Annotated in this window: 55 protein-coding genes and 1 pseudogene (2 of these 56 only partly in view); 31 read left to right on the top strand and 25 right to left on the bottom strand. The window is 56.6% G+C overall.

The features are described from left to right. On the top strand, positions 1-2,031 hold the 3' portion of the coding sequence (gene pheT, locus ROLI_RS01575) for a phenylalanine--tRNA ligase subunit beta (protein WP_187428184.1). It extends 369 nt beyond the left edge of the window; only the last 2,031 of its 2,400 coding nucleotides appear in the window; its start codon lies beyond the left edge, outside the window; the stop codon is at positions 2,029-2,031. A 17-nt stretch (positions 2,032-2,048) separates the two neighbouring features. Beyond that, positions 2,049-2,498: a YtoQ family protein gene (locus ROLI_RS01580; protein WP_187428185.1), complete on the top strand. Its 450-nt coding sequence runs from the start codon at positions 2,049-2,051 to the stop codon at positions 2,496-2,498. A gap of 57 nt (positions 2,499-2,555) precedes the next feature. Here ROLI_RS01580 and ROLI_RS01585 read toward each other — a convergent pair whose 3' ends face one another. Further along, on the bottom strand, positions 2,556-3,260 hold the full coding sequence (locus ROLI_RS01585; protein ID WP_187428186.1) for a glutathione S-transferase family protein: 705 nt from the start codon (positions 3,258-3,260) through the stop codon (positions 2,556-2,558). A gap of 145 nt (positions 3,261-3,405) precedes the next feature. On the opposite strand from ROLI_RS01585, the gene mscL reads away from it, so the two are divergent. Then, the gene (gene mscL, locus ROLI_RS01590; protein ID WP_187428187.1) at positions 3,406-3,834 is read left to right on the top strand and encodes a large conductance mechanosensitive channel protein MscL; all 429 of its coding nucleotides are present in this window, start codon (positions 3,406-3,408) and stop codon (positions 3,832-3,834) included. Positions 3,835-4,083: 249 nt separating this feature from the next. Here the strand turns inward: mscL and ald are convergent, their stop codons facing one another. After that, the gene (gene ald, locus ROLI_RS01595; RefSeq protein WP_187428188.1) at positions 4,084-5,202 is read right to left on the bottom strand and encodes an alanine dehydrogenase; all 1,119 of its coding nucleotides are present in this window, start codon (positions 5,200-5,202) and stop codon (positions 4,084-4,086) included. 141 nt (positions 5,203-5,343) lie between these two features. On the opposite strand from ald, the gene ROLI_RS01600 reads away from it, so the two are divergent. After that, positions 5,344-5,802, top strand: a complete 459-nt coding sequence (locus tag ROLI_RS01600) for an Lrp/AsnC family transcriptional regulator (protein ID WP_187428189.1) — start codon at positions 5,344-5,346, stop codon at positions 5,800-5,802. A gap of 251 nt (positions 5,803-6,053) precedes the next feature. Here the strand turns inward: ROLI_RS01600 and ROLI_RS01605 are convergent, their stop codons facing one another. Together ROLI_RS01605 and rpsU are read right to left on the bottom strand one after the other, a co-directional pair. Beyond that, complete coding sequence (locus tag ROLI_RS01605) at positions 6,054-8,033, bottom strand: bifunctional diguanylate cyclase/phosphodiesterase (RefSeq protein WP_187428190.1); 1,980 nt, start codon at positions 8,031-8,033, stop codon at positions 6,054-6,056. Positions 8,034-8,542: 509 nt separating this feature from the next. Beyond that, positions 8,543-8,749 (bottom strand): 30S ribosomal protein S21, encoded by a 207-nt coding sequence (gene rpsU, locus ROLI_RS01610; protein ID WP_007118112.1) that lies wholly within the window; start codon positions 8,747-8,749, stop codon positions 8,543-8,545. Between the two features lie 114 nt (positions 8,750-8,863). Here rpsU and ROLI_RS01615 point away from each other — a divergent pair, with 114 nt between their 5' ends. The 3 genes from ROLI_RS01615 to ROLI_RS01625 all read left to right on the top strand — a co-directional run bounded on the left by ROLI_RS01615 (position 8,864) and on the right by ROLI_RS01625 (position 11,705). Next, the gene (locus ROLI_RS01615; protein ID WP_187428191.1) at positions 8,864-9,562 is read left to right on the top strand and encodes a COQ9 family protein; all 699 of its coding nucleotides are present in this window, start codon (positions 8,864-8,866) and stop codon (positions 9,560-9,562) included. Positions 9,563-9,680: 118 nt separating this feature from the next. Further along, the gene (locus ROLI_RS01620) at positions 9,681-10,667 is read left to right on the top strand and encodes an NAD(P)H-quinone oxidoreductase (RefSeq protein WP_187428346.1); all 987 of its coding nucleotides are present in this window, start codon (positions 9,681-9,683) and stop codon (positions 10,665-10,667) included. A 63-nt stretch (positions 10,668-10,730) separates the two neighbouring features. Further along, on the top strand, positions 10,731-11,705 hold the full coding sequence (locus tag ROLI_RS01625) for a quinone oxidoreductase (RefSeq protein WP_187428192.1): 975 nt from the start codon (positions 10,731-10,733) through the stop codon (positions 11,703-11,705). On the opposite strand, the gene ROLI_RS01630 is transcribed toward ROLI_RS01625, so the two are convergent. Next, positions 11,702-12,331, bottom strand: a complete 630-nt coding sequence (locus ROLI_RS01630) for a ribonuclease T2 family protein (protein ID WP_187428193.1) — start codon at positions 12,329-12,331, stop codon at positions 11,702-11,704. The genes ROLI_RS01625 and ROLI_RS01630 overlap by 4 nt on opposite strands. 139 nt (positions 12,332-12,470) lie before the next feature. Here ROLI_RS01630 and ROLI_RS01635 point away from each other — a divergent pair, with 139 nt between their 5' ends. From ROLI_RS01635 to ROLI_RS01670, 8 genes are all read left to right on the top strand, one after another. Continuing rightward, entirely contained in the window at positions 12,471-13,244 is a 774-nt protein-coding gene (locus ROLI_RS01635) for a DUF1013 domain-containing protein (protein ID WP_187428194.1), read from the top strand. A gap of 639 nt (positions 13,245-13,883) precedes the next feature. Continuing rightward, on the top strand, positions 13,884-14,660 hold the full coding sequence (locus ROLI_RS01640) for an ATP-binding cassette domain-containing protein (RefSeq protein WP_187428195.1): 777 nt from the start codon (positions 13,884-13,886) through the stop codon (positions 14,658-14,660). Next, on the top strand, positions 14,657-15,769 hold the full coding sequence (locus ROLI_RS01645) for an ABC transporter permease (protein WP_187428196.1): 1,113 nt from the start codon (positions 14,657-14,659) through the stop codon (positions 15,767-15,769). The genes ROLI_RS01640 and ROLI_RS01645 overlap by 4 nt, the downstream gene beginning before the upstream one ends. 51 nt (positions 15,770-15,820) lie before the next feature. Then, positions 15,821-16,963 (top strand): substrate-binding domain-containing protein, encoded by a 1,143-nt coding sequence (locus tag ROLI_RS01650; RefSeq protein WP_187428347.1) that lies wholly within the window; start codon positions 15,821-15,823, stop codon positions 16,961-16,963. A gap of 305 nt (positions 16,964-17,268) precedes the next feature. Then, on the top strand, positions 17,269-17,622 hold the full coding sequence (locus ROLI_RS01655; protein WP_187428197.1) for a transposase: 354 nt from the start codon (positions 17,269-17,271) through the stop codon (positions 17,620-17,622). A gap of 9 nt (positions 17,623-17,631) precedes the next feature. Beyond that, positions 17,632-17,982 carry an IS66 family insertion sequence element accessory protein TnpB gene (gene tnpB, locus ROLI_RS01660; RefSeq protein WP_187428198.1) on the top strand — a complete coding sequence of 117 codons (351 nt, stop codon included), beginning with the start codon at positions 17,632-17,634 and terminating at the stop codon, positions 17,980-17,982. 136 nt (positions 17,983-18,118) lie between these two features. Beyond that, positions 18,119-18,598: a metallophosphoesterase gene (locus ROLI_RS01665; RefSeq protein ID WP_262386357.1), complete on the top strand. Its 480-nt coding sequence runs from the start codon at positions 18,119-18,121 to the stop codon at positions 18,596-18,598. A gap of 614 nt (positions 18,599-19,212) precedes the next feature. Further along, on the top strand, positions 19,213-20,091 hold the full coding sequence (locus ROLI_RS01670; RefSeq protein WP_222869338.1) for a hypothetical protein: 879 nt from the start codon (positions 19,213-19,215) through the stop codon (positions 20,089-20,091). Positions 20,092-20,112: 21 nt separating this feature from the next. Here ROLI_RS01670 and ROLI_RS01675 read toward each other — a convergent pair whose 3' ends face one another. Next, positions 20,113-20,361 (bottom strand): hypothetical protein, encoded by a 249-nt coding sequence (locus tag ROLI_RS01675; RefSeq protein WP_187428201.1) that lies wholly within the window; start codon positions 20,359-20,361, stop codon positions 20,113-20,115. A gap of 436 nt (positions 20,362-20,797) precedes the next feature. On the opposite strand from ROLI_RS01675, the gene hspQ reads away from it, so the two are divergent. Beyond that, on the top strand, positions 20,798-21,124 hold the full coding sequence (gene hspQ / locus ROLI_RS01680; protein WP_187428202.1) for a heat shock protein HspQ: 327 nt from the start codon (positions 20,798-20,800) through the stop codon (positions 21,122-21,124). Positions 21,125-21,151: 27 nt separating this feature from the next. Here the strand turns inward: hspQ and ROLI_RS01685 are convergent, their stop codons facing one another. The 3 genes from ROLI_RS01685 to ROLI_RS01695 all read right to left on the bottom strand — a co-directional run bounded on the left by ROLI_RS01685 (position 21,152) and on the right by ROLI_RS01695 (position 23,799). Next, positions 21,152-22,726 carry a gamma-glutamyltransferase family protein gene (locus tag ROLI_RS01685; RefSeq protein ID WP_187428349.1) on the bottom strand — a complete coding sequence of 525 codons (1,575 nt, stop codon included), beginning with the start codon at positions 22,724-22,726 and terminating at the stop codon, positions 21,152-21,154. A gap of 253 nt (positions 22,727-22,979) precedes the next feature. Beyond that, positions 22,980-23,435 carry an ATP-binding protein gene (locus ROLI_RS01690; RefSeq protein WP_187428203.1) on the bottom strand — a complete coding sequence of 152 codons (456 nt, stop codon included), beginning with the start codon at positions 23,433-23,435 and terminating at the stop codon, positions 22,980-22,982. A 25-nt stretch (positions 23,436-23,460) separates the two neighbouring features. Next, positions 23,461-23,799: an STAS domain-containing protein gene (locus tag ROLI_RS01695; protein WP_187428204.1), complete on the bottom strand. Its 339-nt coding sequence runs from the start codon at positions 23,797-23,799 to the stop codon at positions 23,461-23,463. Positions 23,800-23,878: 79 nt separating this feature from the next. Here ROLI_RS01695 and ROLI_RS01700 point away from each other — a divergent pair, with 79 nt between their 5' ends. The 9 genes from ROLI_RS01700 to ROLI_RS01740 all read left to right on the top strand — a co-directional run bounded on the left by ROLI_RS01700 (position 23,879) and on the right by ROLI_RS01740 (position 33,781). Continuing rightward, positions 23,879-25,051, top strand: a complete 1,173-nt coding sequence (locus tag ROLI_RS01700) for an acetyl-CoA C-acyltransferase (RefSeq protein ID WP_187428205.1) — start codon at positions 23,879-23,881, stop codon at positions 25,049-25,051. After that, on the top strand, positions 25,048-25,503 hold the full coding sequence (locus ROLI_RS01705; RefSeq protein ID WP_187428206.1) for a GAF domain-containing protein: 456 nt from the start codon (positions 25,048-25,050) through the stop codon (positions 25,501-25,503). The genes ROLI_RS01700 and ROLI_RS01705 overlap by 4 nt, the downstream gene beginning before the upstream one ends. A gap of 133 nt (positions 25,504-25,636) precedes the next feature. Then, entirely contained in the window at positions 25,637-26,209 is a 573-nt protein-coding gene (locus ROLI_RS01710; RefSeq protein WP_187428207.1) for a helix-turn-helix domain-containing protein, read from the top strand. Then, positions 26,209-26,829, top strand: a complete 621-nt coding sequence (locus ROLI_RS01715; protein WP_187428208.1) for a LysE family translocator — start codon at positions 26,209-26,211, stop codon at positions 26,827-26,829. The genes ROLI_RS01710 and ROLI_RS01715 overlap by 1 nt, the downstream gene beginning before the upstream one ends. Continuing rightward, positions 26,826-27,212, top strand: a complete 387-nt coding sequence (locus ROLI_RS01720; protein ID WP_187428209.1) for a GFA family protein — start codon at positions 26,826-26,828, stop codon at positions 27,210-27,212. The genes ROLI_RS01715 and ROLI_RS01720 overlap by 4 nt, the downstream gene beginning before the upstream one ends. An 11-nt stretch (positions 27,213-27,223) precedes the next feature. Next, positions 27,224-29,674: an FAD-dependent oxidoreductase gene (locus ROLI_RS01725; protein WP_187428210.1), complete on the top strand. Its 2,451-nt coding sequence runs from the start codon at positions 27,224-27,226 to the stop codon at positions 29,672-29,674. Then, positions 29,671-30,561, top strand: coding sequence for a homocysteine S-methyltransferase family protein (locus ROLI_RS01730; RefSeq protein WP_187428211.1), 891 nt, complete (start codon positions 29,671-29,673; stop codon positions 30,559-30,561). Before ROLI_RS01725 ends, ROLI_RS01730 begins: the two co-directional genes overlap by 4 nt. 11 nt (positions 30,562-30,572) lie before the next feature. Continuing rightward, positions 30,573-33,017: an FAD-dependent oxidoreductase gene (locus ROLI_RS01735; RefSeq protein ID WP_187428212.1), complete on the top strand. Its 2,445-nt coding sequence runs from the start codon at positions 30,573-30,575 to the stop codon at positions 33,015-33,017. Positions 33,018-33,133: 116 nt separating this feature from the next. Further along, positions 33,134-33,781: an RluA family pseudouridine synthase gene (locus ROLI_RS01740; protein ID WP_187428213.1), complete on the top strand. Its 648-nt coding sequence runs from the start codon at positions 33,134-33,136 to the stop codon at positions 33,779-33,781. Between the two features lie 439 nt (positions 33,782-34,220). On the opposite strand, the gene ROLI_RS01745 is transcribed toward ROLI_RS01740, so the two are convergent. The 6 genes from ROLI_RS01745 to ROLI_RS01770 all read right to left on the bottom strand — a co-directional run bounded on the left by ROLI_RS01745 (position 34,221) and on the right by ROLI_RS01770 (position 41,626). Continuing rightward, entirely contained in the window at positions 34,221-36,656 is a 2,436-nt protein-coding gene (locus tag ROLI_RS01745) for an FAD-dependent oxidoreductase (RefSeq protein ID WP_187428214.1), read from the bottom strand. Between the two features lie 883 nt (positions 36,657-37,539). Continuing rightward, positions 37,540-37,860 (bottom strand): L-rhamnose mutarotase, encoded by a 321-nt coding sequence (locus tag ROLI_RS01750; RefSeq protein ID WP_262386358.1) that lies wholly within the window; start codon positions 37,858-37,860, stop codon positions 37,540-37,542. Between the two features lie 8 nt (positions 37,861-37,868). Further along, positions 37,869-38,987, bottom strand: a complete 1,119-nt coding sequence (locus ROLI_RS01755; RefSeq protein ID WP_187428215.1) for a mandelate racemase/muconate lactonizing enzyme family protein — start codon at positions 38,985-38,987, stop codon at positions 37,869-37,871. 18 nt (positions 38,988-39,005) lie between these two features. After that, positions 39,006-39,857: an amidohydrolase gene (locus ROLI_RS01760; RefSeq protein ID WP_187428216.1), complete on the bottom strand. Its 852-nt coding sequence runs from the start codon at positions 39,855-39,857 to the stop codon at positions 39,006-39,008. Between the two features lie 10 nt (positions 39,858-39,867). Continuing rightward, positions 39,868-40,863, bottom strand: coding sequence for an aldo/keto reductase (locus ROLI_RS01765; protein WP_187428217.1), 996 nt, complete (start codon positions 40,861-40,863; stop codon positions 39,868-39,870). A gap of 31 nt (positions 40,864-40,894) precedes the next feature. After that, positions 40,895-41,626 (bottom strand): GntR family transcriptional regulator, encoded by a 732-nt coding sequence (locus ROLI_RS01770; protein ID WP_187428218.1) that lies wholly within the window; start codon positions 41,624-41,626, stop codon positions 40,895-40,897. Between the two features lie 129 nt (positions 41,627-41,755). Here ROLI_RS01770 and ROLI_RS01775 point away from each other — a divergent pair, with 129 nt between their 5' ends. The 4 genes from ROLI_RS01775 to ROLI_RS01790 all read left to right on the top strand — a co-directional run bounded on the left by ROLI_RS01775 (position 41,756) and on the right by ROLI_RS01790 (position 46,381). Beyond that, positions 41,756-42,781, top strand: coding sequence for a sugar ABC transporter substrate-binding protein (locus tag ROLI_RS01775; protein ID WP_222869339.1), 1,026 nt, complete (start codon positions 41,756-41,758; stop codon positions 42,779-42,781). Between the two features lie 76 nt (positions 42,782-42,857). Further along, positions 42,858-43,886, top strand: coding sequence for an ABC transporter permease (locus tag ROLI_RS01780; RefSeq protein WP_187428219.1), 1,029 nt, complete (start codon positions 42,858-42,860; stop codon positions 43,884-43,886). Between the two features lie 10 nt (positions 43,887-43,896). After that, a complete protein-coding gene (locus ROLI_RS01785; protein WP_187428220.1) occupies positions 43,897-44,862 on the top strand; it encodes an ABC transporter permease in 966 nt (321 codons plus the stop codon). A 1-nt stretch (position 44,863) separates the two neighbouring features. Beyond that, positions 44,864-46,381: a sugar ABC transporter ATP-binding protein gene (locus ROLI_RS01790; RefSeq protein ID WP_187428221.1), complete on the top strand. Its 1,518-nt coding sequence runs from the start codon at positions 44,864-44,866 to the stop codon at positions 46,379-46,381. 192 nt (positions 46,382-46,573) lie between these two features. Here ROLI_RS01790 and ROLI_RS01795 read toward each other — a convergent pair whose 3' ends face one another. Next, a complete protein-coding gene (locus ROLI_RS01795) occupies positions 46,574-48,001 on the bottom strand; it encodes an aldehyde dehydrogenase family protein (RefSeq protein ID WP_187428222.1) in 1,428 nt (475 codons plus the stop codon). A gap of 152 nt (positions 48,002-48,153) precedes the next feature. Between ROLI_RS01795 and ROLI_RS01800 the strand changes: the two genes are divergently transcribed. Further along, complete coding sequence (locus ROLI_RS01800) at positions 48,154-48,807, top strand: peroxiredoxin (RefSeq protein WP_187428223.1); 654 nt, start codon at positions 48,154-48,156, stop codon at positions 48,805-48,807. Positions 48,808-48,930: 123 nt separating this feature from the next. Here ROLI_RS01800 and ROLI_RS01805 read toward each other — a convergent pair whose 3' ends face one another. From ROLI_RS01805 to ROLI_RS01830, 6 genes are all read right to left on the bottom strand, one after another. After that, entirely contained in the window at positions 48,931-50,193 is a 1,263-nt protein-coding gene (locus tag ROLI_RS01805; protein ID WP_187428224.1) for an SGNH/GDSL hydrolase family protein, read from the bottom strand. A 169-nt stretch (positions 50,194-50,362) separates the two neighbouring features. Beyond that, on the bottom strand, positions 50,363-52,501 hold the full coding sequence (gene pnp, locus ROLI_RS01810) for a polyribonucleotide nucleotidyltransferase (protein ID WP_187428225.1): 2,139 nt from the start codon (positions 52,499-52,501) through the stop codon (positions 50,363-50,365). Between the two features lie 271 nt (positions 52,502-52,772). Further along, positions 52,773-53,201, bottom strand: coding sequence for an ion channel (locus ROLI_RS01815; RefSeq protein WP_187428226.1), 429 nt, complete (start codon positions 53,199-53,201; stop codon positions 52,773-52,775). Between the two features lie 71 nt (positions 53,202-53,272). Then, entirely contained in the window at positions 53,273-53,863 is a 591-nt protein-coding gene (locus tag ROLI_RS01820) for a LysE family translocator (protein WP_187428227.1), read from the bottom strand. A gap of 146 nt (positions 53,864-54,009) precedes the next feature. Beyond that, positions 54,010-54,279: a 30S ribosomal protein S15 gene (rpsO, locus tag ROLI_RS01825; protein WP_187428228.1), complete on the bottom strand. Its 270-nt coding sequence runs from the start codon at positions 54,277-54,279 to the stop codon at positions 54,010-54,012. A 209-nt stretch (positions 54,280-54,488) separates the two neighbouring features. Continuing rightward, entirely contained in the window at positions 54,489-54,905 is a 417-nt protein-coding gene (locus ROLI_RS01830) for a DUF1643 domain-containing protein (protein ID WP_187428352.1), read from the bottom strand. A gap of 166 nt (positions 54,906-55,071) precedes the next feature. Between ROLI_RS01830 and ROLI_RS01835 the strand changes: the two are divergent. Further along, positions 55,072-55,809: pseudogene (locus tag ROLI_RS01835) on the top strand (type I restriction endonuclease subunit R, EcoR124 family); the annotation flags it as partial. A 225-nt stretch (positions 55,810-56,034) separates the two neighbouring features. Here the strand turns inward: ROLI_RS01835 and ROLI_RS01840 are convergent. The 3 genes in view from ROLI_RS01840 to ROLI_RS01850 are tightly spaced (at most 6 nt apart) and all read right to left on the bottom strand, a layout consistent with a single transcriptional unit that may run on beyond the window. Further along, a complete protein-coding gene (locus tag ROLI_RS01840; protein WP_222869340.1) occupies positions 56,035-56,628 on the bottom strand; it encodes a hypothetical protein in 594 nt (197 codons plus the stop codon). Continuing rightward, positions 56,625-57,035 (bottom strand): hypothetical protein, encoded by a 411-nt coding sequence (locus tag ROLI_RS01845; protein WP_187428230.1) that lies wholly within the window; start codon positions 57,033-57,035, stop codon positions 56,625-56,627. The genes ROLI_RS01840 and ROLI_RS01845 overlap by 4 nt, the downstream gene beginning before the upstream one ends. A 6-nt stretch (positions 57,036-57,041) precedes the next feature. Beyond that, a protein-coding gene (locus ROLI_RS01850) for a hypothetical protein (protein ID WP_187428231.1) crosses the window boundary here: on the bottom strand, positions 57,042-57,324 show its 3' portion. The gene runs 824 nt beyond the window's last position; 283 of the gene's 1,107 nt are visible here — the last part of the coding sequence; its start codon lies beyond the right edge, outside the window; the stop codon is at positions 57,042-57,044.

Genomic DNA, 57,324 nt, shown 5'->3' on the forward strand with positions numbered 1-57,324 from the left:
GAGATGGAACTCAGCGACGAACATGACGGGATCATCGAATTACCCTCCGGCGAGGTCGGGCAGCCCTTCGTCGAGTGGCTTGCCAAAAATGACCCCGCAAAAGTCGACCCGGTGATCGAAATCGCGATCACGCCCAACCGACCCGATGCCCTGGGGGTGCGTGGTATCGCGCGGGATCTCGCCGCGCGCGGTCTTGGTAAGCTGATCAAACGCGAAACACCTGCGGTTGACGGCACCTTCCCCTGCCCGATCAGCGTCGCCATCGAAGGGGACACGCTGGAGCAATGCCCGGTCTTTTACGGTCGCGTTATTCGCGGTGTCACCAACGGGCCATCCCCCGCCTGGTTGCAGGATTGCCTGCGTGCCATCGGGTTGCGGCCGATTTCCTTTCTGGTCGATGTCACGAATTTCTTCACCTACGACCGCAACCGCCCCTTGCACGTCTTTGATGTCGATAAGATCGCCGGCGACACCCTGCGGGTGCATCGTGCCAAGGGCGGTGAAACGCTGATGGCGCTTGATGAAAAGGAGTATACCTTTCAGGAAGGCATGACGCTCATATCGGGCGCAAATGGTGTGGAGAGCATCGCGGGCGTCATGGGCGGGCTTGCTTCCGGGTGCACCGAAGAAACCACATCTGTTTTTATCGAGGCGGCCTATTTCGATCCGGTGCGCACGGCCTACACGGGCCGCGCGCTCAAAATCAATTCGGACGCGCGTTATCGTTTTGAGCGCGGGATTGACCCGGCCTGGACGCCCTATGGCATAGAACATGCGACGCGTATGATCCTTGATCATGCCGGCGGTGAGGCCTCCGAGGTGATCGTCGCGGGCAAGGTGCCGAACACGGACCGTGCCTATAAGCTGGATGCGGCACGGGTGCAGTCCCTTGTCGGTATGGATATTCCTGAAAGCGAGCAGCGCCAGACCCTGACCTCCCTTGGCTTCATCCTAGAGGGCAACCTCGCCCATGTGCCAAGCTGGCGTCCCGATGTGCAGGGCGAAGCGGACCTGGTCGAAGAGGTCGCGCGGATTGCTTCGCTGACCAAATTGCAGGGACGCCCCTTGCCGCGCATTACACAAGGCGTGTCAAAACCAATCCTCTCACCGATGCAGCGCCGCGAGGCGATTGCACGACGCACCTGTGCGGCGCTTGGGTATAACGAATGTGTGTCCTACAGTTTCATTGATCAGGCCGCCGCCAGCCTTTTTGGCGGCGGAGATGATGCCACGCGCCTCGAAAACCCGATCAGCAGTGATATGAGCCATATGCGCCCCGCGCTCCTGCCGGGCCTGCTGCAAGCTGCGGCCCGCAATCAGGCGCGCGGCTTTGCCGATTTCGCCTTGTTTGAAGTTGGCGCGGCTTTCCATGGCGGTGAACCGGGTGAGCAGCACCTCTTGGTCAGTGGTGTTTTGGTGGGCCGTACCGGGCCAAAGGATGTGCATGGCACCTCGCGCGCGGGTGATGTGTTTGACGTGAAGGCCGATGCGGAGGCGGTTCTGGCCGCTATGGGCGCACCCGCCAAGGTGCAGATATTGCGTGGGGCGGATGCCTGCTGGCATCCCGGACGCCACGGCATGATCTGTCTCGGGCCCAAAAAAATCCTTGGGGTTTTCGGCGAGCTGCACCCGCGCGTGCTTCAGGCGATGGACGTCAAAGGACCGGTCATGGGGTTCACGCTCTGGCCCGCCGAGGTTCCGATGCCGCGCAAGAGCGGTGCCAGCCGCGGTGCTTTGCAAATCAGCGACCTGCAAGCGGTAGAGCGGGATTTTGCGTTCGTCGTGGAGGCACATGTCGAGGCGCTGACGCTGGTGAATGCGGCGATGGGCGCGGATAAGGCGCTGATCGAAGATGTGCGAGTGTTTGACGAATTCATCGGCGGCAGCCTGGGGGAGGGTAAGAAGTCCCTTGCGCTGACCATACGGATGCAGCCAAGGACCGAAACGCTGAAGGAAAAAGACATCGAGATCGTCAGTGCGAAGGTGATCGAGAAGATCACCAAGGCCACGGGCGGTGTCTTGCGAGTGTGAGCGGAAAGGACGCGAAAATGACTTTGAAGGTATATTTGTCGGGTGAAATTCATACGGATTGGCGCGATCAGATCCGGGCCGGTGCTGCGGCGCTGGATGTGACGTTCGATAACCCGGTGACCGATCACGCCGCCAGTGATGATTGCGGCGTCGCGATCCTTGGTGGTGAAGGCAACAAGTATTGGCATGACCATAAGGGGGCGATGGTCAACGCCATCCGGACCCGCAAGGGCATCGCAGATGCAGATGTTGTCGTCGTGCGGTTTGGCGATCAATACAAGCAATGGAACGCTGCTTTTGATGCTGGTTATGCATCAGCATTGGGCAAGTCTTTGATTATCCTGCATGGGCCGGATCACGCGCATGCCCTGAAAGAAGTGGATGCCGCGGCATTGGCCGTAGCGCAGGAACCCGCACAGGTCGTCGAAATCCTGCAATATGTTCTGACCGGCAAGCTGCCCGGCTAGTTCGGCGTCGCGCAGGGTGGCCTGAAAGCCCACCTTACGGCGGCCCCATGTCAACGCTTAGGCGGGTTCGCGAGGGGGTATTTGCAATCCCTTCACAACGGCTGGACGTTCCAGAAAGCGATCCAGATAAGCCGCGGCATTTTTGTAATCGCCAAATCCGACGGCGTCTCTGGCACCGTAGAAGTCCAAAGCCCGCAACCAAGGCGCTATGGCGATATCGGCAATGGAGTAGTCTCCGGCAATCCAGGTTTTGTCTTCAAGCACGCCGTCAATGACCCCCAGCAACCGTTTTGCCTCCCCAATATAGCGTTGCTGTGGGCGCTTATCCTCCCAATTGGACCCCGCGAATTTGTAAAAGAACCCGAGCTGTCCAAACATCGGACCCAATCCCCCCATCTGAAACATCAGCCATTGGATGATCTGCGCTTTTTGCGAGGCTGTCGTTCCGAGCAGTTGCCCCGATTTTTCCCCCAGATAGATCAGGATCGCGCCGCTTTCGAAAAGCGTCAACGGCTTGCCATCGGGGCCATTGGGATCAATGATCGCGGGGATTTTATTGTTGGGATTCAAGGACAAGAACGCGGGGCTTTTTACATCCGCGTCCGACAGGGTGACAGTGTGGGCCTCATAGGGAATTCCCATCTCCTCCAATGCGATGGAGACTTTCACACCGTTTGGCGTCGGAAAGGAATAGAGTTGTAGAACGCTGGTGTCCTTTGGGGACCATTTATCGGTGATCTCAAATGTGGATAGGTCGGCCATTGGGGTCTCCATCATGGGTGTCTGACAAAAGATAGGCGAAATTCCCCCCATAAACAGCCTCGCTCACGCGCAGCAGTATGTTAACAAATGCACATTGGGTAAACAGACACATCAGAACATAAAAAGATAAAGAAGAGGGACAGAAATGATCAAAGAATTCAAGGATTTCATAGCCAAAGGCAATGTCATGGACATGGCTGTCGGTATCATCATCGGGGCCGCCTTTACCGCCATTGTGACGTCTCTGGTGGGGGATTTGATTAACCCGGTGATCGCATTATTCACTGGCGGTATTGATTTCTCGGGGTGGTTTTACGTGCTCGGTGAAGAGAGTTTTGCCTCAATAGAGGCGGCGACGGAGGCCGGTGTGCCCGTTTTCGCCGTGGGAAAATTCGTGATGGCGGTGATGAATTTTACAATCGTTGCCTTTGTGGTTTTTCTTTTGGTCAAGATGGTGAACCGGATCAAGGACGCTGCTGAAAAAGAAGCGGAAACGCCGCCTGAGGTGCCAAAGGGACCCTCCGAACTGGATGTGCTTCTTGAGATCCGAGATGCTTTGAAGCGCTCTGATTAAACTATTGCACAACGACCTGTGTCAAAGCGCAGGTCGTTGTGCCATTTCGGCAGTGTCATGCATGTCCCAGTCACCTTGATCAATCAGGCCCTGGGTTATGGCTTTATCAAATCCTCAAGGTTTGCTGATCCCGTTTGGTGGGGTACGGCGGACCGTCACCGCGTGAAATATGATCGGATCAACTGTTTGCTGCGTCCGGCGTCCGGCTCAATACCGCTCATGCGGATCCGCCGGAGCTTAGGAATTCCTTTAGCTCTTGATGGCCAGATTGGGCGATGTGACATCCATTCCCAACGCCTTGCCGACCGCGTAATAAGTCAATTTCCCGGCATGAACATTCAGGCCGTTCATCAAATGCGGGTCGTCCGAACATGCTTGGCGCCACCCTTTGTCCGCCAGGGCCAACATATAGGGCATGGTCGCGTTACCCAGCGCAATGGTCGAGGTACGCGCAACCGCGCCGGGCATGTTGGCCACGCAATAATGCATGATCCCATCCACCTCATAAACCGGAGCTTCATGGGTCGTTGCCTTTGATGTCTCAAAGCACCCGCCCTGATCAATTGCGACATCTACCAAAGCAGCACCCGGTTTGAGCAGGCTGAGTTGTTTACGGCTGATCAACTTTGGGGCAGCGGCGCCGGGGATCAGCACCGCGCCGATGATCATATCCGCCGCCTGCGCCAATTCGATGGTATTGCCCGCAGAGGCGAAGGAGGTCTTGAACGTACCACCGTAGACGTCATCAAGATAACGCAACCGGGGCAATGAGCGGTCCAGGACCGTCACGTCGGCCCCCATACCGGCGGCGATTTTTGCGGCATGTGTCCCCACCACACCGCCGCCGATGACCACGACACGTGCGGGTCCGACGCCGGGCACACCACCCATCAAGACGCCGCGCCCGCCATTGGCTTTTTGCAATGTCCATGCACCGACCTGAGGCGCGAGACGGCCGGCGACCTCGGACATCGGCGCGAGAAGGGGCAATCCGCCGCGCTCATCCGTAACGGTTTCATAGGCAATGCATGTGGCACCGGACGCCAGAAGGTCGTGTGTTTGTTCGGGGTCCGGCGCAAGGTGCAAATAGGTGAAGAGCAACTGGCCCTCGCGTAGCATTTTACGCTCTCCGGCCTGGGGTTCTTTTACTTTGACGATCATCTCAGCCTTGGCAAAGACCTCTTTGGCCGTTTCGATAATCTGCGCGCCGGCGGCGACGTAATCTGCGTCCTCAAACCCCGCGCCATTGCCCGCGCCTGCCTGTATCAAGACGCTATGGCCGTGATTGACAGCCTCGTATGCGGCATTTGGGGTAACGCCGACGCGAAACTCCTGTGGTTTGATTTCCGTTGGGCAACCGATGATCATTGATATCTCCTAAGAGGAATTGTTTTGTGCGGATGATACGGAGAGCAGAGCGCAATATCGTTTCAAAGGAGCCTCGTAATTAGGTAGTATTTGCGAATATAATTGCGCTCATTTTGGTATTAGCAGGAGAAAAATGCGCCCATGAGTTTAGATGCAACAGATAAGCGTATTCTTAAGACGCTGCAGCGCAAGGGTCGCATGCCAAATGCTGAATTGAGCGAGGTCGTGAACCTATCGCCGTCGGCCTGTCATCGACGGGTTCAGCGTTTGGAAAAGGACGGGTACATCCGAGATTACGTCGCGCTTCTGGATGCCCGAAAAATGTGTGTGCCGACGACTGTGTTTGTTGAAATAACATTGCAAGGGCAGGCTGACGAGGTGCTGGAAGCGTTCGAAAAAGCAGTGCGTCTTATCCCCGATGTCCTCGAATGTCACTTGATGGCTGGAAGCGCGGATTATCTTTTGAAAGTTGTTGCGGAAAACACGGATGATTTTGCCCGCATCCATCGACAGTATCTGGCGCGCTTGCCGGGCGTTGGGCAAATGCAATCGAGCTTTGCGCTACGCACGGTATTCAAAACCACGGCGCTTCCGGTCTGAAACAAACCACTTCTTTGTAGTGATCTGGCGCAAGCTTCGGTTCGAGGCCAGGAAGCCTGTAGCTCTTCGTGGGTTTTCTTGAATATCCGCGGTAAGGTTTCGACCTTATGATGTTAGTTTGAAAAATGATGTGCCTTTTTAGACTGATGCAGCTGATTGCCGCCCTTGATGAGGCCCGGAACCGCAGAGATCAGACCTTCAGCGCCTCTCATTTCTCTTTAAAATACAAAGTCCCCCAGTTGACGATCGCCTTACTGCGTATCGGAAGAACTCTCAGCCGTCATGCCGGCCAGTGCGCGCAAAGCTTGATCCGCCGGCATGGGCTTGCCGAAATGAAACCCCTGGTACTGATCACAGTCTAAATGATCCAGCATTTCTTGATGGCCTTGGGTTTCGATCCCCTCAACGGTCACCTTCATACCCATTTTATGCCCAAGTGTGACGATGGTTTCGATGATTTGACCGTAACGATTCTTGTCAAAGTCAAACCCTTCCAAGAAAACGCGATCGATCTTCAACTTGTCAAAACTGTATTTCCACAGGTAGCCCAAACTTGAATAACCGGTCCCGAAATCATCCATTGCGATGGAAATGCCCATTTGCTTCAAGCCGACCAATTGATCCGATACCCGCTGTTCATCTGCCATCAGAAGACCTTCGGTCACTTCAAATTCCAGCCGTCGCGCTGGAAAATCGAGTTCTTGGAGTGTGTCCGCGACCAAACTGACCAGGTCTCCCCGCTTGAATTGTGCCGGTGACAGGTTCACGGATACAAAAACATCCTCCGGCCAGGCTTTTGCGTTGAGGACTGCGTCACGCAAGATGAAGGCACCGATTTGTTCGATCATACCGCTTTCTTCGGCGATGGGAATAAATTCGGATGGCGGAATCGGGGCACCGTCATTCCCGTATAAACGCAGCAATGCCTCGAACCCGACAATCTTCTTGTTTTGCGGGCTGGTGATCGGCTGGAACACTGTCTCAAACTCCTGGTCCCGCATTGCGTCGCGCATACGCGCTTCAATTTCACGACGACGCAGCATTGCGATATCAAGCTCCGGGAAGTACTCGACCATCGCATTTCTTCCCGTCGCCTTCGCGTGATAAAGCGCAAGATCGGCGGCATGCAGCGCGTCTTTACGTGACACCGAAGGTTCGGCGAGATAACAGCCGATACTGACACTCGCCTGCGTGGTTCTGCCCTTATACTCAAAATGCGCCCGCGCATCTTTCAGGATGTTTTCGCCAATTTCCCGCATTTTTTCGCGGCTCACTTTTCGCAGGGTAATTACAAACTCATCGCCTCCCATACGCCCAACCAAATCGTCCGAGCGTACGTTATTCAAGATGACGGAACTGATAAATTGCAGATAGGCGTCGCCAAATTCATGGCCATATTCATCATTCACGCCCTTGAACGTATCAATATCGAGAAAGAAAACACCGACGTTTTCCAGTTGTCCCCTGTTGGCGAACAGCTGCTTGCTTTCGTGGGTCATCGTGTGGCGGTTCAACGTCCCAGTCAGCTGGTCGAAACGCGAGAGCAGGGCAACCTTTTCGGTTCTGGCATGCGCCTGCTCGCGTTTTATGACATATGCAAGGGAGGGCAACGCGTAAAGAAAGGCACAAAGGGCAGGTAAGACCCAAGCAAAGAGCGATAGGGCCTTTGTGTATACGGCGGCACTTTCGGTTTTATCCATGAACAGGCCTATGACACCAATCGCCCTTCCATCTGTATCAAAAGCGGGGACGAACACATGAGCGAAGACGTCCGGATTTTCGGTGTCACTGGGGTGTGAAAAGATGTCTATGAATGGTGATCCGGTGCCCAGGACGCGTTGCGCGTGAACATCCGGGTTTCGGTCAGACTGTCTTTTGACCACGCCGTAATCCGAAGAATAAACTAACTCCGCATTTATATCGAAAACGGCAAAGGAATGGATTTCGGAAAACTCAATGGCCGCATCCACAACCCGCTGCTGATTGTCAGAGAGGGAGCCTCGTTCCGCAATGTCAATTGCATCGATCATCTCTGCATTGAAGTGAGTGGCCCAATTCAAGGCGACATTTTCGGATTTTGTCATTACGATCTTTTGGACGGCCCAGGCCATGCCGGCATGAACACCGATCAAGATGAGCGCGGTCAAACTGCAGACAAAGAGCAGTGGCATTCCGTACCGCTTAAAGACCGACATGGTCTGATCGGAGGGAGAGAAACTATATTCGGCCACGCCCGTCCTCATTCGTTTGTCATGAGAACTTGCTCTACCGCGCTTTTGTTAAAGGTGCGTGGTCAAGGAGTTGCAATATCTTGATATTTTGTGCCGCATTTTAATAATCCAAGCGGATTTCGAGTGTCACCATTGGGCTGGCGCGCTGCCTCATTGGGGATAGAAATGCGATGTCCGTGAGTTGAGGGCAGCTTCGGATTTGACCCTGAGCACCACGCAGGAATTTAGCCCGGAGCGCCGGATGATTCGGCCGTCGTGATGGCGGCGCGCAACCGCGGTCAAAATGAACCGAGCAGCCGCTGCTGTTCAAGGCTTTGCGCCAGGCGCGGCTTGTGTGAAACACGATCGAACTGCCTGAGCCAGGTTGCGGTTAGACGCTTCCAAGTTTTGGCACAAAAAAACGCTGCCAGAACCAGTTCTGACAGCGTTCCTTATTCATATCCGGTAACCGGATCTCAACGAAAACGATATGTTTATATCGGCTTTCTTGGCTCGGCGGTGGAGATGATTTACATCATACCTTCGCGTTGCGCTTTTTTGCGCGCCAGTTTCCGGGCACGGCGGATCGCTTCAGCTTTCTCGCGTGCTTTTTTCTCGGATGGCTTCTCGAAATGTTGCTTGAGCTTCATTTCACGGAAGACACCTTCACGCTGTAGCTTTTTCTTCAGAGCGCGGAGCGCCTGATCGACATTGTTGTCGCGAACACTAACCTGCATGTGGTTTTCACCACCTTTCTAGTTTGAGTTGCAAGGATTTGCAGGAACTGGGCATATAGCAACCGAACACTATGTTGTCCAGTGTATCGTAGACCACAACCTCGGAGAATCGCCGTGACGCTTTCCTATGAAACCGTAAAAACGCAACTTCTGGACGCCGCACTTGCGCATGTGCCCTTTGATGGATGGTCGGAGGCGACATTTCAGGCCGCGGTGCGCGACACAGATGTGGCCCCAGCGGTTGCGCGATCAGTGTGCCCGCGCGGGGCCGTTGATTTGGCAATTGCATTTCATCATCGCGGTGATCTGGCTATGTTGGACCGCATCAAGGCGCAGGATATGGCTGAGATGAAGTTCCGCGAAAAGGTTACCGCGGCGGTGCGGTTTCGGATCGAGGTGGTCACGGATAAGGAAGCGGTCCGGCGCGGCAGCACATTGTTTGCTCTGCCGATGCATGCGGCGGATGGGGCAAAGCTGATCTGGGGCACGGCGGATCATATCTGGGACGCCTTGGGAGATACGTCCGATGACGTAAATTGGTATACCAAGCGGGCGACGCTGAGCGGTGTGTATTCGGCCACGATTCTGTACTGGCTGGGCGATGACAGCCCGGACAACCGGGCGACTTGGGATTTTCTGGATCGCCGCATCGAGGATGTGATGCAGGTCGAGAAACTGAAAGCACGCGTCCGGAAAAGCCCGACATTGAGCCGGCTGATGACATGCCCGAACTGGGTGATGAGCCGGATCAAGGCACCTGCCAAAATGCCAAAAATGGCGCTGCCTGGCAGTTGGACTGCGCCGCGCGAGTGATGGTGACGCGATGCGCTTCGGGTCAGGGTTCGTCTGAGCGGAGCTTGGGGCTCCGGGGCCTCCGGTTGCCATTCCACTCTGTGCTGTTACGCATGGGCAAGCAAAAAGGAAGATCATGATGCCCCAAATGATGCGCGCTGTTGAGATTGAAAAACCCGGCGGACCGGAGGTGTTAAAACTCACCGAGAGACACCTGCCCGAACCAGCCCATGGGCAGGTTGTGATCAAGGTCGCCTGGGCTGGGGTGAACCGGCCGGATGCCTTGCAGCGCGCCGGGCTTTATGCGCCGCCGCCCACAGCCAGCGATCTGCCGGGCCTGGAAGCGTCCGGAGAGGTCGTTGTAGTGGGCGGGGGTGTGACGGATCTGAAGGTTGGGGATTTGGTCTGCGCGTTGCTGCCGGGCGGGGGATATGCGGAATATGTAGCGACGCCAGCTGCGCATTGCCTGGCCGTCCCGGAAGGTATGGGCTTGAAAGAAGCGGCCTGCCTGCCGGAAACCTATTTCACGGTCTGGTCGAATGTGTTCAACCGTGGCGGATTGAAAGCGGGGGAGCGGTTTTTGGTGCATGGTGGTTCGTCGGGCATCGGCACGACGGCCATCCAATTGGCCAGAGCCTTCGGTGCGCGGGTTTTTGCGACCGCTGGGTCGGCGGATAAATGCGATGCCTGCGCAGCACTTGGGGCCGAAATTGCGATCAATTATCGTGAACAGGATTTTGTGGAAGTGGTGCGCGCAGAAGGTGGCGCGGATGTGATCCTTGATATGGTCGGAGGCGCTTATATCCCACGCAATCTGAAAGCGCTGGCAGAGGATGGGCGGCTGGTGCAGATCGCATTTCTGGGAGGGGCAAAGGTCGAGGTGAATTTTACCACGCTGATGACGCGGCGGCTGAGCATGACGGGCAGTACCTTGCGCCCCCAGAGTGATCTTGCCAAAGCGCGCATTGCAGAGGAATTGCGAGACGCTGTGTGGCCGCTGTTGGCGGCGGGCACGGTGAAGCCGGTGATGGATCAGAGTTTTGATCTGGCGGATGCGCGCAAGGCGCATGCGCGCATGGAGAAATCGGAACATATCGGGAAGATCGTGTTGAAAGTGGGCGGATAAAGGTGGCCTGAAGCCCACCCTACGGTGCCATTCCATCAATTGATATTCTGGGAGAGCAAGCAAATGGCAATGACGGTCATGATCCAAGAAGCCGGCGGACCGGAGGTTTTGAAGCTGTCAGATCGGGAGGTTGGCGCGCCGGGGCCGGGAGAAGTGCGCATCGCTCACAAAGCATGCGGTTTGAATTTCATCGATACCTATCAGCGCAGTGGGCTCTATCCTCTCGCATTGCCGCATGCGTTGGGCATGGAGGCGGCGGGCGTCATAGAGGCCGTGGGCGAGGGCGTTACACATCTGAAGCCCGGTGACCGCGGAGCCTATGCGGCGACGCCGCCGGGGGCCTATTCGGAGGCGCGTGTCATGCCCGCTGCGCAGGTCTGCCCGCTGCCGGATGGTATTTCCTTTGAGGAAGCCGCCGCGATGATGCTCAAGGGTATGACGGTCGAATATCTGTTCCACCGCACCACGCCAATCGCGAAGGGCGATACGGTTCTGTTTCATGCCGCAGCGGGCGGTGTCGGCTTGATCGCTTGCCAATGGGCGCGCTCCGAGGGGATCACGCTGATTGGGACCGCGGGCACGGATGAAAAATGCGCGCTGGCGTTGGAACATGGGGCGACGCATTGCATCAACTACCGGAGCGAGGATTGGGCCGCGCGGGTGCAGGAATTAACCGGTGGCACAGGCGTTGACGTGGTGATGGATGCTGTCGGGGCGGATACGTTCGAGGGATCGCTCAACAGCCTCATGCCCTTGGGCATGATGATTTCTTTTGGTAATGCTTCGGGACCTGTGCCGCCCTTTAATCTCGGCGTTCTGGGGCAAAAGGGATCGTTGAAGTTGACCCGCCCGACGCTGTTCACGCATATCGCGGATCGCGCCTCCTGTCAGGAAATGGCGGATCATCTGTTTGGCAAGGTGTTGTCCGGGGACGTCAAAATCCGCATTGATCAACGCTTCCCACTGCGTGATGTGCGCGCGGCGCATGAGGCGCTGGAAGCGCGCAAAACCACCGGGAGCACGATTTTGCAAATTTAACGTATGGGCGTAAATAGCGCCCCCGTCGCGGTGCAATCGCGCAGCACATCCGCCCCGCACCGGCGCGGCGTGAGATCGCGGGCCAGGCAAATGCGCGCCTCCTGAATGTGGTTGTTCCGACAGGTGATGGTGATCCCGTCCGCCGACAGTCCAGGATTGTCGCGCAGGAAGGCCTCCTCGACCACTGAAGCAGGCAGGCGTATGGGCTCAGCCAGCTTGCGGAAAACCTCGGGCCTTGTGATGCGCCCATAGGCTTCGCGCGACAGGGCATAGTAATCCGTCGCATCCAATCCCGTGCAGCGCCCGTGTTTTTTCCATTGATGGAATGCCAGACCGGGGGTGCCCATGATATCAGACATCTGCGCAGTCACGGCGCGCGATGGGTTGCGCGCTGCCGTGTTGCAATAAGACGGGTAACCGCGCTCGAACTGCGGCCAGAGCCCGTGTAGGATCCAGCCATGGTCCTCACCGGGATCACATTGTATGGAGTCGCGCGCATCGCCTTCCAGCGCGCACCAATTAGGCGACCAGCTCAGGCTGAGCACGAAATAGTCGAACTCCCCAGCCCGCTCGCCCTCTGCCGCCACCGGCACAGCCATCATCAGCCATAATATCATCGCGCGCATTGGCTCTTTCCTTATCTCGCTGTCCTGCCTATATAACACATAAGTTCCCCCAAAATGGAAACCGTCCCAGACCACCGGGAAAGCCTTTTCAGGCGACGGGGAAGGTGTGACCCAGGATTTATGATACAGGAGACCGACAATGGCAAAACCGATCATGGCGAAAGCCACAGCCGTCTGGCTGGTGGATAACACAACGATCAGCTTCAAGCAGATCGCCGATTTTGTCGGCATGCATGAATTGGAAGTGCAGGGCATCGCGGATGGCGATGTGGCACAGGGCGTCAAGGGGTTTGACCCGATTGCCAATAACCAGCTTACGCAGGATGAAATCGATGCGGCGCAAGAAAGCGTGCTGCATAAGCTGCAACTGAAATTCAACGCGGCCGCGCAGGGTGAAGAGAAACGCCGGGGCCCGCGCTATACGCCGCTCTCCAAGCGTCAGGACCGCCCTGCCTCGATCCTCTGGCTGGTGAAGTTCCATCCGGAATTGAGCGATGGGCAGATCAGCAAGCTGGTGGGCACGACTAAGCCGACCATTCAGGCGATCCGCGAGCGGACGCACTGGAACATCTCCAATATTCAACCGATTGACCCGGTTGCTTTGGGTCTGTGCAAACAATCCGAACTGGACCTGATCGTGCAAAAAGCCGCTGCCAAGAAGGCCGCAGATGCGCCGGTGATGAGCGATGATGAGCGCCGCAAACTGGTCAGCACCGAGCAAAGCCTTGGCATGGAGGCCGAGCCAAAGATCCCGACCGCCATTGAGGGTCTGGAAACCTTCACCCTGTCACGCAACGTGGATGAGGATGAAGACAAGGAAAAGGCTGGCGATTTTTCGGATGCAGAGAGCTTTTTCAATCTGCCCGAGGGCACGCATGATGATGAAGACGAAGATGAAACCAAGCGCGACTGAGCCGCGCAAAGTGTCGCAACCGGCATCCTGAGGCTGCCGGTTGCTTCCTGCCGGGAGGGCGCGCGAAAGTGCCATCTGGATGGCTGGGGCGGTTTGTTAAGAACAACCTTTCAGGCCACAGCCTCGAAACGTTCACGCCTTCCGGTTTTGTGATTTTGCCTGGAAACGCGCGCCGATATCTCTCAACAATCGTGTTGCCTCTGGGGCGCATTGTGATCCAACAGACCTGCACCACCCTTTGGGGTTGCGATCCATGCCATGTGGAGGCTGGTTGCGCGTGCTACGACCTCCCGGTGCGGCAAAAACGGCTGGTGTGGACGTCACGGCCTGTTTCCAACGTGAGAAGAGCGCAGGAAAAGCCCGCGCGGCGAATCCTCATATGCCGCCCTTTTTAAGCGCGCATCACCGGAGATGCCCAATAAACTCTGCGTTTGAAACGCCCCTCACAAACATCTTGACAGCTTGGGCGAAACGACAAATGCTACGGGTACGTTACCGGTAACTCAAAATCCGGTGCCTGGGGGAGGCGAAATAAAACAATGAGAGAGTGGGTCCTGCACCGCGCGAAACTGGCTGTAAACTTGCCCGTCCATATTCGCTTCCCAAAACGCATGTCAAATGCGCTTGAGGAGACTGGCGATGTCTGAGCCCCTGCCGATCATCGAAATGCACGGGATTACCAAACGCTTTGGCGGCGTCACGGCGCTGCGCAATGTCGATCTGTCGGCCTATGCCGGTGAAGTGCTCGCAATCGTCGGTGACAATGGTGCCGGGAAATCGACGCTGATCAAGGTGTTGACCGGGGTCTATCAGCCGACCGATGGGCACATGGTTTTCGATGGCAAGCCGCTGGTCATGTCCAGCCATGCCGACGCGATCAGCAACGGTATTGACGCGGTTTATCAGAACCTTGCAATTGCCGATCACCTGACGCCCGCGCAAAACCTCTTTTTGGGTTCTGAACTGACCAAACGCGTGCTGGGCGTGCCGATTCTGGACAATCGCGCCATGACCGAGCAGGCCACGGCGGTGCTCAAAGACCGTTTGGGCGTGCAACTCAAGAGCATGGATGTGCTCACTGAAAGCCTGTCGGGGGGGCAGCGTCAGGCGGTCGCAATCGCGCGCGCTGTGCGTCACGATGACCTGCGCGTGCTGGTGATGGACGAGCCGACCGCGGCCCTTGGTCCGCAGGAAACCGCGCGTACGCTGAAACTGATCGAGGTCCTCAAAGGGCAAGGCCTAGCCGTGATCGTGATCAGCCACGCGCTGGACGATGTCTTTGAAATTTCGGACCGCATTCACGTGATGCGACGGGGCGAATGTGCGGGCGTTGTGCGCACGGCCGATACCACCACCGAAGAAGTTCTGGGCCTGATCACCGGCGCCAACCTGACCCACGGAGGGGCCGCAGCATGAGCGACACAGCCACACCCACAAGCTTTGCCTCCCGGATCGAACCCTATATGGGCATCCTTGGCCCGATGGCGATGATCGCCATGATCGCGCTTTTTATGGGCGCTGTGGAACCGGCGCGCTATTTCCGCATGTCCAACATCAACCAGATCCTGCTGGACGCTGCGCTCTATATGCCGATGGCGATGGCGATGACCTTCGTGATCACGCAGCGCGGCATTGATTTGTCCATCGGCTCGGTGGCGGCGCTTTCCGCGATCATGATGGCGTTTCTGATCAAGCAATATGACTTCCCGGCCTGGGTTGCGGTCATCATCTGTTTGCTGCTCGGGGCGGGTATGGGCCTGATTAACGGCCTCGTGATCACCGTGTTCCGTGTACCGGATCTGATCGGGACGCTGGCTATGGATCTGGTCTATCGCGGTTTTGCGCTGGTGCTGGCAAAGGGCCTCGTGCTCGCGCGCTTTCCGGATCTGATTACCGAAATCGGGCGGGGTCAGACGCTGCAATTCCTGCCAACACCTGTGGTGATTGGCTTGGTGACGCTCATCGGGGGCTATTTCCTGCTGCGCGCCACGCATTTTGGCCGCTACACCATTGCCATCGGCTCCAACCCCGAGGCCTCTGCCATGACCGGGATCAGCGTGGATCGTCACCGCGTCTATGCCTATGTGCTGATGGGGGCCATGGCGGCTCTGGGCGGGCTGCTCTTGACCGGCAAACTCAACGCGGTGCAGGCGACATCTGCCCCCTATTTCAACCTGCATGTCATTGCGGCGGTGGTCGTGGGTGGGACGTCCCTCTTTGGCGGACGCGCCTCGATGATCGGCTCGCTGGCGGGTGTTTTGCTGCTCTCGATGATGATCAACGCTCTGGTCACCCTGCGGATCGAATTTTTCTGGCAATCGGTCGCCTCCGGTGTCGTGATCATCCTGTCGGTGGCGATCTACACCTGGCTGCAAAAGAAAGACCGCGACGGCACGGGCGGCTTTGCTGCGGCCATGGCCAATCCGGATAATCGAAAAGTCGGGATGCTGGCTGTCGGGCTTTGCGTGGCGATCCTTGTGCTGTTGGCGCTTGGCGCGCTGACGGGTGGCCCTGTTCCGGCCTGATTGAATAAACCACGGGGGTAATTCCCTTTCATCACCATGGGAGGTATCATGATGAAAACCTATATAACCTTTGCGACCTGCGCGGCGGCCTTGCTGGCCGGGAGTATGGCATTTGCCGACGGGCATTTGCCGCTCAAGACGCTGCCGGATGACGGTGAGCGTGATTATTGGGTGCCTGAACAGGTGAACGCGGAAGGCGCGCTGGAGGCCTTGCAGGCGGTCGTCGGGGCTGAGGCCGTCCCCTTCAAGGGCAGCTTGGAAAACCCGATCCAGATCGCGCTGATCTACCCTTCGGCGGATACATCGGATTTTTGGGCGCGTAACTATCTGGCGCTGGTCAAACGTTTGGATCAGCTCGGGATCGCCTATGAAACCACCGAATTCGCATCGCGCCAGATCGAACATTCGCTACAAGCAACCTATGCCTCGCAAGTGGAGCAGGACGCGGATCTTTATGACTTCGTGATCTTCGGGCCGTCCGAATTGGCCACGCAGGCTGATAATATCGATAAACTGGCGGGCAATCCGGACCTGACAACCTTCGTCTGGGCGTTCCACACACCGTTGACCTATCTGGAAAATCAACCTGCGAATTGGTTTGATTTCTCATCCGCATTTGGCGCGCTCAAGATGTGCGATTATATGCTGGAACGCCTGGGCAATGATGTGACCTATGCGATGAACCGGGGCATTCCGGGGATCACGGACAACCAGCGTTCGGGCGATTTCAAGGATTGCGTGGCCGAAAAAGGCAATTGGAACGCGGTTTACGAACATTACGGTGAATACCAACGTGAGGGTGGTTTTGAAGGGACGAGCCTGATTTTGCAGGCCTATCCAGAGGCAAAGGTCATCCATAACGCCAATACGGCGATGGCGATGGGGTCTGTTGAGGCACAGATCGCCGTGGGCGCAGAGAAGGAAGTGTTTTCAACCGGTTGGGGCGGAACGGGGCTGGAACTTGATGCGATCCGGCGCGGTGAATTGGACGCCACGCCGATGCGCATGGGCGATGATGTGGGTGCTGCCACGGCAGAGGCCATCAAGTTCCACCTTGAGGATCGCGCGGCAGAGTTACCGTTCGTCTTCCTTGGCCGCATCACCATCGCACACGATGAAATGAGCGCGGAAGAAATTGACGCGCTTGAAATAGAGGCTTTCCGCTTTTCCGGAGTGGGCGCGCTGGACCGCTGATTGACTTGACCCCGCTCCAACCCGATGGTTGGGGCGGGGTCGCCTGTGCCATAATTGATGATCGCACCACCATTGAAGTTGGCAATTGTCAAATCAGCGAAGTTGAGCGCTGTTTTGCTCAATAGAATGCGATCAATGCCATCACCATAGTTCGTGATAATATCGACACCGTCTCCAAGCGTGAACGCAAATATATCAAAGCCCGCACCACAGGTGCGCAGTAAGCGTTGCATCTGGGGCCTGAAATCACGCCTGACTTGAAGCCGCCTAGACGTCTATGATGCATCCAAAAGGATACAGGCATCATGAACTCTCAAACACTAGGTGCACTCGCAAGTGATCAGAAAATTCAGAACGTCTTCCACGCATTCGGCTATTCCATCCCCGTTGGGAAAGACGGTCGCCGATTGTGGCCTACAAAATTCAAACGCGAAATGGTCCAACGCATGAGATCAGGTAAACTTACGATCGGAGAAGTGCAGAGAACCTGCCGCGTTTGCGACACAACGGCTTACAAGTGGAAGAAAAAGGCTGGTCGCATCGCGACTAAGCAGAACGAGTCGACAGAAAAACCCACACCTGTTTTTGCCGAAATTAAAGTTCCCGACGACAAAGTCCAATCGCAACGACCCTCTGATCCAGTTGCTTCGCGCCTTTGATACCGCGCCATGATTTCTCCGGCGGGCAACTTTAAGTTTTATGTAGCTGCCAAACCGGTTGATTTTCGAAAAGGCATGGATGGCCTTGCAGCCATTGTCCAAAATGAGTTCGAACTGGACCCATTCAGTGGAGCAATCTTCATTTTTCGTTCGAAGCGCGCCGATCGGCTTAAGCTCATCGTATGGGACGGTACCGGTCTTGTTATGACTTACAAGCGAATCGAAGGGAAAGGGTTTGAATGGCCGCGCATGCAAGACGGGATCATCAACATGAACAAGTCACAATTTGAGGCCCTATTTGAGGGGCTTGATTGGAAACGCGTTACAGCTCGCAATGTGCGGAAACCATTGACGGTTTAAGTCAACGAGCAATGTATGAAAATACAACAATAAAGGCATCGTTTGAGCAATGGGACATTGGTATACGGCGGACACCCACTTCGGGCATGAAAACGTAATGCGGTTTTGTGATCGCCCCTTCAAGTCGGCGTCACACATGGATGGTGTCCTGCTAGAGAATATGTGGAGGGTTGTGAAACCTGAGGACGATCTCTGGATCATTGGGGATTTTGCATTTGGCGCCCCGGCCAAAGACAAGGACTACCTTCACCAAATCTTCGGTCAACTGCCAGGTGCTCGACAGCACTTGATAGTCGGCAATCACGATAGTGATCTTACACAAGCATTGGGTTGGGCGTCAGTTTCTCATTTGAAGGAGGTGTCAGATGGGCCCAAGAAACAGCGAAACACCCTCTGCCATTATCCAATGATTACGTGGAACCACGCAAGGCGCGAAGCCTTGCAGCTCTTCGGACATGTTCACAACAACTGGCGCGGCTCTCGAAACTCGGTGAATGTTAGTGTTGATGTTTGGGAATTTATGCCAGTCACCTATGATGACATCGCACGACGGGCTAAAAAGCTGCCGATTAACAAGCATTGGGCGGATGTCGAACATCGTCGCGAGTTGAATTAGCCCCGACAGCAATCATAGCCGATGATTATCCGCAAAAACAACTGACAGGTCCACTTTGGTAGGTTCGGTCGAAGAGAATACAGGTAACCAGCACCGTCGTGTGACACGAAGCGTATGTACGTCACTATCGCCCCAATGGGGGCGTTCATGTCCAGGCCATTAAACAGGCTCTACTTGGTGACCCATGTTCTTTGGGACGCCCTCAGACCTTCAATACGATTGCCAAGTTCGGAAAATGCGGTTGTAAGTTCAGCACGGCGATCGTCGAAACTTAGGGGTATGCCCCTCCGGCCAATAAGTCGGATCCATTCCGCTTCAAATGCAGCCATTCCCTCCGCGTCGTGAACAAAATCTGTTTTTTCTGCATAGCCGGATGCAATTAGAGAATAACCATTGAATAGCAGAGTCTTGGGTGAATACTCGAGAATTCGGCTCGCATCTAGCTGATCGATAATGGCGTAAAGTTTCGCCGTGGGACCAAATTTCGTTCCGCAATAAACTTCAAATTCTCCCCGCCGGTACCATGCACCATCAGCGCTACCAAAGTTTGCCTGGAGCCTCGCTAGATTACAGGCTCTCAAAACGGTGTCGGTCAGTCCAACTGGGATGACCGAATGAAAGACAACTTTGTTCAACGGACAGGACAGGGCGGCGGGTTCAACGTTGTAGATGAAATTGAGAAGCGGCTTGCAAAAGTCAATTTACTTCCCAAGACCCGTCAAATACCGCGCTCAACTATGAACCGACTGCTTTCTGCTGAGGGTTTCAGAAATAGGCTCGGTTTCAGCGTTAGGAAGAAAAAGTTCGTTTATACGCACGATGAAGACACGGTCCTCTCAGCGTTGGCGCGCGTTGCGGAAGATTTGGCCAGTAGAAAGGTCGTTTTAGGAGATTTGTGGGACATTGATGGAAAGACGACATATTTGGATCAACTCGGAGCTGAGGGTATTCTACCTAGAGCCGGATTGGCGATAGCGCCAGGATCACCCCCAGTGTCGCCCGCACCAAAACCACCACCGAAACCTTCTCCGACAACTAGCCCCGCGCCAAAGCCCACGACTAGAACAACACTGATACCACAAAAAGAATTTGGTATCATATGGCCCGGACGGCTGCAGCGGCACCATGAAATTTGGGAAGAGCTACAGTTCAAACTTGATCTGAACAAGCATCGCAATGCGATATCTGTTCTGTTTCGAGTGCTCCTGGAGATTTCAGTCGATAACCATATTACCCGTCGATCAACCGATGCGCACCCGAATGACAAGCTTGCTTTGAAAGTCAAAAAGATTGGGCAACACCTGCATGACGATGGGAAAATCGATAAGAAACAGTTCGACGCGACGAAAAAATTCGGACAGATGGATCAACTTGTTTCTGCTGACACTCTGAACCGGTATGTTCACTCTCCAGACTTTGCTCTTTCCGATAAGCATCTTATGGCAATGTGGGATAGTATGGCCGAGTTCATAGTTCGGTCACTTGAAGCATAAATTGAAATGTTGCGCTGACTTTCAACGTTCGCTTTCGAAAAACGGTAATGCGGCGTCAGTCGTCGCGATCGACAGATAGTTTTCGCCAGAATCGCTTACTTTGCTGTTTTCGTATTGGCGTACCGCCAATATAGGCCTTGTGAGTTTATGCGAGAAGACCCCCAATTGGGCCGCAGATGCAACGCTTACGGTGCGCACATCATTTCTTGCACCTGTACCGAAGATATTGCCTGCTGAGCTACCAATCAAAGTGCCGTTGCCATCGCCCATGCTGGGCTGCCAATATCAATGACGTCTTCGGTATTTCCCTGCGAAAGCGTCGCGCACCCTATAAAGGTGGCTCAACAGAGAGCCGGAGGTGATGCATAATTCGGAAGGCCGTCACCTTTCAAGGTGCGCCGACACTTTCAAGCTATCCCGAAACGGTCCTGAAAATCCCGGTTTTTGGGTGCGTGGGCCCAGTGCAATCGCCAATGGTGCCATCGCAGAAAGCAACCTGCGCCAGCACTCGGCAAATCACTTTTCTTTTCCTGACGCCCCAGGCCAGTGGGCGGTTCCTCGATAGGCCCCGTAATTTACGGCAATTTTGGTCAAAAGATCGACTGTCTGCGCCTTCACCACAAACTGTTTCTATTAAATGGCTTGCTGTGATTGGACAAATACCGCTTGAAGGGGCTAAAATCGAGCGATATGGGGTTTAATGTCAATGTTGAGAACACGTGCGAAATATCATTTGGGCCAAGTGGTCCGTCACAAAAAGCACCCTTTTCGGGGTGTTATTTTTGACGTCGATCCGGAATTTGCAAATACCGAAGAATGGTATGAGGCGATTCCCGAAGAGAGCCGGCCGGTTAAAGATCAACCTTACTATCACCTGCTTGCTGAAAACGATCAGAGCTACTACGTCGCTTACGTATCCGAACAAAACCTCGTGGTGGATTATTCCGGAGAGCCGGTAGATCACCCCGATATCCCGGACCTCTTCGGCCCGTTCAGCGATGGTGCATATCCGCTCCACTTTCAATTGAATTAGGGCGGTGTCGGGTGTCGCCTGATGGGCTTAATAGCCCAAAGCGCAGCCATCTTTGCGCGGATCACTTGCGCCTTCTAACACACCATCATCGCGGATCAGAATCGCTTGCGCGCCGCCAATCGGTGTCTCTGGAAGACTGACGTTATGGCCCAGATCACTGAGATCCCGGCGAACCTGATCTGAGAAGCCGCGCTCGACCTTCATGTCGCCGCTGTCTGAAAAAGCACGTGGTGCATCAATGGCCGTCTGCGGGTCCATGTCAAAATCAGTGATGTTGGACGCAAAACGCGCGTGACCGGCGGGCTGATAGGCTCCGCCCATGACGCCAAAGGGCATGATGACTTTTCCGTTTTTGCGGATCATGCCCGGTATGATGGTGTGCATTGGGCGCTTGCCGCCTTTCAACTCGTTCGGATGGCCCTTTTCCAGGGTAAAACCGGAGCCTCTGTTTTGGAATAAGATGCCGAATTTCTCTGACGCGATTCCTGATCCAAATCCATTGAAGATGGAGTAAATCAGCGAGACGGCCATCCCGTCGCGATCAACGGTCGTGATGTAAATCGTGTCTTTATGCACGTTTTCCGAAATGGTGGTCGCATTCGCCATGGCTTTTTTCGGGTCGATCAGCGCGGCAAGGGCCTTTGCGGTATCCATGTCGAGCATATGTTGAAGCCGCGTGGTGTAATCGGCGTCCCCCAGAATCCTGTTGCGGGTATCATAGGCGAGCTTGGCGGCTTCAGCTTCCAGATGGGTGCGCTCTGATCCCAGCGGATCCATTGCGGCCACGTCGAATTGAGACAGGATGTTCATCATCAAAAGCGCGGTTGCCCCATGTCCGTTCGGGGGGTGTTCCACAACCTCAATGTCCTTATAGGCACCTGAAATGGGGGTGCTCGCCGTACAGGCCGTTTGAATGAAGTCTTCCAGGGTATGCCGCCCGCCCAGAGCGTTCAGGGTGTTCACCATGTCCTCGGCGATCTCACCGGTGTAAAACGCATCCCGCCCGTATTGTGCCATGCGACGCAACACTTCGGCCTGGCCTTTGGCACGGAAAATTTGCCCCGCTTGGGGGACGGTGCCGTTCACCAGATAAAAATCCAGGGCCCCGCCCTGTAGAACGGACGCATCCCGAGCCCAGTCGAAAGCCACACGAGGTGCCACAGGCACGCCCATTTCGGCAGCCTTGATCGCGGGCGACAGCAGGGCATCCAGCCCTAATTTTCCAACGTTTTCAGATAAGTGGCAAAAGGCATCAATGGCGGCTGGAATGCTAACCGAATGGGCGCTTTGAATGGGGACGGTTGTCTCGCCCGCCGCGCGGAGGTCTTCGGCGTCCAGAGCGCGAGGCGCGCGCCCAGAGCCGTTCATCGCTTTGATTTCGCCGTCGCCTGTGTGCCAGAGCACAAAGCAGTCACCGCCAATACCGGTCATTTGCGGTTCGCAGATGCCCAGGACCAGCGCCCCGGCGATCGCCGCGTCTATCGCGTTGCCGCCGCGTTCCAGAATATCGATGGCGGTTTTCGCGCCCAGCGGATGCGAGGTCGCACACATTCCGTTCGTGGCCAGAACGGGGGATCGTCCGGGGAAATGAAAATCGCGCATGATCAGACCCTTATGCAAGCTGCTTTGCCGCACATTACTGGCCCGTGCTTCAATGTCCATGGCGATACGATGTAGATTTTGGGAGAGGGAGTTCCTCGATACTGCGCACTGGGTGGGGGCTATTAGACGCAGCATCGAGGGAAGCTATTAAGCTACGGTTTATGGATACGCGATCACAGGGGCCAAATTATGACCTAAATGTGGCACTTATGAGGAATTTTATGGAGAGAAAAAGGCAAAATAGAACAAGGTGTTAATGTTTTCTTGCGGGGGCCAAGCCAACGGCCAGGCGGATCGAGAGTTGGTTTTTGACCCCGATGCGTTGGTATTTAACGTCTTTCGCCAAATCATGGATCAGGAACCAACCGAACCCGCCTTCGGGAAGGTCGCCGTGGTCCACATCAAGCGAAGCCTGATTGCCAGAAGGTTCAGCACCGCCGGGCATTTCTTTGCCTTCGTCCACGATCCGAACATGAAGCCCATCGGCCAGATGGTTGCAGGACAACGCGATGGGCCCGCAGGACTCCTGCTGTGGATAGGCATGTTCCACGATATTGTTCAGCGCTTCGGCAAGAACCAATTCTACCGTACCCGCCGCTTCCTCATCAAGGTTTAAAGGGTCAAGCGCATTGAGAAATTTGCGCAACGCCTCTCGAACGGCCATTTCACTGCTTTGAACCGAGAACTCGAAAGCGGGAAGAAGTGCCATTTTGGTCGTCCTTCCTGCGGGATCGTTAGTGCTGCAACTCTGCGCGCGCACCATCGACGGTCGAGAAAACACTGAAAACACTGTCCATCCGCGTCAGTTGAAAGACCCGTGCAACGGTCGGCGTGAGACCGGCCAGCGCCATCTTGCGTTCTGTCCCGAGGTATTTCATGGCGGCAACGATCGCGCCAAGACCGCTTGAATCGATAAATTCAACCATGCTCAGGTCGAGCACGACGGTTTCCGTTCCGCCCTCCGTTTCAACCCGCATGGTATCTTTGAATTCAAGCGCAACTGCGGCATCAATCCGTTGTTCATGGATTGATACAATACGAAGCGCATCTTCTGTTTTCGTTGAGATTCGCATAGAGTCGCCTCATGAGATGTTTTGAATGTCTCTAATGCTCAAACCTTACGAAACCATTAGAGATCGGGGAGATCACCATATGCATCGTGTCGTGATAGCGGGTGCCGCGCGCACCCCTATGGGAGGGTTTCAGGGTGAGTTCAGCATGCTGGAGGCCTCTGATTTGGGCGGCGTCGCCATCCGGGCTGCGCTGGAGCAAGCAGGGCCCGCCGTCATCGAAGAAATTCTCATGGGCTGTGTTCTGCCCGCAGGTCAGGGGCAGGCACCTGCGCGCCAGGCCAGTTTCAAAGCCGGTCTGGGCGAGGAAATCCCCGCCACGACATTGAACAAAATGTGCGGTTCCGGGATGAAAACGGCAATGATCGGGCATGATCAGATCGCCTTGGGGCAAACCCAGGTCATGATCGCGGGCGGCATGGAGAGCATGACGAATGCGCCCTATATCCTGCCCAAAATGCGGCAGGGTGCGCGGCTGGGACATGCGCAGGTGGTTGATCATATGTTTCTGGATGGTCTCGAAGACGCCTATGACAAGGGGCGCTTGATGGGTACATTCGCCGAAGATTGCGCGGAACATTTCCAATTTACCCGCGAGGTGCAGGACAGCTACGCGCTTGCGTCCCTCTCGCGGGCCTTGGATGCACAGAAATCCGGTGCTTTCGAGCATGAGGTTGCGCCCGTGTCGCAGGCCTCGCGCAACGGTGTGCGTGTGATCTGTGAGGATGAGCAGCCAGGCAGGGCGCGCCCCGATAAAATCCCTCATTTGAAACCCGCGTTTCGCGAGGGAGGCACGGTCACGGCGGCAAATTCCTCCTCCATTTCGGATGGCGCGGCGGCCCTTGTCCTTGCTTCCGACGTGGCGGCCCAGAAGCAGGGTTTGGCGATACGCGCGGTCGTTGTCGGCCATGCAAGCCATGCCCAGGCCCCCGGACTTTTTACCACTGCGCCCGTGCCTGCCGCGCAAAAGCTGCTGGACCGGATTGGCTGGGACAAGGGGTCGGTGGACCTGTGGGAGGTGAATGAGGCATTTGCCGTCGTGCCGCTTGCTTTCATGCGGGAAATGGGGATTTCGCATGACATCGTGAACGTCAATGGGGGGGCTTGTGCTTTGGGCCACCCGATTGGCGCCTCGGGCGCGCGCATTATTGTCACCTTGTTGAACGCCATGGAAAAACGCGACGTAAAGCGGGGTGTTGCAGCCATTTGTATCGGTGGTGGTGAAGGCACCGCAATAGCGATCGAGCGCCCATGAGAGTTGATTACGAAACCCTGTCAAAATCGATCCACGCGCTGACAAAAGGTGAAACGGATCACGTGGCGCTCATGGCAACGATTGCTTGCGAAGTACACCATTGCGATGACCGGTTTGCCTGGACCGGGTTTTACCGTGTGACCGAACCGGAACTGCTCAAGATCGGCCCGTACCAGGGCGGGCATGGCTGTTTGACGATACCTTTTTCGCGCGGGGTTTGCGGTGCAGCGGCGCGCACGGGCAACGCGCAACGGGTCGCGGATGTGAACAGTTTTGAGGGGCATATCGCCTGTGCATCCTCCACGAAATCAGAACTGGTGTTGCCGGTCTGGGACGGTGCTGGTGCATTGATTGGTGTCTTTGATCTCGACAGTGACCTCCCGGATGCTTTCACGCCCGAGGATGAGCGGGAGCTGAGCGCCATTCTGGCATCGGTGTTTCAGCACGTTTGATCCCGATCCCGCCGTTACCCGATGATCCGCGCGCGTGGTGTCGTCTCGCTTATGCTGCGCGCATGAAAATTTACTAGATTTTTTCACCGACTCACGTCAGTATGAAAAAAAACGCCACAAATTTCACGAGATCATGCATCACAGTCTTCCAGCGCAACCTCATACACTTGGTGCCGACCTTCGGGCGCTGCGCAAGTCGCGTGGGCTCACGCTCAGCGATCTGGCGGCCAGATTGGGGCGCTCGGTCGGCTGGCTCAGCCAGGTCGAGCGTGACAAATCCGAACCGTCGATCACGGATTTGCGCCATATTGCCGCTGCGTTGGATGTGTCCGTGTCGATGCTGTTCCGCCACTCCGCCGCACCCGCATCAGAGGCCGGGTATATCGTGCGCAGAACGGCCCGGCGCCCCATCGGATCATCGGTCGCAGGGCTGGTCGAGGAATTGCTGTCTCCCGATCTCACGGATGACTTCGAAATGGTGCATTCGACCTTTGCGCCCCAAAGCGAGATCACCGAGCCCGTCATGCGCCCAACGCAGGAGGTCGGGTATCTGCTACAGGGCAGGCTTGATCTGGAAATCGCGGGGAAACGCCATGCCATCCACCCCGGTGACAGCTTCCGCATCCGGGGCGAGCCTTTCCGCTGGATCAACCCCTATGATGCGCCCGCTGTGGCGATCTGGGTCATCGCGCCGCCGGTGTATTGATGAGTTTTGAAGCCTGGAGCATATTCGCGCTTTTCTGGGTGGTCTTTGTGACGACACCGGGGCCAAACGCGGTCAATTGCATCACCAACGGCATGACGCTCGGTTTTCGCCGCAGCCTGGTGGGCGTATTGGCGATCCTGACGCAGGCAACGCTGTTTTTGATCCTGTCGGCTCTGGGCGTTACAGCCCTGATCGCGGCCTCCCCCACCGGGTTCTGGATCGCTAAACTGATCGGTGCGGGGTTCTTGATCTATCTCGGCCTGCGGGGCTGGCTGATGGCCAGGCAACCGGTTGTGATCAATGACCGACCCGCAAGGTCCATCTATTTGCGCGCGCTGGCGATTGCCACGATCAACCCAAAGAGCGTTGCGGGATACCTCGCCGCCTTTTCGCAATTCGTGCAACCGAATGTGGCGATCTGGGAACAAATGGGGGTGATTATGCCCACAGCACTGGTCATCACCGGCCTCAGTTACACCGGATTTACCGCCCTGGGGGCTGGCATTGGCCGGGCCGCGTTGGGTGCCGTGTTCAACATATGGGTACGCCGGATCATGAGCGCCTGTTTCATCATTTATGGCGTTCTGTTGGGCGCGTCCTCCACACCGGTGAGACTATGAACCATCAGGGAAGCTGCTTGTGTGGTGCGGTGCAATACATATTGACCGGCGCGCTGCGTAACTCAGTGGCCTGCCATTGCCAGCAATGCCGCAAAAATAGCGGGCATTACGTTTCGGCCACGCAGGTCGGCCCTGAGCAACTGGACATCACCAGTGACGTCACACTTGTGTGGTATCAATCCTCGCCGGGTGCGCAGCGCGGGTTTTGCAACACCTGCGGCGCGTCCCTGTTCTGGCGGCATGTGGATGACAAAGGCGCGGTATCAGTGATGTCGGGCACATTGGACGGGCCAACCGGGATCACCACCGAAAAACACATCTTTGTCGCTGACAAGGGCGATTATTATGACATTGCGGATGAGGCTCCGCAACATGACCAATAGGGGGCTTTAACGTGGCGGATTTTCCAACAACAGCACGCGTTGTCATCATCGGGGGCGGGGTGGTCGGCACCTCGACGCTCTATCATCTGGCAAAGGCGGGCTGGACAGACTGCGTTTTGCTGGAAAAGAACGAATTGACCGCTGGCTCGACATGGCACGCGGCGGGGAATTGCCCGAATTTTGCCGGGTCCTGGGCGGTCATGAACATGCAGCGCTATTCGCTGGAAATGTACCGTACACTGGCCAAAGACGTTGATTATCCGATGAACTACCACGTCACGGGTTCATTGCGTCTGGGGCATTCCAAAGAGCGGATGATGGAGTTCGAAAAGGTTGCTTCCATGGGGCGCTACCAAGGTCTGGAGATGGGCATCTGCACACCTGCGGAGTTAAAAGAGCACAACCCTTTCATGGAGACGCATGATCTTGAGGGGGGGCTCTGGGACCCGCTGGACGGTGATATTGACCCCGCGCAATTGACACAGGCGCTGGCCAAGGGCGCGCGCGATGCGGGGGGGCGGATCGAGCGGTTCTGTCCCGTGACCAACGTATCACGCGATGGCGACGAGTGGATCGTGCACACCGCCAAGGGGGATATCCGGTGTGAATATGTGGCCAATTGCGCGGGCTATTATGCGCAGCGCGTGGGCGAGATGTTCAAACCTTTTGGCGGGCGCACCGTGCCGATGGTGGTGATGAGCCACCAGTATTTCCTGACCGATGAAATTCCCGAATTGGCCGCCTGGACCCGCGAAAAGGGGCATAAATTGCCGATCATCCGCGATGTGGATATTTCATACTACCTGCGGCAGGATAAAAACGGTCTGAACCTTGGCCCCTATGAGCGCAATTGTAAGGCGCATTGGGTCACGCCGGATGATCCGATGCCCGAGGATTTCTCCTTTCAGCTATATCCCGATGATCTGGAGCGCTTGGAGTTCTATATCGAGGACGCCATGGCGCGGGTGCCTGCCTTGGGCACGGCTGGGGTCGGGCGCAATATCAACGGGCCCATTCCTTATGCGCCCGATGGTTTGCCGATGGTCGGCCCGATGCCGGGCGTCAAAAACGCCTTTGAGGGCCACAGCTTTACCTTTGGGATCGCGCAGGGGGGTGGTGCGGGCAAATGCCTGTCTGAGTGGATCATGCACGGCGGCACCGAGTTGGATATGTGGGCGGTCGATCCGCGCCGCTATACCGCTTATGCGGATCACAACTATTGCCTCAGCAAGGCGCTCGAAACCTATGGCCATGAATATGCGATGCATTATCCGCATCACGAATGGCCTGCCGGGCGTGACAAGAAACTGTCGCCGAACCACGCGCGCTTGCTGGCGGATGGCGCTCAGATGGGGGCCTATAACGGCTGGGAGCGCGCCAATTGGTTTGCAAAACCGGGTGATGATACATCTGAGGCGGCAACAGAAACATGGGATCGCAACGGCCCTTGGGCCGCGCGGGTAAAGGAAGAGGTCGAGGCCGTGCGCGATGGCGTCGGCGTGTTGGATTTGCCGGGTTTTTCACGCTTCAAGGTTCAGGGACCGGGCGCGGATGAGTGGTTGCGCGGCTTGGTTGCGGGGGCGCTGCCCAAAATCGGGCGCGTGGGGCTTTTGTATTTTGCGAATGAACGCGGACGGATCGTGACCGAGATGTCCGTCACCCGCGAGGCAGAGGATCAGTTCATTCTCGTCACAGCGGCATCGGCGCAGTGGCACGACCGCGAATGGCTTGAGCAGCACATGCCGTCCGAGTGCGCCTTTACGATTGAGGATTGGAGCGATCGCATGTCGACCTTGATTGTAACGGGGCCACAGTCGCGGGCATTGCTTGGCACACTCTGCTCTGGTGATCTGTCCCTGCCCTGGCTCAGTTTTCAGGAAAGTAAGATCGCGGGGGCTTGGGCGGCTCTGCTGCGCGTGTCCTTTGCTGGTGAACTGGGCTGGGAAATACATGCCGAGACCGCAGACATGGCGGTCATATACGCGGCCGTTGTTGATGCGGGGGCGGTGCCCTTTGGCATGTTCGCGCTGAATTCCATGCGGATCGAAAAAGGGTATCGCGCGTGGAAAGGTGACCTCTCTTCGGATTATTCGCTGCTGGAAGGGGGGCTGGAGCGGTTCATTCGTTTTGATAAACCGCAGGATTTTATCGGCAAGGCCGCCTTGCTCGCGCAAAAGCAGCAGGGCTGCGCAAAGCAGTTCGTTACGCTGGTGGTCGAGGCGGGCGATCAGGATGCGCCTTATATGGCACCGCTCTTTCACAAGGGCGGCGTGGTGGGAGAGGTCACATCGGGCGATTGGGGCCACAGGATCAACAAATCGGTCGCGCTTGGCATGTTGCGGATCGACCTGACAGCGGCGGGGACGGAAGTGGAGGTGGAGATATACGGCAAACGGTGCAAGGCCACCGTGCAGCCGGATCAACCGCTCTGGGACCCTGAAAATGAGAGGCTGCGCGCATGAGCCGGGTCACGCTGCTCGATGGGGGCATGGGGCAGGAGTTGATCCACCGCGCGGGTGATCGTCCCACGCCGCTGTGGTCAACGCAGGTCATGATTGATCATCCCGGCATGGTGCAGGGCGTGCATACAGATTTTTTTGCCGCCGGTGCGACCATCGCCACGACCAACACCTACGCCATCCATCACGACCGGCTGGAAGGCACCGGGATCGACGGGCAGTTTGAGGCGCTTTATCAGATGGCGCTGGGAGAGGCGCAGGCCGCCCGCACAGCACATGGCAGCGGCAAGATCGCCGGGGCCATTGGACCGTTGCGCGCAAGTTATCGCCCCGATCTGCACCCCGCTTCCGCTGTTGCGGTGCCGCTTTTCACCGAGGCTGCACAGAAGCTGGCGGGGGCCTGTGATCTGCTGATCCTTGAGACCGTGGCCTCGGTCGCGCATGCGCGGGATGCGATGGCGGGCGCGCGCAGCACCGATTTGCCCGTCTGGTTGTCGCTGACCGTGTCGGACGCAGATGGCACCTGCCTGCGCTCTGGCGAACCCTTGGCAGAGGTGCTGGACATTGCAGCACATGCGGATGCTGTCCTGATCAACTGTTCCGCGCCGGAAGCGGTGACGCAGGCGCTCCCGATCATCGCCGCTCTGAACAAGCCCTTTGGGGGGTATGCAAATGCCTTTGAGCTGATCACCGAGGATTTTCTGAAGGACAAACCCACCGTGGATGCGCTCAAGGCGCGCCGTGACATGGGGCCGCGCGCCTATGCCGGATATGTCGTGGAATGGGTCGGCCTCGGGGCCACCATCGTCGGTGGTTGCTGTGAAGTCAGCCCCCGCCACATCGCTGAAATCGCACACCGGCTTGATCTGGCCGGTCACACTATTGTCTAGAGGATTATTTAATGGCTGTGCCTCCGTCTCACGCGCGCGTTGTTATCATCGGGGGGGGTGTCATTGGCTGCTCCGTCGCCTATCACCTGACCAAACTGGGCTGGAACGATGTTGTGTTGCTGGAACGCAAACAGCTGACCTCTGGCACCACATGGCACGCGGCCGGGCTGATCGCGCAATTGCGTGCGACGGCGAATATGACGAAGCTGGCGAAATATTCGCAGGAGCTTTATGGCAACCTGGAGGCGGAAACCGGTGTCGCCACGGGCTTCAAGCGGTGTGGCTCGATCACGGTCGCGCTGAGCGAAGAGCGGCGCGAAGAAATCCTGCGACAGGCCGCGATGGCGCGTGCCTTTGGTGTGGATGTTGAAGAAATATCGCCCAGTGAGGTCAAGGTCCGTTACGAACACCTCAATATCGACGGCGTTACCGGTGCGGTTTATCTGGACAAGGACGGGCAGGGCGATCCGGCCAATATCGCGCTGGCGCTGGCCAAGGGCGCGCGGCAAGGCGGTGCACAGGTGATTGAGCGCACGCGGGTTACGCGCATCGCGCGTGAGGGTCGCCGCGTCACCGGTGTGGATTGGGAAAAGGACGGCGTGCAGGGTCATATCACGGCAGATATGGTGGTGAACTGTGGTGGTATGTGGGGGCATGAGGTGGGTCGCATGGCGGGTGTGAACGTACCGCTGCATGCCTGCGAACACTTCTATATCGTGACCGAGGCCATTGCGGGTCTGAGCCAATTGCCGGTTCTGCGCGTGCCGGATGAATGCGCCTATTACAAAGAGGACGCGGGCAAGATGCTGCTGGGGGCGTTTGAGCCGAACGCCAAACCCTGGGGCATGGCGGGTATTTCGCCGGATTTCGAATTCGACCAACTGCCCGAGGATTTCGATCATTTTGAACCGATCCTTGAGGCGGCGGTGGAGCGGATGCCAATGCTGGCGCAGGCCGGCATCCACACGTTCTTCAACGGCCCGGAATCCTTCACGCCCGATGATGCCTATCACCTGGGGCTGGCACCGGAATTGGATAATTTCTGGGTGGCGGCAGGGTTCAATTCCATCGGCATCCAATCCGCAGGCGGCGCTGGAATGGCGTTGGCACAATGGATGGAAGATGGGCAGAAACCTTTTGATCTCGGTGATGTGGACATTGCCCGGATGCAGCCGTTTCAAGGTAATAAAAGCTATCTGTTTGAGCGTTCCAGGGAGACGCTGGGCCTGCTTTATGCGGACCATTTCCCGTTCCGCCAGAAGGTCACTGCACGGGGGGTCCGGCGCTCGCCTTTTCACCAACATCTGTTGGATAACGGCGCGGTCATGGGGGAACTGGCTGGTTGGGAGCGCGTGAACTGGATCGCGAAACCTGGGCAAAAGCCGGAGTATGAGTACTCCTGGAAGCGGCAGAATTTCTTTGACAATGTCGCGCAAGAGGTCGCGGCTATCCGCACCAATGTCGGCATGTATGACATGTCCTCCTTTGGCAAGATCCGGGTGGAGGGGCGCGATGCCGTGGCCTTTTTGAATTATGTCGGCGGTGGGCAATACGACGTGCCCGTGGGCAAGATCGTCTATACGCAATTCCTGAACCCGCGCGGCGGGATCGAGGCGGATGTGACCGTGACACGTATCAGCGAGACGGCGTTTCTGGTGGTGACACCGGCTGCGACACGGCTGGCGGATCAGATCTGGATGATGCGCCATCTGGGCGATTTCAACGTTGTCATCACCGATGTGACCGCGGGCGAAGCTGTGTTGGCCGTTATGGGGCCACGGGCGCGTGATTTGTTGCAGAAGGTGTCGCCCAATGATTTCGGCAATGCTGTGAACCCTTTTGGGACGGCACAGGAGATTGAATTAGGCATGGGGCTCGCGCGGGCCCACCGCGTCACCTATGTTGGCGAATTGGGTTGGGAAATCTATATGAGCGCCGATATGGCGGGCCATATGTTCGAAACGTTGATGGAGGCCGGGCAGGTGCTGGACCTCAAACTTTGTGGGATGCATATGATGGATTGCGCACGCATGGAAAAGGGTTTTCGCCATTTCGGCCATGATATCACCTGCGAGGATCATGTCCTGGAGGCCGGGCTTGGTTTCGCGGTCAAGACCGATAAGGCCGATTTCATCGGGCGTGACGCGGTGCTGCGCAAAAAGGATGAGGGCCTGAAAAAGCGACTTTTGCAGTTCAAACTGAGTGATCCCGAGCCGCTTCTCTATCACAACGAGCCTGTGATGCGGGATGGGGACTTGGTTGGGTTCCTCTCCTCCGGGGCATATGGGCATACGCTCGGCGGTGCCATGGGGCTTGGCTACGTGCCTTGTGAGGGTGAAACACCGGCACAGGTTTTGGCGTCCGAGTATTACATCGATGTGGCGGGGAGGCTGGTGAAAGCGGAGGTCTCACTCAAGCCGATGTATGATCCAACATCGGATCGCGTAAAGGTCTGAACAGCGGTGGCCTGAAGCCCACCTTACGGTGCGCGCCGTAAGGTGGGCTTCAGGCCACCGCTCTTGCCACGCGATGATAGGGTTGCGCAGAAGCCATTCTTCTGCGAGCAGGCCTGATGACCTCTGAATACACGCCCCCGCTGGATCCGCTTGCCATCTTGCATGAAGACGCAGAAGTTCTTCTGGTTGATAAGCCTGCGGGTTTATTGTCCGTGCCAGGCAAGGGGCCCCACCTGGCAGATTGTCTGTTGGCACGCGTCCAGAGCGCATTTCCGGATGCACTTCTGGTACATCGGTTGGACCGCGACACCTCCGGCGTCATGATTTTTGCGCTGACGCCTCATGCGCAACGCCACCTGGGTCTTCAGTTTGAAAAGCGGATGACCAAGAAAACCTATATCGCGCGTGTCTGGGGCGTTCCCGAGGAGAAAACCGGCACGGTCGATCTGCCGTTGATCGTTGACTGGCCGAACCGCCCCCGTCAAAAGGTTTGCCATGACACTGGAAAGCCAGCTCAGACGGATTGGCGTGTGCTCAAAGACGAAGGCGAAACTGCCCGCATCAGGCTCCACCCGCAAACTGGCCGCAGCCATCAGCTCCGGGTTCATATGCTCAGCTTAGGTCATCCGATCCTTGGCGATCCGTTTTACGCCACTGGACCCGCGCGTGATTTCGAGCGGTTGATGCTGCACAGCCAAGAGCTCCGCTTCAACCATCCGCAGGGTGGTCATTCTACTAAAATCCGCGCACCCGTTCCGTTCTGAACGCGATTGCCACTGAGTTACTGCCCAGAAATTTCTGACTTTCAGAATACACGCTGCGGTTCAAGCCGCTGATTTTTTAAAGCGAAACGACAGTTTCCAGCAACTTACTTCACTATATCCGGCTTTGGTTTGGGGTAACGGAAGAACTTGCGCACTGCAGAGCTGGGAGTGGTGCCTTGACTGTGGAACGATACGATCAGAACCTCGCCTTTGCCTGGGCTGGAGTTAAGCCGCGCTTCGGCTCCGTCATAACATAGCAGCAGGCAGTTTGTGGAACGTCAAAGGATGGTCCCGGATAGTGCGACTGAATGGATGGTGCGAGAGGCACCAGGCGGATAAATCTTCATGAAGAATGTCCAACCGGTCAACCAAACGCCAGGCGGCGTGGCATGAGCCTGGTCTTTGATGCAAAAAACGGTGCGCCAGAAAGAATGCGCGGTTATCCCCGCATCCGAATAAATTTCGGGTCATAAGGAGAGTCTGCGATCACGGTCGCCTCTGCAAGATCACCACAAAGGTCCAAGTGCATCCTGGCCCCGATATCTGACAGATTCGGGTCAACAAAAGCATAGGCGAGGTTCAGGCCCACCCTATGCCCCCAGTCGCCAGAGGTTACAGTGCCGACGACCTTGCCCTCTTTCATCAGGGAGGCACCCGCATGCGCGGGTGCATGGGTTGCGTCTATTTTAAGGGTAACGCGTTTTTTGCGAACACCCTCCGCCTGACGCCTGAGCAAAGCGTCTCTGCCGACAAATCCGGGTTTATCCATTTTGACAAAACGATCAAGCCCGGTCTCGAACGGGTCGAACTCGGTCAGCAGGTCTGCCTTCCAGTGCAGGAAACCCTTTTCCATGCGCATCGAATCCACCGCGCGGGCACCGAACAATGTCAGCCCACGCGCTTGCCCGGCAGCGCGCAGCGCCAGGTAGGCCGCGTAAAGCGATGCGTTGGGGACGTGGATTTCATAGGCAAGCTCTCCGGAAAAACTCACCCCCATGACGGTCGCCGGGGCGATGCCGACAAAGCACTCGCGTACCGAAAGCCATGGAAAGGCCGCACTGGACCAATCCCCTCTGGCGCAGGATGACAGCACATCGCGCGCACGGGGACCGGCCAGAACAAGGATCGTCTGGTCATTTGTCAGGGACCGTATCTGAACATCCTCATCGGCATCCAGATGGGTTTGCAACCAGTCCATGTCGTGAAATTCACTGGCAGCGGCGGATCCATACCAGACGCGGTCGGGTCCTCTGTCGCTGGCTGGGATATTGGCAATCGTGGCTTCGCCCTTAACCATCCCCCTGTGGTTCAACAGATAGCCAAGCCCAACGCGGCCCGAACCTTTCGTAACGGTGCCACAGATCATGCGATCCAGAAACGCGTGGCGGTCGTTGCCCGTAATCTCAAATCTGTTAAAGCCGTTGACCTCGGCCAGCCCAACAGCGTTTTGCACGCTCGCCACTTCTTTGGCGATGACGTTAAAAACCTCGTTAAAGCGGAAACTGTAGGTTTCGCGACAATCAGCCTCCGGCTTGATGTAATCCACACGCTCCCATCCGTTCACGACAGTAAACGCGGCACCTTCTGCCTCCATCACGGGCGTTAGCGGTGTCGTTTTGGCATTTCGCCCGGCGGGGCGGTGTTCGTGCGGGAAATGGAATCTGAATTCATTTTGATAATCTTCAATCGCCTTGAGCGCGGTCAATTCGACATTCGCATGCCCCGTGAACCGCCTTGGGTCGATGCACCAGGTGTCATAACAGGCCTCGCCGTGCACGATCTGTTGCGCCAGCAGCCAGCCATGCCCGCCACCTTCGCCAAGTCCGGCGCGCAAGCCTATGATGCAGAATGCATTGCGTTTACCGGGGATCGGACCCACGAGGGGTGCGCCATCAATCGTGTAGGTGATCGGCCCGTTCACAATCGTATGGATGCCAGTTTCCATCAACGCCGGCATACGGGAAAATGCCCCTTCCATCACATCGGTGACGCGATCCAGATCATCGGGGCAAAGCGCGTTGACGAATTTCGGGTCAATGCCGTCCATCCCCCATGTCTTGCACTGCTGCTCGTAAAACCCGACCAACAGCCCGTTCTTTTCCTGACGGCAATAATAATCACTGATCGGACATCGCAAAAGCGGCATCCGGTGACCGGCGTCTTTGATCGCAGGGATGTCTTCGGTCAGGAAATACTGGTGTTCCATGGAGGCAACAGGATGGTGCACGCCCATCATCGCGCCCACCTCGTTCACACGGTATCCGCCAGCATTGACCACCACATCGCAGTCAATATCGCCGTTTTCAGTATGCACCGTCCAGGTATCATCTTTGTGCTGTGTAAGTGCTGTGACCGGCGTGTTGCGATACACTTCCGCCCCCGCGTTTCGCGCGCGCCGCGCCAGCGCCTGACACAGTTGCGCGGGGTCAATATCACCGTCCAGCGGATCCCAAAGCCCACCAATCAGATTATCCGTCGAGATCAACGGATGACGGCGGGCGCATTCCTGCGCGTCGATCACCTCAAAACGCACATTCATGCCGCGCGCCATGGAGACAAAATGACGGTAACCCTCCATATGACCTTCGGAATTGGCCAGGCGAATGCCGCCATCCCCATGGTGATAGTTGATCGGATAATCCGGGTCTTCGGACAGTTCTTTGTACAGGTTGATCGAATGGGTTTTCAGTCCGACCATCGTTTGGTTCATGCCAAAATTGGTTACCTGAGCCGCTGAATGCCAGGTCGTACCACTGTTCAGCTCGTTGCGTTCAAGCAAGACAACATCGCTCCACCCTTCCTGAGTGAGGTGATAAAGCGTCGAACAACCGGCGATACCACCGCCAATCACAACAACTCTGGTACGCGACTTCATAAAACTCTCCAAATCATGTTGCAGGGTATCAGGTCAAAATGAGCCTTCAAATGCAATATGCGACCGACCAGTATTGCATATACCACGGACCGGCAGGTTTATGCGTAGAATGCACCAAAGGTATTATCGCTATCACATGCTGTGGTCTGCGAAATGCCGTTTCAGGGCGTTGCAAGGGCCGCTGCGCTTGCGGGTCCGTTACATCGACCTAAAGTCTATGCGCGAACCACCCCGCTAATACCCAGCGCTATCGCCACCGACGTATAAGAATGGATGCGAAGACAGTTTTCAGGATCGGCGACGTCTATTGGGCGACAGCGGCCAACGAGAGGGGCATGAGCGGGGGCGTCACATAATAACTCCACCACATCTTAACTAAGAATACGCCGCACAGGGCCACGCGGAGCAGCGACCCAAATGCGGCGTCATGTCTTTGAACGAGCCACAATCGGCCCGGCACAACAAGCGTTACGCGCGAAATATACATCTGCCAGAGTGGAGGCGTTTAATGATCGCATCGCCAAGGGAGAGCGCCATAATAACGATGATCACAGCGCAGACCGCAGATCCCGTCCTGTATCTGTTTTTCCATTTCTCAGGGACGTAGGGTCGTTTTCTTGCTCCTCGGTAGGCTGCAAGCATGGCCCCGGCACGGGTAAACAACCCGCCCTGTTATTTTTGCTGGGACATATCCCTTCCGGACCAATGCTGCGTGCGAAGAGCTTTCAAAGCGGATAATCTGACCCACAGTGGTCTTTGTCATAAAAGAGGCCGCGCGTTTCTTCGAAGCCCCAGGCTGGCCGCAAGGCTTGACTGTCCGCATCGCTGCACGGGGTATCATTCAAACTGCGTTTAGCGCGCGGGGTGATGGCGCATCTGTTCATCAGGGGTGAAAAAACACCTCTTCCATCGGCGCCCACCATTCGCCCTTTTGCAAACTGTCCAATTGGCGTTGGCATGGGCCACATACTGCCCACCACTCCAGCGTGACCGGATCGGAGGCGATCTTTGCGGAATCCGCAGCCCAATCGGTTCCATGATATTCGAAATGCGCGAACAACAGGTTTTCCGGCTCCCGCAAATAGATCACGTAATTGCGGATGTGGCATTGGGTGATTTTTTCCAACACCTGGGGCCAGACATCGGCGTGCAGGCGTTTGTATTCGGTGATCTTATCAGGGTTCACGCCAATGATCCCACCCATTCTGACCATCATATGGCCTTTCGAATGTCGACGTTGAATTCATCGATTGCGCGGGCGCGCAGGGCACCGTGGTCCCAATCAATGCCAAGACCGGGCGTTTCGGGGGCATGAGCCATACCATTCGCGATGCGTAGGGTTTCGCCCGTGATATCATCAAGCTGCGGAATATATTCGACATAGCGCCCGTTCTGCACGGCACAGACAAGGCTTACATGCAGCTCCATCAGGAAATGCGGGCAGATTGGCAGGTCAAAACATTCCGCCATATGCGCCACTTTCAACCATGGGGTAATGCCGCCGATCCGGCCCACATCGACCTGGATGATCGAGGCGGCGTCCCGTGCGATGTATTCGGCGAAGTGGCGGACGGAATATAGGCTTTCCCCCACCGCGATGGGCATTGCCGCCGCGCGCGCCATATCGACGTGACCCTGAATGTCATCGGCGGGCAGAGGCTCTTCTATCCAGGCCAGATCAAAGGGGCGCAGGGCCTCGGCACGGCGCCGCGCGGTATCGCGGGAAAACGCTTGGTTCGCGTCGGTCATGATTTCATATTCCGGACCCATCGCATCGCGCAATGCCCCGATACGTGCGGCATCTTCGCCCGGCGTGGGTTTGCCAATCTTAACCTTTGACCCGGTGAACCCTTTTTCGCGCGCCGCCAGCGCATCGTCAATCAGCGCTTGCGCAGGGATATGCAGCCAACCGCCTTCGGTTGTGTAGCACGGCGCGGCCGCACGCGCGCCGCCCGCCATACGCCACAGGGGAAGGTTCGCCTTGCGACATCTCAAATCCCATAGCGCGGTATCAATGGCCGCCAGCGCAATCGAGGTGATCGCACCGATGGTCGTGGCATGGGTCGAGAATTCCAGATCATGCCAAATTGCCTCGACCCCACTTGCGTCCTGCCCGATCAGCCGGGGGCAGAGGTGATCGGCCAGCAGCCGCATCACCGATGATCCGCCCGTCCCGATGGTATATGAATACCCCATTCCTACTGCCCCATCAGAATCGGTGATCCGCACCATGGGCGTTTCCTGGCTGACAAAACTCTGAATCGCATCGGTGCGTTTCACCTTTGGTGCCAAATCCACCATCGATAATTCTACGCGTTCAATCCGGGCCATGGAGGTTCCTTTCGCCGCTTAGGCGGGCAGGTTGTAAAAGCGGCGGGCATTGCCACTGCCAATTGCTGCGCGCTCATCCGCAGACAGGTCGGCCAAAAGCTTGGACGACAGGTCGATCCATCCGGGCAATCCAATGCCCAGATCGACAACCGGCCAATCCCCACCCCAGATCAGACGCTTCGGGCCAAAAAGGTTCAGCACGGTATCGGCCACCGCCGCCACCGGATCATCCGGGCCTGCGTCTTTTGGCACATAGGCGGTGATGCCCGAGAATTTGACATGAACATTCGGCAATTCAGCCAGTCGCGCCATCCGGTCACGCCACGGCAAAAACTCGCCCGATTGCATATTGTTGGTGCCGCAGTGGTCCAGAATAAACGCGACCTCGGGACAGGCGCAAACCAAATCGGCGGCGATATCAATCTGGCGCGCCATACAACAGAGGTCGACCGTCATCCCCGCGGCACCAATCCTGCGGATGTTGCGGCGATAGGGCTCTGCCACACTCATCTCATCGGGCATGGTCTGCATCAGGCGGCGAAATCCAACCACGCCCAAATCGCTGCATTCTTCAACCCAGGCATCGAAGCCTTCGTCACGTTCCGGACGGCAAGCCGCGATTTGACCCATCAGTGTCGGCCCGTCACCGCCTTGTCCGATCATTGCGCCAACAAGCCGCGCCTCTTTCTGATAATCGGCTTCGTCCACGCCGGTTTCCATGAATACTGTCCCAATGACACCGCGCCCGTCCACCAGGGTGGCGTAATCGGCCGGGGTGAAATCACCCGCCAGAACCGTATTGCCTTCGGTCCAGCCATAGCCAAGTTTTTCGCGCAAAATCAGGTGTTGGTGAGTATCAATCAATTGCATTTTGGCGCTCCTATATGGCCGGCAAAACAAGTTCATCCAGCGCCGGCCACAGGGCATCGGGCAATGGATTTGCAAATAAATCAAGGTTACGCTGCAGGCTGGAGGGTTTGGCCGTGCCGGTCAAAACACTTGTTACTAACCGATTGCGCAATGGGAAATGCAATGCGGCCTGGGCCAACGGGACGCCATGATCCTGGGCCACAGCCTCCATGCGCCGCACACGGTCCATGATGTCGGGCGAGGCTTCGGTGTAATTGAAAGTGGCACCAGGCTTGGCACCGGTGGCCAAGATGCCAGAGTTAAACACCCCACCAACAATCATCATCGTGCCGCTGGTTTGGCACATATCCATCAACCGCCCCGTGGCCCCGCGATCAAGCAGTGAATACCGCCCCGCCATCAACAAACAATCCAGACGCACCCGCGCCATCGCGTTGGTGCAGGCCGCAACCTCGTTCACGCCGAGGCCAAAGGCAGCGATCTTGCCCTCAGACTTCAGGTCTTGCAGCGCGTGAATGCCGCTGGTGACAAAGGTTTCCAAATGCCTCTGGTAGTCCTCATCACTTGCGAAGGACCCGCGCTCCAGATCATGCACATAAAGGATATCGACGGACGGCAGTCCAAGGCGCGCCAGGCTGTCCTGATGACTGCGCAGAATGCCCTCATAGCTGTAGTCGTAGTGGATCGTAAACGGCAGCGCCTCGATGTATCCGGTGTCCGTGGGCGGGCCGCCGGGCGAGGCTTGCAAAAGCCGCCCGACCTTGGTGGACAGCACAAAATCGCCCCGCGCTTTGGTTTGCAGAAAATCACCCATCCGTCGTTCTGACAGGCCATGGCCGTAAAACGGTGCCGTGTCGAAATATCGAATACCACCGTCCCAGGCGGTCTCTAACGTGGCGATTGCATCTTCGCGCGGGATCGGTCGGTAAAGGTTGCCAATCCCTGCGCCACCAAAGGACAGTTCTGTCAAGACCAGCCCGGTATCGCCTAATGTTCGGGTCTGCATGGCAGGCTCCTTTTTCGATCCGTCGCGCCCGTCAAAAGGGCAGTTGTTTGCGGCGCTCTTCGGGCATCCGGTCAAGGATGACGAACACCATATCCAAATGCGTTGCCAGCGCGGCTTTGGCCGCGTCGCCATCGCCTTGCTCAAGGGCTGCGATAATGGCGCGGTGTTCGCGCAGCACATCGGCCAGACGATCCATCTTTGCCCAGTAGTGGTGAAACCGACCCAAGGCGGTGTAGGGGGCTTGAATCGCCGCCCAAACCCCCTTGCGCCCTGATAATTCGGCCAGCGTTCGGTGGAACGTCTCATCCAGCGTCAAGAATAAATCGGCATCCCGAGCATTTACCGCACGTTCCTGATCGGCGATCACCGCGCGCAACTGGGCGGTCATTTCAGGCGTCCAGAGTTGCGCAGTTTCGTGCAGCAGGGCCAATTCAAGCGAGCGGCGGACAAAATGGCTGTCGTGCATTTGATCCATGTGCAGGGCGGCCACATAGCTGCCCCGTTGCGGCGAAACCTCCACCAGACCTTCTTCGGCCAGGCGCTGAATCGCGGCCCGCACCGGGCTGCGCGATATGGAAAGCTGTTGGGACAAAGAATTTTCGCTGATCGGAGTCCCAGGGGCCAATTGCACCCCGATGATCGCTTGGCGCAGCAGTCGATGCACCCGGTCGGTGACAGACACCCCTTGATCAGGAGCTAACCGCAGCGCCGCCAACCCAGACGGGGCCCTCTCCGCATCCTGCACTGACGGTTTATCCTGCATCCAGCCCCCGAAATTGCGCGGTCAAACTCTTTGCTTGCTCCCGCGTTACTTGGATACTAGTGTTCAGTAGGCATTTGCAAGCCGGGAGTGAGGGCACCCACAGAGCCCTTAGTGATCTGGGAGGAACGCATGACAAACTCTATCTACGCCATCGCTATTGCAGGGATTCTATCCGCGGGCGCTGCGACATCGGCCCTGGCGGCTGATGACAGCCGCTTCGGGCTTGTACCAGGTGGGCCGCATCCATATTTCGCCGCTTGGGAACAGGCAGGCGTCGATGCCGCCGCCGATTTCGGGCTTTCGGCAGCCGAATACCGCGTGCCGCAAAAATGGGAGCTTTCCCAGCAGAACCAACTGCTCGAAAGTCTGCTCAGCCAAGGGTACAACGGATTTCTGATCTTTCCGGGCGACCCGGTAGGTGCTGTGTCGACAGCCGAAGAATTGAGCGGCTTTGGCGCGCCCATCATTGCCGGGGCCGGCTGTTACAAAGATCCGTCACCCGCCGCCTTCTGCCTTGGCACGGATACCGGAAATTCCGCCTATATCGGCACCAAAGAGCTGATCAAAGCCATGGGCGACGGTGAAAAGCGTATCGCACATTTCACCGGCTTCCTTGTTGATCCAAACACCCAACTGCGTATCGACGCGGTGGCCCGCGCCGCCGAAGAAGAGGGCGCAACCGTCGTTCAGGTGATCGCCGATATCGACGCGCCTGAGCCTGCGGAGGAGAAGATCAACGCCTACCTGGCCGCTAATGCCGGTAATGTTGATGGCATCATCACCACCGCGTGGGTGCCTGCGGTCGTGGCCGCCAATGCGCTGCGCAAAATGGGCGACAGCGGCATTAAGATGGTCGGCATCGACCATGACGAAGTGGTCATTCAGGCGATCAAAGATGGGATCGTCGATGGCACCATGCTACAAAACCCCTATGGGCAGGGTTATGTCGGGGCGTTCGCGTTGGACAAGCTGCGGTCAGGCTGTACGGTCAGCGCCGATGCGCCGTTCGGGTCAAACGCGTTGACCGATAAGTTCATTGATTCAGGTACAGCCTTTGTCGATGCCAGCGACGCGGACACCTATCTTGAGGCAATGCGCGCCGAAACAGACCGCCTTTTGGCTGATTTCGAAGATAAATACCTGACCTGTAGTTAAGATCATACGGGCTGCCTGCCGCGCAAGGCGGGCAGCCCCATCCGCGCCCCCTTTGCCCCGAAAGCTTTGCTGATCCATGACTTCGCAAGACAGCACGTTTCCCGCAACACCCGGCGGGCCAAACGCGGGCCGGACCACATCGCCTTTCTTTTTGTCCAACGAGTTTGGCTTGATCCTGCTGATCATCGTCTTCGCTGTGATCTTCGGGTTCAGCGCGCAGGGTTTTTTATCGCAATTCAACCTGTTCACTCTGGGGCGAAATTCCGCCGTGAACATCATGATCGGTCTATCGATGATGACCGTCATCGTCACCGGCGGGCTGAACCTGGCCGTGGGCGCGATGGGCGTGTCGGTGGCGATGGTCTGTGGGTGGATGATCGAAGGGGTGGGCCTGCCCTGGCCGCTCGCCCTACTCGGGGCCTTGGCCTTTGGGGCCGCGCTTGGGTTCATCAATGGCGGTATGGTCGTGCGCACGGGTCTGCACAGTTTCATCATTACGCTGGCCACGATGAGCATCTTTTTCGGTACGATGATCTTTCTAACACGTGCGGAATCCTTTCGCGAATTGCCCAGCGTCTTTTCCACCTTTGGCCGGATGAAATTTGGCGGCTATGTCTCGCCGTTTCTTTTGCTCACGCTGGTTGTGGCATTGCTGTTGGCCTGGCTTTACCGGCGTACGTTGACGGGTCGCGAAATGCTGGCCGCCGGTGCCAGCCCCGCCGCAGCCGAGCTGTCGGGCATCCGCGTCGATCGCATCATCATCCTGTGCCATATGCTGTCGGGTGTTCTGGCCGGGATGGCCGCCCTGATGTTGGTTGCACGCAACGGTGCCGCGATCCCATCCATGGCGGGTCAATTGGGCCAGGACTGGCTGTTACCGGCGTTTTTAGGTCCGGTTCTGGGTGGTACGCTGCTTCAGGGTGGCAAGGTATCGGTGCTGGGTACTGTGTTGGGCGCCTTCCTGGTGACGATGCTGTCCAGCGGATTGCTGATGCTACAGGTGGGTGCGTTCTGGGTGCAAACCTTCCTGGGCCTTATGCTGCTTGTCGCGGTGTTGTTGGACAAGGCGCGGCGCAGCTATCTTGCCCGTCGTAACCTGGCGTGAAAGAAACCTCATGATACAACTTTCCCGCCTGTCCCGCACCGATTGGTTTGGCCCCTTACTGGCCACGATCCTGGCCATTGCCATTGTGCGCGCGTTTAGCGAAAATTTTCTGTCATCGTTCAACATTCAGGTCCTGCTGCTGGCCATCGCGGTGAACGCCCTTGTTGCCTATTCGCAGATGATCATTATCGCGATTGGCCAAATGAACCTGTCCGTGGGGGCCATCGGTGGCCTGGCCGCGATCTCATTCGCCGGCGCGATGGAGGTTTGGGGCCTGCCCGCCCCTATCGCGGCTGTCCTGGCCCTGGTCATCGGGGGGATCTGTGGCGCGCTGAACGGCGTGTTGATCCGCATCACCGGCATTTCGGCTTTTGTGATCACCCTCGCCACCCTGTCCATCTACAAAGGCATCAATCTGGGCATCACCGAGGCTCAGCCGTTTTACGGTGTGCCTGACAGTGTCAAATCCTTTGGTGCCGCGCTTTTGGTGGGGCCAATTCCCTGGCTGGTCGTTCCCACAGCCCTGCTCGCTCTTGGCTTGTGGTTCATGTTGGCGCGGATGCCCGTGGGTCGGTTTATTCTGGCTGTCGGCAGCAATGAACATGCCGCTGGTCTGTCGGGTATTTCGGTCGGGACCACGGTTATTTTTGCCCATGCCCTATCGGGGATGCTGGCCGCCATTGCCGGTGTTTTGGTGGTGGCGCGGCTGCAGATTGGGCAACCGTCGATTGGCGATGATTGGCTGATCCTGTCCTTTGCCGCGCCTGTCATCGGCGGCGCAATTCTGGCCGGGGGGCATGTCAGCGTCTCGGCCACGTTTCTGGGTGTCGTCATCGTGGCGATCATCACCCAGGCGCTGGTGTTGTTTAACATTGATCCCTTTTTGGTACAGGTCGTGTTGGGCGCGCTGATCCTGGCGGCGGTGGGTCTTAACAAGCTGCGTGCTCGAAAACCAGTCGGTCAGGGGCGCGCGTGACATGAGTGAAACGGCAATTTTTGAAGCGCATGACATCGAAAAAGCGTTCCCCGGCGTCATGGCCCTGTCGGGGGTGAACATGTCGCTGCACCCCGGCTCGATCCACGCGCTGTTGGGCGAAAACGGGGCTGGGAAATCAACGCTGATCAAGGTGATCACGGGGGTGCATCAGCCCACGGCGGGGACGTTGACGTTGGGTGGCACGCCCACCCAATTCGCGACCCCCCGCGACGCCATTGCCAATGGCATCGGCGTCGTCCACCAGGAGCGCAACCTGTTTCCGCGCTTTTCGGTGGCCGAAAACATCCATCTGGAGCAATTGGCCACCGGATACCTGAAACCCATCGATTACGGCACTCTGAACAACACTGCCCGCCCCTGGTTGGAGGCGCTGGACCTGGATATCGATCCATCCACACCTGTGTCTGACCTTTCCGTCGCGCGCATGCAGCTGGTTGAAATCGCCAAGGCCCTGTCGCTGCAAAGCCGGGTATTGTTGCTGGATGAACCCACCGCTTCGCTCACCTCAAGCGAGACCGAACGGTTATTCACAATCCTGCGCCGATTGCGGGATCAGGGCACCAGCTTGGTCTTCGTCAGTCACAAACTGGAAGAAGTGCAGGAAATCTGCGATCGGGTCACGGTGCTGCGCGATGGGGCCAACGCCTGTGACAGCCAGCCGATGGAAGGTGTAGGCCGACAAGATCTCGTGCGCATGATGATTGGCCGGGCCGAAAACGGTGCCGCCTGGCGCAGCCGCGATACGACCACCCATCCCGAAGTGCTGGGCCTGAGCGATGTCGATACATCTCTGGGCCACAAGAGCGTGAGCCTATCCGTGCGCAAAGGCGAAGTTGTCGGGCTGTATGGGCTTGTCGGCGCCGGACGTACGGAACTGGCGAAATGCATCATGGGCAAATACCCCGTTACGGCGGGGAGCATGCGGGTGTTGGGCAAGCCGGTCACAATTTCAAACGTCGCCAGCGCGATCCACCAGCATGGCCTGGGCTACATCAGTGAGGATCGCAAGAACGAAGGTCTGATCCTGCAACATTCGGTGCTGTCCAACGTGGGCGTGCCGATCTGGCGCAAACTGACAGGCCGGTTTGGGGCGTTGTTTGACGGCAAAATCCGCACGGCCGCGCTGCCTTATCTGCAAAAGCTTGAGGTGAAGACCCCCAGCCTGTCCCAAACCGTGGCCAATCTGTCCGGTGGCAACCAACAGAAAATCAGCGTTGCCAAATGGTTGGCGGCAGGCGTGCAATTGTTAATTGTCGATGAACCCTCGGTTGGAATCGATATCAAAACCAAGGCATATTTGCACGAACTGCTGCGCGAATTGGCGGATCAAGGCACTGCGATCCTCGTGATCTCCAGCGATATGCCTGAAATGATTGCCTTGGCCGACCGGATCGCTGTGATGGATGATTACCGCATCATGGGCGAGATCACGAATACCGGCAATTACGATCAAATCGCCCCGGCGATCATGTCACTTATTCACGATTCTGTGGCGTAAACGGGCTTTTGGTGAGAGACCAAGACGCCGCATTGCTGTTGCCGATAACGCCGCGGCCGTTTCCGGACGTTCAAGAAAGTTCAGAGCGCGAAGACCACATGTCGCGCCCTTGGGGTTTCATAGTCTTTTCGACAATTTTGTCGTTCATGAAAGTGGCGGCCCGTTTGAACCCGAGCCGCCTTTTTGTGGGGATTATTCAGCAGCCCAACCCGAAACCGCTTTAACTTCCAGAAATTCCTCCAGGCCAAAAACACCGCCCTCGCGGCCATTGCCCGATTGCTTGTACCCGCCAAAAGGCGAGCCCTGTGCAAAGCCCTGACCGTTGGTCTCGACCATGCCGGAGCGCAAGCGACGCGCCACCTTGCGGCGTTTGTCCTCATCCTCGGTCTGCACGTAATTCGTCAGCCCGTAAGGCGTGTCATTGGCGATGGCGATGGCCTCTTCGTCGCTCTCAAACGGGATGATCGACAGGACTGGCCCGAAAATCTCTTCACGCGCGATGGTCATTTGGTTCGTCACATCGGCAAATACCGTTGGCTTCACGAAATAACCCCGGTTCAACCCATCCGGGCGGCCAAGACCCCCCGCAACCATGCGGGCCTCGCCCATGCCGACCTCAATCAATTTCTGGATCTTGTCGAATTGGGTCTTGGACACGACCGGACCGATGTGCTTGCCCTCCTCGGACGCGGGGCCAACATGCGTATTGACCGCGACGTCTGCGGCCATTTCAACGGCCTCGTCATAACGCGATTTATGCACAAGCATACGCGTGGGCGCATTGCACGATTGCCCGGTGTTTCGGAAACAGCGGATCGCCCCGATCTTGGCCGCCTTGGGGTGCGCATCCTCAAAGATGATATTCGCGCCTTTGCCACCCAACTCAAGGCTGACGCGCTTGAGCGTATCGGCGGCGGCCTTGGAGATGGCGATGCCAGCGCGGGTCGAACCGGTGAAGCTGACCATGTCGACTTCGGGGTGCGCGGAAAGCTGGCTGCCGACGCCCGTGCCATCCCCGTTCACCATGTTGAGCACGCCCGCAGGAAAGCCCGCCTCATGCACGAATTCCGCGAATAACAACCCGGACAGGGGCGCGATTTCCGACGGTTTCAACACCATGGTGCAGCCCGTGGCTAAGGCGGGGACGGCTTTCAACACGATCTGGTTCATCGGCCAGTTCCATGGCGTAATCAGGGCACAGACACCGATGGGTTCTAGCAACGTCTTTTCGGTTGCGGTGAAATCGTGCTCGAAACTGAAATCCTCAAAGGCCTTGAGGAACCCCTCAAGATGCCAGCTGCCCGCACCCACTTGCTGCGCGCGGCTCATCTCTAGAGGTGCGCCCATCTCCATCGACATGGCCTGCGCCATTTCTTCCGAGCGCGCGTTGTAGATGTCGAGCAAGCGGCGCAGCAGGGCGGTGCGCTCTGCCTTGCTGGTCTGGGACCACCCGTCAAAGGCTGCGCGGGCTGCGGCGACGGCGGCATCGGTATCGGCCTGATCACCGAGCGAGATCACCGCGCATTGCTGTTCGGTTGAGGGGTCAATCACGGCAAAATCATTGGCTTTGGCGGGGGCAACCCAACGTCCGTTGATGTAGAAATCACGTTTTTCCAGCATGGGATATGTCCTTGGCTATGGGCGCGAAGCCCAGGGTTTGGCGGCACTTTGTCATTGCGCGCAGCTCTCTGCAAGAGAGGGGGATGAAAGATGCGCCCGAACACATTAAGTTAGCACAACGAGTTACTTTTAGCATTGCACCGGAGGACACCATGGGCTTGCGCATCAACGACACCGTGCCGAATTTGACGGTCGAAACAGACCAAGGGACGATGAACCTGCATGATTGGATCGGCGACAGCTGGGCAATCCTGTTTTCCCATCCAAAAGACTTTACGCCTGTATGCACCACGGAGTTTGGCGCGGTTGCGCAACTGGCTGATGAATGGGCCAAGCGTGGCACCAAGGTGATCGGTGTGTCGGTGGACGGCGTGGAGGATCACAAGAAATGGAAAGGCGACATCGAAACCTTTGGCGGCGCCAAGGCGGGGTTCCCGATCATTGCCGATACTGGTCTTGAGGTCTCCAAAGCCTTTGATATGTTGCCTGCCGAAGCCTATTTGCCAGACGGTCGCACGCCCGCAGACAGCGCCACAGTGCGATCTGTTTTCATCATTGGTCCGGACAAGAAATTGAAACTGTCCATGACCTATCCGATGACGGTGGGGCGCAATTTCGCCGAAGTCCTGCGTGCTTTGGATGGTTTGCAGATGTCCACCGGCAAGGGTGTTGCGACACCCGCCAACTGGAACGTAGGCGATGACGTTATCATTCCCGCGACGGTTTCGGATGAGGACGCCAAGGCGAAATTCGGCGATTTCAAGAAGATCCTGCCCTATCTGCGCACGACCAAAGCGCCGGAATAGGTATAATATTGCGCGCACGTTGCCATTTGACGGCAATCGTGGATTGAAAAACACCCTCCCAAGCGCCGCTTGGGAGGGTGTCATCAGTTTATCATCAACGATCCGTCAGGGTGCCATCTCGGATCAGGCCCCACAGTTCGCGCGACACCGCGCTATAATGCCAAAGAGCCCAATGCCAAGGGCCAGCAGCGGCAACCCTGCGGGCAGCGGCACGGGGGCTGGCAATTGCCCATCCAGCGCGGCAATCACGCGCCGTCCAAATTCTTCCTGCACAAAACCCGCCGGATGCACGGAATCCCCAAAAAAGAAATTTTCGGCGTTTTCAGGGTTCAACCCGATGATGTTCCCGTCCTGATCCTTTTCGAACACGCAGCTGATGCCCGTATTTGTGGTGAAGGAGGGCGTGCAGGGCTCGAACACGTTTTTGCCATTGCCCAGCGATGTGATGATGAACTCTTCGAGGAATTCATCCTGTTTAAAAATGGTCACATTGAGGCTGTCGTCCAGCTGCGAAATCGCGGTTTCCAGCGCGGCATTGAACGCCAGTGACGCAGTCCCTGCCAGGGTATTGGGAAGGGCGGGGTCAAGCGCGGAAGGCGCGAAAGTCAAAAACGCAAGTTGGCCCAGAAGCGCCTCTATCGCCGCTGCGGTTTCTGGCGGCGGCGTTGTGCCGGGCGGTATGGATCCCTGCAACGCGGCAAGCTGCTGGCTGGCGGCAGCAATTCCCCAGGGGCCGAAAGCCGGTGTGAGGCTGAGGTCTGGCAGGTTTACCACCAGAAAGTCATCATAGGCGCTATTGCCGGAATTCAGCTTGGTGATGCCATCGACGATGTTCCTGGCCGTATCATCGGCGAGCTCATTGATCCCCGTCACCAAACGTCCGGGGATATCGGCGGGGTTACTTGTGCTCACGGCATTTGCGAATACATCGGGGAGCTTTTGGAAAATATCATTGGCCCCGAAAAGAACCGACACCAATGGGTTTGTGCCGGGCTCGGGGACGGCTGCCGTTGAGACCTGAACCTGACCGTCAAAAGTCGACAATGCTTGCAATTGCGCCAGTTCCGCATCCTGTTCAGGCGTGCGTGGAGAGGGGAAGAATTCAGCATATTCTGTCGTATTTGCGCTCCCCGCCGTTGCGCCACCCAGAGCGAAATTGCCGGTTTGTTTACCCGCCGCAGTGAACACATCAGCAAGGTATTCGGTCCACACCCGTCCCGAAGAGAACCGCCCCTCAAGGCTCGGAGGCGCAAGCTGTGGCAGCTTGTCATCCTGGCTCAGGCTGTCGCCGAAAGCGAAATAGCTGGTAAAGGGGTTGGGCAACGTTCCGGCGGATGCGAGCGATGCCGTGCTGAGACTGACGGCAATGATTATGGATCGGATCATGTGAGTATTCCTCCCTCAAAGATTCACGCAACGATAGAACCTAAATGACCGCCTTGCACAGGTTAACGTGAGCGAAGCGCGCGCGTTAACGCAACGTCGCGGGGATCCAAACAAAAAAAGGCCCCGATGTTTCCACCGGGGCCCATCATTCAAAGTAAGCCGATGCAGATTATTCGTCTGCGGGCGCTTCTTCTTTTTTGACTTCTTCGCCGGTTTCCTGATCGACGACTTTCATCGACAGGCGCACCTTGCCGCGGTCATCAAAGCCCAGAAGTTTGACCTTCACTTCCTGGCCTTCCTTAAGAACGTCGGAAGGATGGTTCAAACGGCGGTTTTCGATCTGGGAGACATGCACCAGACCATCGCGTTTGCCAAAGAAGTTCACGAAGGCTCCGAAATCGACAATTTTCACAACCGTTCCGGTGTAAACCATGCCTTCTTCGGGTTCGGCCACGATGGAATGGATCATGTCGTAGGCCTTCTTGATCGCCTCGCCGTTCGGGCTTGCAATCTTGATGATGCCTTCGTCGTTGATGTCGACTTTGGCGCCGGACACTTCGACGATCTCGCGGATCACTTTACCGCCCGAACCGATCACTTCGCGGATTTTATCCGTTGGGATCTGCATGGTTTCGATGCGCGGTGCGTGGACCGAGAATTCCTGCGCGCCGGTGATGGCTTTGGCCATCTCGCCCAGGATGTGGATGCGGCCGGCTTTGGCCTGCTCCAGAGCTTTCTCCATGATCTCGGGCGTGATGCCTGCGATCTTGATGTCCATCTGCAAGGATGTGATCCCGGCTTCTGTACCCGCCACTTTGAAATCCATGTCGCCGAGGTGGTCTTCGTCACCAAGGATGTCGGATAGGATCGCGTAGGAGCCGTCCTCTTCGAGGATCAAACCCATCGCCACACCGGCAACCGGTGCTTTGAGCGGCACACCCGCGTCCATCATAGACAAGGAACCACCACAGACCGACGCCATCGAGCTTGACCCGTTGGATTCGGTGATTTCGGACACAACGCGGATCGTGTAGGGGAAATCCGTTGATGCGGGCAGAACGGCTTGCAACGCGCGCCACGCCAATTTGCCGTGACCGATTTCACGCCGACCGGGAGGGCCCACGCGACCGGCTTCACCGACCGAATAGGGCGGGAAGTTATAGTGCAGCAGGAAGTTGGATTTGAAGTTTCCATGCAGCGCGTCGATGAATTGCTCATCATCACCGGTGCCCAGCGTGGTCACAACCAGACCTTGCGTTTCGCCGCGTGTGAACAGCGCCGAGCCATGCGTCCGGGGCAACAGACCCGTTTGGGACACGATGTCACGGATTTCGTCGGTGTTACGACCGTCAATCCGCTTGCCGGTTTTCACCACGTCGCCGCGCAGGATGGAACCCTCGAGGCCCTTCATGGCGGACCCGAGGTTTGGGTCTTCTTTTTGCGCGTCGCTGAGGGCGGCCATGATGGTGTCACGGGCGGCCGAAACGGCGCTTGTGCGTTCCTGTTTGTCCGAAATCGCGAAAGCGGCGCGCATTTCTGCCTCGCCAGCCGCTTTGACCGCAGCAGACAGCTCCGAATAATCCGCAGGCTGGAAATCAAACGGCTCTTTGGCGGCATCTTCGGCCAGATCAATGATCAAATCGATCACGGGTTGGATTTGCTCATGGGCAAATTTCACCGCACCGAGCATTTCTGCCTCAGACAGCTCATAAGCCTCGGATTCAACCATCATCACCGCGTCCTTGGTCCCGGCAACAACCAGATCAAGGCGTTGTTCAGGGTTCAGACGCAGGTCCTGCATGTCATCCACAGTCGGGTTCAGGATGTATTCGCCATCCTCAAAACCAACGCGGCACCCGGCGATCGGACCACGGAACGGCGCGCCGGAAATCGTCAGCGCCGCGGAGGCCGCGATCATCGCAACCATGTCGGGGTCATTGACCAGATCGTGGGACAGAACCGTACACATCACCAGCACTTCGTTTTTGAAGCCGGGGACGAAAAGCGGACGCAGGGGGCGGTCAATCAGACGCGCGGTCAGCGTTTCTTTTTCAGTGGGGCGTGCTTCGCGCTTGAAGAAACCACCGGGGACTTTGCCCGCCGCATAGTATTTTTCCTGATAATGCACGGTCAGCGGAAAGAAATCCTGACCGGGTTTTTGTTTCTTGGCAAAGGTGACGTTTGCCATGACGCTGGTTTCGCCCAGCGTTGCAATCACCGACCCATCCGCCTGACGGGCCACTTTTCCTGTTTCCAGTGTCAGCGTTTCTTCGCCCCACTGTACTGATTTTTTCGTTTCGTTAAACATCTACGTTTCCTGTGTTGGCCCTCGAGCCATTGCATAGGGGGCGAATTCCCCCTGACCTCGTTGTCATATTCTGGTGGCGCTGAGGTCCGCGCGCCTAGTTCAGATTGCGCGGTGGTACACGAGATTGCGCCTATTGGAAAGGGAGGGTTTGCGGCCCGCATTGTTGCGTTTCAGGTGCGAGCAGGGGCGCTGAAAAACCCGCTCAGGCCGGGCAGGGTGCGGTTCAAGGCCAAAGGGTAGCATACATCAGCAGGCATCCAGCCGGATGGGTTCAGGTCGCTTTTTCCTGTAGGATGCGCGAAAAGACACCGACCAGAAAAGCCGTGGTCATGCCGAACATCACCAGCCCGGTCACCGAAATCATCGCGCCGAAAATCCGATGTTGCGGGGTCAGGACCACATCGCCGTACCCAAGTGCGGTATAGGTCACCAATGTGAAATAGATCGGCTCTTCATAGCCCGGCAAAGCCCCAAGCAGCCAAAGCGCGATGGCCCAGAGATAAATTTGCACCGTATGAGACCCCAACAGGATCATGAACAAGCCTGCGACCGCCAAAATCTGATACCTGCCTGAGCGTTGTGCAGAGAAATGGTTATTGCGCTGCAAATTCCCAATGATCCGGGAAATAACGAAAATATGCACCAGGGCGCAGAGGATCAAAAGCGAGCTGCCCAATAGCAATTGAAAAAGAACGTTCATTCAGGAGAGGCTTTCATTCGGTGTCTTTTCGTCGTTGTAGTCTATGTGTCGCGGGCGGGCAGGCCAAGCATTCACATCTGGGAATAAGCTGCAAGTGCCACGACAAAGAGCATGGAGAGCGCCATGGCGATATTTACGGCGCGTTGTGTGGCATGGCGCAGGTTCATACGTTGCAAGGTGATGCCGAGCGCCAGCCAGCCCAGATGAATGGGAATCCAGATGGCATTGGCGATCAGGAGTTTCAGCGTCACTTCGAGTGCCAGGTTCTCGGGAAGAAAGCCAAAGCCGGAAAACAGCGCGGTATTGACGGCATAGGCCTTGGGGTTGATCAGTTGCAGCGTAATGCCGCCGGGGATGCCGGGGGGTGATCTGCGCTGGATGAAGGCTATTTTGCTACCCGCAAAAGCAATCCGCAGGGCCAGAAAAGTGAGATAGCCGATGGAGGCGACAAAGAGGATCAGCCGCAGCCGCTCATCTGCCAGAAGGGCGGCGGTCACACCGCTGATCACGGCGATGAGCACGATATTGGAGCCGATGAACAAGCCGATCAGATAGCGCAGACCCGCCTCCCGCCCGAAGGCGGCCCCCACGCCCGCCGTCGATAAAACGCCGGGGCCCGGTGTGATGATCAAAAAGAAGACGGCGGCGGCAAATGTCAGCATTGCAAGATCATACCGCGGTGCCAGCGGCGGCAAAGAGCGCCGAGCGCACAAAAAAACCGCGCAGCAAAGGGCGCGGTTTTTTCGTTATGTACAGTCTGGAAAAAGGGCGTGCCACCTATCGGGCCGTCACTTTTGCCAGCACAGCATCAGCGGCGCAGGCCAAGACGTTTGATCAGGTCCTGATAGCGCGCTTCGTCTTTGGCTTTGGTGTAATCCAGAAGCTTACGACGTGTCGCAACCATCTTGAGCAAGCCACGACGGCCGTGGTTGTCTTTTTTATGCGTTTTGAAATGCTCGGTGAGCGTGGCAATCCGCGAGGAGAGGATGGCAACCTGGACTTCGGGCGAGCCTGTATCGCCTTCTTTGGTTGCGAATTCTTTCATCACGCGGTCTTTTTCTTCTGCAGTAATCGACATCGGGGTCTCCTTTTCAAAAGAGTTTCAGGAATGGCTCTGGCCGGGATGTCGTCCAGCACAGGCCCATGGAGATATCTACCCAGACGAATGGATTCGCCTTGATGATGGGCGCGTATAAGCGGCTGATCTCGAAATGGCAAATGCAGAATGTTGGATGCCGGCGGGGCACCGTGTTTGACGCGCCGGGCCAATGTGCCGCCCGCAGCCGTTCAAACGTCTCTTTGATCCGCATGATCCGCCGCCCAGAAGACCGGTTGCGCGGCATAGGGTAGATAGAGCGGATGGCGGGGATGTCCGGCCCTGGACAGACCGAGATGAAACAAATCCACCCCCGCTTTGCGCAGCATCTGCACCACGGCCGCACCGCGCCCTTGGTGCGCGCCATGCACGCCCCAGGCGACAATCACCTGATCCGCCCAACGCGCGGCTTTTATCAGAACCGCGTCGCTTTCCGCGCCAACGGGATCATGCGCGCGCTTCATGGCGGCGGGGTCGGTATCGCGCCAGGCAAAGATATTGGTGACACGAAACGCCCCAAACCCCAGATGCCGTGCGCGGGCCTCGCAGCGGGCAACGGTCGGGTCGTTTTTGATTTCTATACACTGTAATAATATGTTCTGCGTAATGCTATCCCCAAATCAGACTTCGCCCCAACAGAGGTGAAGCTGCCCGTCGCAACAGTCGTTGAAATACCTGTTGTTGAGCATGGCATCGTCCGATCCCTGCCAATGATCTTTTGTTCAATGGACGATGGTGATGTCCTCCCGGTGGTAGACGCGTTCGCCTACTCCTGCGGCAGTCGATAAGCTGGAATCAGAAGATGATATTCTGGCCTTCGTTCAGGCCTTCCGTGACCTGATCCGCATCCGAAATGTGCTGTCCACTTTTGCCGAATTTTCCAATGACGATCTGGCTATTGATCCACAGCGTTTTGAGGATTTCAAAAGCAAATATCTCGACATCCACGATCGCGTAAAATCTAACGAGGACGACGACCAAAAGGCGTCGATCATTGATGAAGTGGACTTTGAGCTTGAGTTGATCCGCCGTGACAACATCAATGTGGCATACATTCTGGCACTGCTTGGCTCCTTGGCGGCATCGATACCAGACGATGAAGATCCCGCAGAGACCGCCGCCAAGAAAAAGGCAATTATGGACCTTTTGGGCAGCGAGGTGCGTCTGCGTAGCAAACGCGAGCTCATCGAAGAATTCATTACGTCCTATCTGCCACCCTTAAAAGGCGAAGACGCAACGATGAATGCCTTTCTAAAGTATTGGGAACAGAAGCGCTGTGCAGATTTTGAAGCTATATGTTCCGAGGAAGGCCTTGATCCAGAGCGCTTCTCCGACCTGATGGAATCCTATCAGTTTTCAGACAAAGAACCTCTGACCGATGAAATAATGACTGTTCTGCTCAAAGCACCAAGCGTCGTTCAGAGGCGCAAAACCGGCAGCCGCATTATCTCCAAGATGGTCGACCATATCGAAACCTTTGAGGAGAACATGGGCGATCTGGAGGCTATTTAATCTGGCACGACTTGAATGGTTAGCTGACTTTGAAAACCAGCAAATACCCGGCTTATTCAAAGAAATCTCTGAACTCGCGCATACCGCCTGAAATGCATCGGCACTACTTCATCTAAGCGGCCGATTTTACTGCTGAAAGGGCATTGTTGTTAAGCGCAAACAAGAACAGTATAAAGTCGCTTCTGATTGGGGGGGGCTGCTTCACTTCTTAGGATTGAAGTACATCTATAATAGGCGATGCCGAATATAAAATGGCAAACCAGAATTTTCGCAGTTGTGGCGCGTTCGAAACCATAATCTCGTATCAATCACATCCTCGATAAATTCAACATCTTCAAAAGCTTTGCCAAGCCTCTTTTGCCACTCCCTAAGAACCGCAGCACCATCTTGTACCCGGCAGTAAATAATTATTTCACCATGATCTTGACCGTAACCACCTGTCGCATATCGCGTTGAAAGCTGCTTGAAGCCATCTTCAAGCCAAGCATAGTCCCTGTGGATCTTCGCCTCACCAATCCATAGGAAGTGGTCCACTCCTTCGACATGCACGTCACAATGCCCACGGGTTTGAGTGTCATGAGACGCTTGAATACCAAGAAGCTTCAACTGCTCAACGACCGATACCGACATCTCGTCCTCACCTTGATCTTGGTTGAGATGACTGTTCTTTATCAAGCTATTATAAGAATATTCGACAACGCCTTCGAGCGCCTGCACGCGAGATGCATGATTGTTTGAGAGGTGATATGCGAGGACGTGTCCACCACATTGCCCCGAGAGGACTGCGCCAATCTTGGCCAAAGAAGGTTCTGAATTCATTCTGACGGCTCGGCCTTCTTCTCGTTCCTCAATGCAAATACCGGGGTGACCTTGTCACGCGGGTTATCCACATTTTCACCGGTATTGGGGTGAGCCAGCTCTCCCGTCATCAGAAGGCGTTGGAAATCAGCATCTTCGAGTTCATATTCTTCGCCATCATCATCTATGAATTGGCCATGCGCGTCCAATATTGCACATTTGGATGAAGTTAAGAAACTCACTGCCGTGATCAACGGGTTATCTATTTCGTTTCTCTGAAGCATTTTTTGCAGGCTCGTGTAGGTCAACATGTGCCCTCGGCCCTCCGGTAGGCTGACCAACTTGTCAACAAGCTGGATGCATACGCCAGCAGCCAAGCTATCGCCGAGCACTGCCTTCACATCTATCTTCAGCTGGTCGGTCTGCATGCCTTGTTACTCCAAAACGTCCGCGAGCTCTTGATTTGGATCGGTACGTGACGCGTCACTATTTTGACATTTATCCAAGTACTCATGAATTTTGCCAATCACATGTTCAAAATCAGGTCGCCCATAACAATTTTTAACAATCGCTCCGGATATTCCCACAGCATTTGGTTGACCCAACGAGGAGCGCCCTCGAGCTGTTCCGACCAAACCAATTTCGGGCGCAAGCCATACGCCATCGATTTCCACGTTCCACCGGACAAACATCTTGAAGGGCTCGATCGGTGTCCCC

The sequence above is a fragment of the Roseobacter fucihabitans genome (assembly GCF_014337925.2).
Taxonomy (GTDB): domain Bacteria; phylum Pseudomonadota; class Alphaproteobacteria; order Rhodobacterales; family Rhodobacteraceae; genus Roseobacter; species Roseobacter fucihabitans.

Bases quoted from the DNA above. Each gene is read 5' to 3' on its own strand.
- rpsO (WP_187428228.1), bottom strand. From the start codon at position 54,279: ATGTCGATTACTGCAGAAGAAAAAGACCGCGTGATGAAAGAATTCGCA.
- ROLI_RS01785 (WP_187428220.1), top strand. From the start codon at position 43,897: ATGATACAACTTTCCCGCCTGTCCCGCACCGATTGGTTTGGCCCCTTA.
- ROLI_RS01645 (WP_187428196.1), top strand. From the start codon at position 14,657: ATGAGCGACACAGCCACACCCACAAGCTTTGCCTCCCGGATCGAACCC.
- ROLI_RS01755 (WP_187428215.1), bottom strand. From the start codon at position 38,987: ATGGCCCGGATTGAACGCGTAGAATTATCGATGGTGGATTTGGCACCA.
- ROLI_RS01640 (WP_187428195.1), top strand. From the start codon at position 13,884: ATGTCTGAGCCCCTGCCGATCATCGAAATGCACGGGATTACCAAACGC.
- ROLI_RS01720 (WP_187428209.1), top strand. From the start codon at position 26,826: ATGAACCATCAGGGAAGCTGCTTGTGTGGTGCGGTGCAATACATATTG.
- ROLI_RS01665 (WP_262386357.1), top strand. From the start codon at position 18,119: ATGGATGGTGTCCTGCTAGAGAATATGTGGAGGGTTGTGAAACCTGAG.
- ROLI_RS01600 (WP_187428189.1), top strand. From the start codon at position 5,344: ATGAGTTTAGATGCAACAGATAAGCGTATTCTTAAGACGCTGCAGCGC.
- ROLI_RS01845 (WP_187428230.1), bottom strand. From the start codon at position 57,035: ATGCAGACCGACCAGCTGAAGATAGATGTGAAGGCAGTGCTCGGCGAT.
- mscL (WP_187428187.1), top strand. From the start codon at position 3,406: ATGATCAAAGAATTCAAGGATTTCATAGCCAAAGGCAATGTCATGGAC.
- ROLI_RS01730 (WP_187428211.1), top strand. From the start codon at position 29,671: ATGAGCCGGGTCACGCTGCTCGATGGGGGCATGGGGCAGGAGTTGATC.
- ROLI_RS01630 (WP_187428193.1), bottom strand. From the start codon at position 12,331: ATGCGCGCGATGATATTATGGCTGATGATGGCTGTGCCGGTGGCGGCA.
- ROLI_RS01695 (WP_187428204.1), bottom strand. From the start codon at position 23,799: ATGCGAATCTCAACGAAAACAGAAGATGCGCTTCGTATTGTATCAATC.
- ROLI_RS01715 (WP_187428208.1), top strand. From the start codon at position 26,209: ATGAGTTTTGAAGCCTGGAGCATATTCGCGCTTTTCTGGGTGGTCTTT.
- ROLI_RS01675 (WP_187428201.1), bottom strand. From the start codon at position 20,361: ATGGGCGATGGCAACGGCACTTTGATTGGTAGCTCAGCAGGCAATATC.
- ROLI_RS01705 (WP_187428206.1), top strand. From the start codon at position 25,048: ATGAGAGTTGATTACGAAACCCTGTCAAAATCGATCCACGCGCTGACA.
- ROLI_RS01585 (WP_187428186.1), bottom strand. From the start codon at position 3,260: ATGGCCGACCTATCCACATTTGAGATCACCGATAAATGGTCCCCAAAG.
- ROLI_RS01750 (WP_262386358.1), bottom strand. From the start codon at position 37,860: ATGGGTGGGATCATTGGCGTGAACCCTGATAAGATCACCGAATACAAA.
- ROLI_RS01700 (WP_187428205.1), top strand. From the start codon at position 23,879: ATGCATCGTGTCGTGATAGCGGGTGCCGCGCGCACCCCTATGGGAGGG.
- ROLI_RS01820 (WP_187428227.1), bottom strand. From the start codon at position 53,863: ATGCTGACATTTGCCGCCGCCGTCTTCTTTTTGATCATCACACCGGGC.
- ROLI_RS01685 (WP_187428349.1), bottom strand. From the start codon at position 22,726: ATGCGCGATTTTCATTTCCCCGGACGATCCCCCGTTCTGGCCACGAAC.
- ROLI_RS01780 (WP_187428219.1), top strand. From the start codon at position 42,858: ATGACTTCGCAAGACAGCACGTTTCCCGCAACACCCGGCGGGCCAAAC.
- ROLI_RS01790 (WP_187428221.1), top strand. From the start codon at position 44,864: ATGAGTGAAACGGCAATTTTTGAAGCGCATGACATCGAAAAAGCGTTC.
- hspQ (WP_187428202.1), top strand. From the start codon at position 20,798: ATGTTGAGAACACGTGCGAAATATCATTTGGGCCAAGTGGTCCGTCAC.
- ROLI_RS01740 (WP_187428213.1), top strand. From the start codon at position 33,134: ATGACCTCTGAATACACGCCCCCGCTGGATCCGCTTGCCATCTTGCAT.
- ROLI_RS01650 (WP_187428347.1), top strand. From the start codon at position 15,821: ATGAAAACCTATATAACCTTTGCGACCTGCGCGGCGGCCTTGCTGGCC.
- ROLI_RS01805 (WP_187428224.1), bottom strand. From the start codon at position 50,193: ATGATCCGATCCATAATCATTGCCGTCAGTCTCAGCACGGCATCGCTC.
- ROLI_RS01690 (WP_187428203.1), bottom strand. From the start codon at position 23,435: ATGGCACTTCTTCCCGCTTTCGAGTTCTCGGTTCAAAGCAGTGAAATG.
- ROLI_RS01765 (WP_187428217.1), bottom strand. From the start codon at position 40,863: ATGCAGACCCGAACATTAGGCGATACCGGGCTGGTCTTGACAGAACTG.
- ROLI_RS01655 (WP_187428197.1), top strand. From the start codon at position 17,269: ATGAACTCTCAAACACTAGGTGCACTCGCAAGTGATCAGAAAATTCAG.
- ROLI_RS01815 (WP_187428226.1), bottom strand. From the start codon at position 53,201: ATGAACGTTCTTTTTCAATTGCTATTGGGCAGCTCGCTTTTGATCCTC.
- ald (WP_187428188.1), bottom strand. From the start codon at position 5,202: ATGATCATCGGTTGCCCAACGGAAATCAAACCACAGGAGTTTCGCGTC.
- ROLI_RS01760 (WP_187428216.1), bottom strand. From the start codon at position 39,857: ATGCAATTGATTGATACTCACCAACACCTGATTTTGCGCGAAAAACTT.
- ROLI_RS01735 (WP_187428212.1), top strand. From the start codon at position 30,573: ATGGCTGTGCCTCCGTCTCACGCGCGCGTTGTTATCATCGGGGGGGGT.
- ROLI_RS01580 (WP_187428185.1), top strand. From the start codon at position 2,049: ATGACTTTGAAGGTATATTTGTCGGGTGAAATTCATACGGATTGGCGC.
- tnpB (WP_187428198.1), top strand. From the start codon at position 17,632: ATGATTTCTCCGGCGGGCAACTTTAAGTTTTATGTAGCTGCCAAACCG.
- ROLI_RS01625 (WP_187428192.1), top strand. From the start codon at position 10,731: ATGGCAATGACGGTCATGATCCAAGAAGCCGGCGGACCGGAGGTTTTG.
- pnp (WP_187428225.1), bottom strand. From the start codon at position 52,501: ATGTTTAACGAAACGAAAAAATCAGTACAGTGGGGCGAAGAAACGCTG.
- ROLI_RS01635 (WP_187428194.1), top strand. From the start codon at position 12,471: ATGGCAAAACCGATCATGGCGAAAGCCACAGCCGTCTGGCTGGTGGAT.
- ROLI_RS01745 (WP_187428214.1), bottom strand. From the start codon at position 36,656: ATGAAGTCGCGTACCAGAGTTGTTGTGATTGGCGGTGGTATCGCCGGT.
- ROLI_RS01770 (WP_187428218.1), bottom strand. From the start codon at position 41,626: ATGCAGGATAAACCGTCAGTGCAGGATGCGGAGAGGGCCCCGTCTGGG.
- ROLI_RS01800 (WP_187428223.1), top strand. From the start codon at position 48,154: ATGGGCTTGCGCATCAACGACACCGTGCCGAATTTGACGGTCGAAACA.
- ROLI_RS01620 (WP_187428346.1), top strand. From the start codon at position 9,681: ATGCCCCAAATGATGCGCGCTGTTGAGATTGAAAAACCCGGCGGACCG.
- ROLI_RS01670 (WP_222869338.1), top strand. From the start codon at position 19,213: ATGAAAGACAACTTTGTTCAACGGACAGGACAGGGCGGCGGGTTCAAC.
- ROLI_RS01840 (WP_222869340.1), bottom strand. From the start codon at position 56,628: ATGAATTCAGAACCTTCTTTGGCCAAGATTGGCGCAGTCCTCTCGGGG.
- ROLI_RS01795 (WP_187428222.1), bottom strand. From the start codon at position 48,001: ATGCTGGAAAAACGTGATTTCTACATCAACGGACGTTGGGTTGCCCCC.
- rpsU (WP_007118112.1), bottom strand. From the start codon at position 8,749: ATGCAGGTTAGTGTTCGCGACAACAATGTCGATCAGGCGCTCCGCGCT.
- ROLI_RS01775 (WP_222869339.1), top strand. From the start codon at position 41,756: ATGACAAACTCTATCTACGCCATCGCTATTGCAGGGATTCTATCCGCG.
- ROLI_RS01710 (WP_187428207.1), top strand. From the start codon at position 25,637: ATGCATCACAGTCTTCCAGCGCAACCTCATACACTTGGTGCCGACCTT.